At 36.3% G+C, this 57,545-nt stretch carries 57 protein-coding genes, 1 pseudogene and 2 riboswitches (1 of these 60 only partly in view); of the genes and pseudogenes, 32 read left to right on the forward strand and 26 right to left on the reverse strand.

All coding sequences use genetic code 11. The features are described from left to right. Window positions 1-200, reverse strand: the 5' portion of a protein-coding gene (locus tag GMJ66_RS11660; protein WP_231514907.1) for an aspartyl-phosphate phosphatase Spo0E family protein. It extends 40 nt beyond the left edge of the window; only the first 200 of its 240 coding nucleotides appear in the window; it begins with the start codon at window positions 198-200; the stop codon falls past the left edge of the window. A gap of 162 nt (window positions 201-362) precedes the next feature. Here GMJ66_RS11660 and lepB point away from each other — a divergent pair, with 162 nt between their 5' ends. From lepB to GMJ66_RS11680, 4 genes are all read left to right on the forward strand, one after another. After that, window positions 363-857 (forward strand): signal peptidase I, encoded by a 495-nt coding sequence (gene lepB, locus GMJ66_RS11665; protein WP_407939232.1) that lies wholly within the window; start codon window positions 363-365, stop codon window positions 855-857. Window positions 858-1,361: 504 nt separating this feature from the next. Then, entirely contained in the window at window positions 1,362-2,519 is a 1,158-nt protein-coding gene (locus GMJ66_RS11670; protein WP_156290497.1) for a zinc-ribbon domain-containing protein, read from the forward strand. 23 nt (window positions 2,520-2,542) lie between these two features. Continuing rightward, the gene (locus GMJ66_RS11675; protein ID WP_156290498.1) at window positions 2,543-3,679 is read left to right on the forward strand and encodes a S1C family serine protease; all 1,137 of its coding nucleotides are present in this window, start codon (window positions 2,543-2,545) and stop codon (window positions 3,677-3,679) included. Between the two features lie 361 nt (window positions 3,680-4,040). Continuing rightward, a complete protein-coding gene (locus GMJ66_RS11680) occupies window positions 4,041-4,160 on the forward strand; it encodes a YjcZ family sporulation protein (protein ID WP_156290499.1) in 120 nt (39 codons plus the stop codon). 84 nt (window positions 4,161-4,244) lie between these two features. Here the strand turns inward: GMJ66_RS11680 and GMJ66_RS11685 are convergent, their stop codons facing one another. From GMJ66_RS11685 to GMJ66_RS11695, 3 genes are all read right to left on the reverse strand, one after another. Next, the gene (locus GMJ66_RS11685) at window positions 4,245-5,873 is read right to left on the reverse strand and encodes a putative bifunctional diguanylate cyclase/phosphodiesterase (RefSeq protein ID WP_197046676.1); all 1,629 of its coding nucleotides are present in this window, start codon (window positions 5,871-5,873) and stop codon (window positions 4,245-4,247) included. A gap of 23 nt (window positions 5,874-5,896) precedes the next feature. Further along, complete coding sequence (locus GMJ66_RS11690) at window positions 5,897-7,261, reverse strand: TrkH family potassium uptake protein (protein ID WP_156290501.1); 1,365 nt, start codon at window positions 7,259-7,261, stop codon at window positions 5,897-5,899. A 102-nt stretch (window positions 7,262-7,363) separates the two neighbouring features. Continuing rightward, a complete protein-coding gene (locus GMJ66_RS11695; RefSeq protein ID WP_156290502.1) occupies window positions 7,364-7,687 on the reverse strand; it encodes a YwpF family protein in 324 nt (107 codons plus the stop codon). A gap of 176 nt (window positions 7,688-7,863) precedes the next feature. Here GMJ66_RS11695 and GMJ66_RS11700 point away from each other — a divergent pair, with 176 nt between their 5' ends. Further along, a complete protein-coding gene (locus GMJ66_RS11700) occupies window positions 7,864-8,601 on the forward strand; it encodes a hypothetical protein (protein WP_156290503.1) in 738 nt (245 codons plus the stop codon). 13 nt (window positions 8,602-8,614) lie between these two features. Then, entirely contained in the window at window positions 8,615-9,361 is a 747-nt protein-coding gene (gene nfsA / locus GMJ66_RS11705) for an oxygen-insensitive NADPH nitroreductase (protein ID WP_156290504.1), read from the forward strand. Window positions 9,362-9,671: 310 nt separating this feature from the next. Here nfsA and GMJ66_RS11710 read toward each other — a convergent pair whose 3' ends face one another. Next, window positions 9,672-10,112 carry a hypothetical protein gene (locus tag GMJ66_RS11710; protein ID WP_156290505.1) on the reverse strand — a complete coding sequence of 147 codons (441 nt, stop codon included), beginning with the start codon at window positions 10,110-10,112 and terminating at the stop codon, window positions 9,672-9,674. Window positions 10,113-10,309: 197 nt separating this feature from the next. Here GMJ66_RS11710 and GMJ66_RS11715 point away from each other — a divergent pair, with 197 nt between their 5' ends. From GMJ66_RS11715 to GMJ66_RS11765, 11 genes are all read left to right on the forward strand, one after another. Continuing rightward, window positions 10,310-10,513, forward strand: coding sequence for a DUF1657 domain-containing protein (locus GMJ66_RS11715; protein WP_156290506.1), 204 nt, complete (start codon window positions 10,310-10,312; stop codon window positions 10,511-10,513). A gap of 92 nt (window positions 10,514-10,605) precedes the next feature. After that, window positions 10,606-11,067 carry a hypothetical protein gene (locus GMJ66_RS11720; RefSeq protein WP_156290507.1) on the forward strand — a complete coding sequence of 154 codons (462 nt, stop codon included), beginning with the start codon at window positions 10,606-10,608 and terminating at the stop codon, window positions 11,065-11,067. A 27-nt stretch (window positions 11,068-11,094) separates the two neighbouring features. Then, the gene (spoVAC, locus tag GMJ66_RS11725) at window positions 11,095-11,574 is read left to right on the forward strand and encodes a stage V sporulation protein AC (protein ID WP_156290508.1); all 480 of its coding nucleotides are present in this window, start codon (window positions 11,095-11,097) and stop codon (window positions 11,572-11,574) included. Continuing rightward, a complete protein-coding gene (spoVAD, locus tag GMJ66_RS11730) occupies window positions 11,574-12,587 on the forward strand; it encodes a stage V sporulation protein AD (RefSeq protein ID WP_156290509.1) in 1,014 nt (337 codons plus the stop codon). Before spoVAC ends, spoVAD begins: the two co-directional genes overlap by 1 nt. Continuing rightward, on the forward strand, window positions 12,587-12,937 hold the full coding sequence (gene spoVAE, locus GMJ66_RS11735) for a stage V sporulation protein AE (protein WP_156290510.1): 351 nt from the start codon (window positions 12,587-12,589) through the stop codon (window positions 12,935-12,937). The genes spoVAD and spoVAE overlap by 1 nt, the downstream gene beginning before the upstream one ends. A gap of 52 nt (window positions 12,938-12,989) precedes the next feature. Beyond that, entirely contained in the window at window positions 12,990-13,190 is a 201-nt protein-coding gene (locus GMJ66_RS11740) for a DUF1657 domain-containing protein (RefSeq protein ID WP_156290511.1), read from the forward strand. Between the two features lie 26 nt (window positions 13,191-13,216). Further along, a complete protein-coding gene (locus GMJ66_RS11745; protein ID WP_156290512.1) occupies window positions 13,217-14,074 on the forward strand; it encodes a DUF421 domain-containing protein in 858 nt (285 codons plus the stop codon). 90 nt (window positions 14,075-14,164) lie between these two features. Further along, complete coding sequence (locus GMJ66_RS11750; RefSeq protein ID WP_197046677.1) at window positions 14,165-15,673, forward strand: spore germination protein; 1,509 nt, start codon at window positions 14,165-14,167, stop codon at window positions 15,671-15,673. A gap of 11 nt (window positions 15,674-15,684) precedes the next feature. Continuing rightward, the gene (locus tag GMJ66_RS11755) at window positions 15,685-16,773 is read left to right on the forward strand and encodes a GerAB/ArcD/ProY family transporter (RefSeq protein ID WP_156290513.1); all 1,089 of its coding nucleotides are present in this window, start codon (window positions 15,685-15,687) and stop codon (window positions 16,771-16,773) included. Further along, complete coding sequence (locus GMJ66_RS11760) at window positions 16,770-18,032, forward strand: Ger(x)C family spore germination protein (protein ID WP_156290514.1); 1,263 nt, start codon at window positions 16,770-16,772, stop codon at window positions 18,030-18,032. The genes GMJ66_RS11755 and GMJ66_RS11760 overlap by 4 nt, the downstream gene beginning before the upstream one ends. After that, entirely contained in the window at window positions 18,033-18,191 is a 159-nt protein-coding gene (locus tag GMJ66_RS11765) for a hypothetical protein (RefSeq protein WP_156290515.1), read from the forward strand. Window positions 18,192-18,248: 57 nt separating this feature from the next. Here the strand turns inward: GMJ66_RS11765 and GMJ66_RS11770 are convergent, their stop codons facing one another. From GMJ66_RS11770 to thiT, 7 genes are all read right to left on the reverse strand, one after another. Then, window positions 18,249-19,235 (reverse strand): quinone oxidoreductase family protein, encoded by a 987-nt coding sequence (locus tag GMJ66_RS11770; RefSeq protein WP_156290516.1) that lies wholly within the window; start codon window positions 19,233-19,235, stop codon window positions 18,249-18,251. Window positions 19,236-19,239: 4 nt separating this feature from the next. Further along, entirely contained in the window at window positions 19,240-20,172 is a 933-nt protein-coding gene (locus GMJ66_RS11775; protein WP_156290517.1) for an ArsA family ATPase, read from the reverse strand. 29 nt (window positions 20,173-20,201) lie between these two features. After that, window positions 20,202-20,459, reverse strand: a complete 258-nt coding sequence (locus GMJ66_RS11780; protein ID WP_156290518.1) for a cory-CC-star protein — start codon at window positions 20,457-20,459, stop codon at window positions 20,202-20,204. A 73-nt stretch (window positions 20,460-20,532) separates the two neighbouring features. Continuing rightward, window positions 20,533-22,275 (reverse strand): carbon starvation CstA family protein, encoded by a 1,743-nt coding sequence (locus GMJ66_RS11785; protein ID WP_156290519.1) that lies wholly within the window; start codon window positions 22,273-22,275, stop codon window positions 20,533-20,535. Between the two features lie 688 nt (window positions 22,276-22,963). After that, window positions 22,964-24,379, reverse strand: a complete 1,416-nt coding sequence (locus GMJ66_RS11790; RefSeq protein ID WP_156290520.1) for a hypothetical protein — start codon at window positions 24,377-24,379, stop codon at window positions 22,964-22,966. Window positions 24,380-24,745: 366 nt separating this feature from the next. After that, a complete protein-coding gene (locus tag GMJ66_RS20435) occupies window positions 24,746-24,886 on the reverse strand; it encodes a hypothetical protein (RefSeq protein WP_197046678.1) in 141 nt (46 codons plus the stop codon). Between the two features lie 113 nt (window positions 24,887-24,999). Continuing rightward, on the reverse strand, window positions 25,000-25,566 hold the full coding sequence (gene thiT / locus GMJ66_RS11795; RefSeq protein ID WP_156290521.1) for an energy-coupled thiamine transporter ThiT: 567 nt from the start codon (window positions 25,564-25,566) through the stop codon (window positions 25,000-25,002). Between the two features lie 119 nt (window positions 25,567-25,685). Beyond that, a riboswitch (TPP riboswitch) is annotated at window positions 25,686-25,815 on the reverse strand. A 340-nt stretch (window positions 25,816-26,155) separates the two neighbouring features. On the opposite strand from thiT, the gene GMJ66_RS11800 reads away from it, so the two are divergent. Then, on the forward strand, window positions 26,156-26,692 hold the full coding sequence (locus GMJ66_RS11800) for a YceI family protein (RefSeq protein WP_156290522.1): 537 nt from the start codon (window positions 26,156-26,158) through the stop codon (window positions 26,690-26,692). 367 nt (window positions 26,693-27,059) lie between these two features. Then, complete coding sequence (locus GMJ66_RS11805) at window positions 27,060-27,422, forward strand: thiol-disulfide oxidoreductase DCC family protein (RefSeq protein WP_156290523.1); 363 nt, start codon at window positions 27,060-27,062, stop codon at window positions 27,420-27,422. Here GMJ66_RS11805 and GMJ66_RS11810 read toward each other — a convergent pair. The 5 genes from GMJ66_RS11810 to GMJ66_RS11830 all read right to left on the reverse strand — a co-directional run bounded on the left by GMJ66_RS11810 (window position 27,409) and on the right by GMJ66_RS11830 (window position 36,058). After that, on the reverse strand, window positions 27,409-28,266 hold the full coding sequence (locus GMJ66_RS11810; protein ID WP_156290524.1) for a VanW family protein: 858 nt from the start codon (window positions 28,264-28,266) through the stop codon (window positions 27,409-27,411). The genes GMJ66_RS11805 and GMJ66_RS11810 overlap by 14 nt on opposite strands. A gap of 686 nt (window positions 28,267-28,952) precedes the next feature. After that, window positions 28,953-30,161, reverse strand: coding sequence for an NAD(P)/FAD-dependent oxidoreductase (locus tag GMJ66_RS11815; protein WP_156290525.1), 1,209 nt, complete (start codon window positions 30,159-30,161; stop codon window positions 28,953-28,955). 274 nt (window positions 30,162-30,435) lie between these two features. Further along, window positions 30,436-31,914 (reverse strand): vWA domain-containing protein, encoded by a 1,479-nt coding sequence (locus GMJ66_RS11820; RefSeq protein WP_156290526.1) that lies wholly within the window; start codon window positions 31,912-31,914, stop codon window positions 30,436-30,438. A 429-nt stretch (window positions 31,915-32,343) separates the two neighbouring features. Continuing rightward, window positions 32,344-34,503 carry a type IA DNA topoisomerase gene (locus tag GMJ66_RS11825; protein ID WP_156290527.1) on the reverse strand — a complete coding sequence of 720 codons (2,160 nt, stop codon included), beginning with the start codon at window positions 34,501-34,503 and terminating at the stop codon, window positions 32,344-32,346. A gap of 694 nt (window positions 34,504-35,197) precedes the next feature. Continuing rightward, window positions 35,198-36,058, reverse strand: a complete 861-nt coding sequence (locus GMJ66_RS11830) for a manganese catalase family protein (RefSeq protein ID WP_156290528.1) — start codon at window positions 36,056-36,058, stop codon at window positions 35,198-35,200. Window positions 36,059-36,260: 202 nt separating this feature from the next. Then, window positions 36,261-36,375: riboswitch (SAM riboswitch) on the forward strand. Window positions 36,376-36,449: 74 nt separating this feature from the next. Here GMJ66_RS11830 and GMJ66_RS11835 point away from each other — a divergent pair. Beyond that, window positions 36,450-37,552: pseudogene (locus GMJ66_RS11835) on the forward strand (methionine biosynthesis PLP-dependent protein). A 540-nt stretch (window positions 37,553-38,092) separates the two neighbouring features. Here the strand turns inward: GMJ66_RS11835 and GMJ66_RS11845 are convergent. After that, entirely contained in the window at window positions 38,093-38,263 is a 171-nt protein-coding gene (locus GMJ66_RS11845) for a hypothetical protein (protein WP_156290530.1), read from the reverse strand. A 387-nt stretch (window positions 38,264-38,650) separates the two neighbouring features. Between GMJ66_RS11845 and GMJ66_RS11850 the strand changes: the two genes are divergently transcribed. Continuing rightward, window positions 38,651-38,872: a hypothetical protein gene (locus tag GMJ66_RS11850; protein ID WP_156290531.1), complete on the forward strand. Its 222-nt coding sequence runs from the start codon at window positions 38,651-38,653 to the stop codon at window positions 38,870-38,872. 289 nt (window positions 38,873-39,161) lie between these two features. Here GMJ66_RS11850 and GMJ66_RS11855 read toward each other — a convergent pair whose 3' ends face one another. Further along, window positions 39,162-39,863, reverse strand: coding sequence for a glycosyltransferase (locus GMJ66_RS11855; RefSeq protein WP_156290532.1), 702 nt, complete (start codon window positions 39,861-39,863; stop codon window positions 39,162-39,164). Window positions 39,864-39,988: 125 nt separating this feature from the next. Between GMJ66_RS11855 and GMJ66_RS11860 the strand changes: the two genes are divergently transcribed. From GMJ66_RS11860 to GMJ66_RS11870, 3 genes are read left to right on the forward strand one after another with little or no spacing between them, the layout of a single operon-like run. Further along, window positions 39,989-41,287, forward strand: coding sequence for a nucleotide sugar dehydrogenase (locus GMJ66_RS11860; protein WP_156290533.1), 1,299 nt, complete (start codon window positions 39,989-39,991; stop codon window positions 41,285-41,287). Continuing rightward, window positions 41,284-42,261: an NAD-dependent epimerase/dehydratase family protein gene (locus GMJ66_RS11865; protein WP_156290534.1), complete on the forward strand. Its 978-nt coding sequence runs from the start codon at window positions 41,284-41,286 to the stop codon at window positions 42,259-42,261. The genes GMJ66_RS11860 and GMJ66_RS11865 overlap by 4 nt, the downstream gene beginning before the upstream one ends. Further along, window positions 42,261-43,190, forward strand: a complete 930-nt coding sequence (locus GMJ66_RS11870) for an NAD-dependent epimerase/dehydratase family protein (RefSeq protein ID WP_156290535.1) — start codon at window positions 42,261-42,263, stop codon at window positions 43,188-43,190. Before GMJ66_RS11865 ends, GMJ66_RS11870 begins: the two co-directional genes overlap by 1 nt. Before the next feature lie 38 nt (window positions 43,191-43,228). Here GMJ66_RS11870 and GMJ66_RS11875 read toward each other — a convergent pair whose 3' ends face one another. Together GMJ66_RS11875 and GMJ66_RS11880 are read right to left on the reverse strand one after the other, a co-directional pair. Beyond that, complete coding sequence (locus GMJ66_RS11875) at window positions 43,229-43,918, reverse strand: glycosyltransferase (RefSeq protein ID WP_156290536.1); 690 nt, start codon at window positions 43,916-43,918, stop codon at window positions 43,229-43,231. A 17-nt stretch (window positions 43,919-43,935) separates the two neighbouring features. Next, window positions 43,936-45,153, reverse strand: coding sequence for a glycosyltransferase family 2 protein (locus tag GMJ66_RS11880; RefSeq protein WP_156290537.1), 1,218 nt, complete (start codon window positions 45,151-45,153; stop codon window positions 43,936-43,938). A 672-nt stretch (window positions 45,154-45,825) separates the two neighbouring features. Between GMJ66_RS11880 and GMJ66_RS11885 the strand changes: the two genes are divergently transcribed. The 3 genes from GMJ66_RS11885 to GMJ66_RS11895 all read left to right on the forward strand — a co-directional run bounded on the left by GMJ66_RS11885 (window position 45,826) and on the right by GMJ66_RS11895 (window position 47,949). Then, entirely contained in the window at window positions 45,826-46,470 is a 645-nt protein-coding gene (locus GMJ66_RS11885; RefSeq protein WP_269321876.1) for a glycosyltransferase, read from the forward strand. 79 nt (window positions 46,471-46,549) lie between these two features. Then, on the forward strand, window positions 46,550-47,239 hold the full coding sequence (locus GMJ66_RS11890; protein ID WP_197046679.1) for a glycosyltransferase: 690 nt from the start codon (window positions 46,550-46,552) through the stop codon (window positions 47,237-47,239). Window positions 47,240-47,259: 20 nt separating this feature from the next. After that, window positions 47,260-47,949: a glycosyltransferase gene (locus tag GMJ66_RS11895; RefSeq protein WP_197046680.1), complete on the forward strand. Its 690-nt coding sequence runs from the start codon at window positions 47,260-47,262 to the stop codon at window positions 47,947-47,949. A 41-nt stretch (window positions 47,950-47,990) separates the two neighbouring features. On the opposite strand, the gene GMJ66_RS11900 is transcribed toward GMJ66_RS11895, so the two are convergent. The 4 genes from GMJ66_RS11900 to GMJ66_RS11915 all read right to left on the reverse strand — a co-directional run bounded on the left by GMJ66_RS11900 (window position 47,991) and on the right by GMJ66_RS11915 (window position 51,686). Next, entirely contained in the window at window positions 47,991-48,722 is a 732-nt protein-coding gene (locus GMJ66_RS11900) for a hypothetical protein (RefSeq protein WP_156290541.1), read from the reverse strand. 64 nt (window positions 48,723-48,786) lie between these two features. Further along, entirely contained in the window at window positions 48,787-49,704 is a 918-nt protein-coding gene (locus GMJ66_RS11905) for a methionyl-tRNA formyltransferase (RefSeq protein ID WP_156290542.1), read from the reverse strand. A 127-nt stretch (window positions 49,705-49,831) separates the two neighbouring features. Next, window positions 49,832-51,205, reverse strand: a complete 1,374-nt coding sequence (gene dacB, locus GMJ66_RS11910; RefSeq protein WP_156290543.1) for a D-alanyl-D-alanine carboxypeptidase/D-alanyl-D-alanine endopeptidase — start codon at window positions 51,203-51,205, stop codon at window positions 49,832-49,834. Window positions 51,206-51,329: 124 nt separating this feature from the next. Then, the gene (locus GMJ66_RS11915) at window positions 51,330-51,686 is read right to left on the reverse strand and encodes a hypothetical protein (protein WP_156290544.1); all 357 of its coding nucleotides are present in this window, start codon (window positions 51,684-51,686) and stop codon (window positions 51,330-51,332) included. Window positions 51,687-51,860: 174 nt separating this feature from the next. Between GMJ66_RS11915 and GMJ66_RS11920 the strand changes: the two genes are divergently transcribed. Together GMJ66_RS11920 and GMJ66_RS11925 are read left to right on the forward strand one after the other, a co-directional pair. Then, window positions 51,861-52,640: a 2-keto-4-pentenoate hydratase gene (locus GMJ66_RS11920; protein WP_156290545.1), complete on the forward strand. Its 780-nt coding sequence runs from the start codon at window positions 51,861-51,863 to the stop codon at window positions 52,638-52,640. 118 nt (window positions 52,641-52,758) lie between these two features. Then, the gene (locus tag GMJ66_RS11925) at window positions 52,759-52,857 is read left to right on the forward strand and encodes a YjcZ family sporulation protein (RefSeq protein WP_231514909.1); all 99 of its coding nucleotides are present in this window, start codon (window positions 52,759-52,761) and stop codon (window positions 52,855-52,857) included. Window positions 52,858-52,997: 140 nt separating this feature from the next. Here GMJ66_RS11925 and GMJ66_RS11930 read toward each other — a convergent pair whose 3' ends face one another. Then, window positions 52,998-53,435: a CBS domain-containing protein gene (locus GMJ66_RS11930; RefSeq protein ID WP_156290547.1), complete on the reverse strand. Its 438-nt coding sequence runs from the start codon at window positions 53,433-53,435 to the stop codon at window positions 52,998-53,000. 270 nt (window positions 53,436-53,705) lie between these two features. Between GMJ66_RS11930 and GMJ66_RS11935 the strand changes: the two genes are divergently transcribed. The 3 genes from GMJ66_RS11935 to GMJ66_RS11945 all read left to right on the forward strand — a co-directional run bounded on the left by GMJ66_RS11935 (window position 53,706) and on the right by GMJ66_RS11945 (window position 56,968). Further along, on the forward strand, window positions 53,706-54,956 hold the full coding sequence (locus GMJ66_RS11935) for a DNA polymerase IV (protein ID WP_156290548.1): 1,251 nt from the start codon (window positions 53,706-53,708) through the stop codon (window positions 54,954-54,956). A gap of 193 nt (window positions 54,957-55,149) precedes the next feature. Beyond that, window positions 55,150-55,392: a DUF1450 domain-containing protein gene (locus GMJ66_RS11940; protein ID WP_156290549.1), complete on the forward strand. Its 243-nt coding sequence runs from the start codon at window positions 55,150-55,152 to the stop codon at window positions 55,390-55,392. A 202-nt stretch (window positions 55,393-55,594) separates the two neighbouring features. After that, window positions 55,595-56,968, forward strand: a complete 1,374-nt coding sequence (locus GMJ66_RS11945; RefSeq protein WP_156290550.1) for an FAD-binding oxidoreductase — start codon at window positions 55,595-55,597, stop codon at window positions 56,966-56,968. The last annotated feature ends 577 nt before the right edge of the window (window positions 56,969-57,545 follow it).

Below are 57,545 nucleotides of genomic sequence, written 5' to 3' on the forward strand. Positions count from 1 at the left end.
TTTAATAGTCGATCTAATTCCTGGCTAATAGCAACAGATTCTAAATCGGTATATCCTTTACTTATAGCAATATTGGACATTTTTTTTCTTAGATATTCAATTCTTGTTAAAATATTATCTGCAGCACTCATTGTCTTAGATACAAAGCCTCCTTTTTTAATTTCTTTTATACTGTAGCATAGGCCATTGGTTATTGACAAGCTTTTCTTTCTATTTAATTTATTCAGTAAATTAAATCCGCCGTTATTTTGCGAATATAATTATCGATTCCTTCGAATGACTGTGCTACTATTAATAATATACTGATACGGGAAGGAATGTCAGTTTTGGCAGAAGCAAAAGAAAAACAGAAAAACGAATGGATGGAATGGTTGAAAGCCATTATCATTGCTATACTAATCGCACTATTTTTACGTACATTTATTTTCGCTACCTCCATTGTAGAGGGGGAAAGTATGGACCCAACTCTAGAAGATGGAGAGAGAGTTATTTTTAACAAATTAGTATATTTAATTGATGAACCAGAACGTGGTGATATTGTTATTATCCAAAGACCAGCTAAAAACTATGTAAAGAGAGTAATTGGGCTTCCTGGAGAAACAATTGAAATTAAAAATGGAGAATTATACATTGATGGTGACAGATATGTCCAAACGTTTTTAACAGAAGAAGCAATACATCAAACTAATAACTTTGGCCCAGTAACGATTCCAGAAGACAATTATTTTGTGATGGGAGACAATCGTGCAATTAGTAAAGACAGCAGAAATGGACTGGGCTTAATTTTAGAGAGTGAGATCATCGGGAAATCAGAAATTATTATATACCCTATCAATGAATGGGAAAGAACGAGGTAATAGGAAAGTGGCGTCATATGCGTGGTTAACTTTAAAGATAGAAAGGGTCTTGTCATTCTGGGCCCTTTCTATCTTTTCGTATTATTTTTCACTATCTAATACGGAATACCCGATGTTTAGTGCAAGGATTCCAAAACAAACAATCCCAAAAATGATTTCCAATTCTTCCAAAATACTGCACCCCTTTCAAAATATCTGTAAACCATCATATCATATTACTTATTCTTTCTTTATCATATACCATTACTACACACTAAATAAAGTAATAATATGTTAAAATATATACTAATTAATGTGCGTGTTCAAAAAGAAGGATGAAAAGGACCGAGAAGTTCGAGGCGACGAAGCTTTGAGTAGCGGGATTGCGCGCGTGTGTGGTGACTTCGACGTTCGACACAGGACGTGTCGGTACTTAGTCGAAGGTCCCCTTTCGATGTGTCCTTTTCACCGGACTTTTTGAACATCCTCTTAAAGAGTTTTATTACTATAAATGGAGGTGAAATCATGCATTATTGCCCCTACTGCGGTACAGCAGTACGTGAAGACGAATACTATTGTGTTCAATGTGGAAAAAAATTACCTTCTGATATAGATGCACGATTTAAAAAGAAAAAACAAATTAATAAGTATTGGCTTCTTCCTCTTGCTGCCACTGTAATCATCATTGCACTTATTGGGCTTTCCCAGCTAATTTTACAAAATAAAACCGCACAGGCCAAGGAACTGTACACTGAGGGGGAGCAAGAACTATTGGATGGTAACTATGATCAGGCTATTCAATCATTGGAAAAAGCGTTGGAGCATAAAAAAGGATTTAAACAGGCTTCCATTACACTGGATTATATTTATCAGGCTATGGATACGGAAAAAACAGTTCAACATGCAGAAGAATTAGCTGGTAATAAACAATTTCAAGACGCCCTTTCCCTTTTAAATCAAGTAGAAAACGAGTTGAACCACTATAATGGACAAGCTGTTAATCAACTGATTGACGATATTAAAAGTAAGCATGATTCGATAAAGATTGAACAGTTATATGATGAGTTAGATCAGGAACCGAATATTGACGAACTAAAAATTCTCTTATGGGATGCAGAGTCTATTGGGAAAGACGCCGAAGAAATTACAGATACTATACGGAACGAAATCATTGATTATTCTTTTTCAAAAGCGAGTGAACTTATAAGCGAAAAACAATTCACAGAGGCTTATCTGTTTGTTGAAGATGCACTAAAATATGCACCAGACTCCGAGAAATTAAACAGCTTAAAAACCACCATTGACAAAGAAAGAACAACCTTTGAAACTGCGCAGCAGCAAAGGATTGAGCAAGCCATGAATATAGCACAAGCGGACCAGGAATTAAATGAGACAAATGCGATAGAACTAACTTCTTCCGGGATTGAAATAGATAACAATGGAAATTTAGTTGTCAAGGGTGAAGTAGAAAGCGTTGCGACCATTCCTATTCACTCTATTTTAGTAGAGTACTCTCTTCTGGGAGATAACGAGAAGGAAATACTGTCAAACGAGGTATTTGTCTATCCAGATACACTCTATCCTGATGAAAGCGGAAAATTTGAATTCACCCACTACGATTTAAACGTAAAGAAGGAACAGATGAAGCTTAAAGTTGACAAAATAACATGGTATACCGATTAAGGCATCCAAAGAGGTGAGCCAAGATGCAAAAAAGATACCCTCCTATTATAGTTACCACCATCATCGTAATCATTGGTATTATTGCAATAATTATGGTTTATAACAAATGGAGTGTACAAGAAATTACAATGAATAACCCTGTCGTAAGTAAGGTCACAGCAGATGATGACAGATTAAATTTAAAATCGATTATTCATGAAGCAGAAAAAAGCGTTATTCAAATTGAAGGTCAAAATGAATTCAGTTCCATAACGGGATCGGGATTTCTTTATAACAATAAAGGAGATATTATAACGAATGCTCATGTTATCCAAAATGCTGATGTCATTAATGTTCGGACCGCAAATGCTAGACTTTATCCTGCTGCTGTAGTAGGTGTTAGTGATGAGATTGATATTGCTGTTATTCGAGTACCACAATTAGCAAGTGAAAATTCTTTACCGATTCAAAAAGAAGACTTTGCTGATATAGGTGACGAAGTGATTGCACTGGGAAGTCCGCACGGCTTTCAAAATACGGTTACGCTCGGAATTATTTCAGGTACGGACAGAAATTTCTCAGTGGATGGTTTTGATTATTCCAATGTATACCAGATTTCCGCTCAAATCACCCACGGAAATAGCGGTGGTCCGCTAATAAAACGGGAAACTGGAGAAATCATTGGAATCAATTCGGTTGGCACACAGGATGGTACAATTGGTTTTAGCATCCCTATTGTTGAGGTAATTGATCAAATTGAACAATGGTCAAATGAAGCGCAAAATGATCAATTGCACTTTTATAGTACTTCAGACATCATTGATACACAAAAGCCAGACCTTTTTATTGAAGATGCAGAATACCTGGTAAATTACTTCCTGGACAGTATTGCAATCCGAGATTATATTAATGCCTACACCCTATTAGGCAGTTCCCTGCAACAGGAAACATCCTATGCAGATTTTCGCGATATATATGTAAACATAATTGGTATTGATTACTCTAATACAGATAGTACTGCAATCGATGATGATTACATTCAAACCGACATAGAAATTACAGTAGAAAAAAGACAGGAAAAAGATCAGGAAACAGTAACAGAGACGTTCCCACTAAGTTTTGACATTGGATATGAAAATGACCAATTAAAAATCCTTAAAATTAGAGAACTGGATCATTAATAGATTAAATGGTTTTACCTTCATCCACCGACTGTTAGAACTACAAAGGCCATAACATAAGGCCCTAAACAAAATCAGATGTTTGCTGGTTGTTTATCCCATGATAAAATGCCATTCAGTTTTTGGATGGCATTTTTCATGTTAGAAAAAAATCGCATTTGCCTCGTCTTTTAGGGAATGTCGAAGTTTCCTTTATACTTGTACTTAGCACCCTAAAATTTTACTGCGTGGATAACTATATCACCAATTTTTTCACTTCCTAACATGCAAATGAATCATTATCACGATACTGGGCCAAACGTCCAAACACTTTAAGTTACGCTACATATTGTATTATTGAAACATTTTGGGAGGTGAAAGCATGGGCTATTGTGGAGGCTACGGATACGGCTATGGCGGCTATGGCTATGGCGCAAACTTTGCGTTAATTGTTGTGCTTTTCATTCTTTTAATTATTGTAGGCGCAGCATTTTATTATTAAATGAATGCAAATAGCTTGTGCTATGAGCTCATAGCACAAGCTATTTTTATGAAGGAATCTTCCATAGTGCGGATTTACGGACAGTTAAGCACGTGATAAAGATGTCAGTAAAAAAGAACATTCAGCAGATGGCAATGGTTTACTAAAATAAAAACCTTGTATTTCATCACATTTTTCACTTTCCAAAAACTGTACTTGTTCCTCTGTTTCGACACCTTCCGCGATAACTTTCATATTTAATGAGTGTGACATCCTTATAATGGATTTTACAATTGCCTTATTATGATAAGGATTTTCATTCATGAACATCTTGTCAATCTTTAATTTATTTACTGGAAAAAGGCTTAAATATTTAAGCGAAGAATAACCTGTACCAAAATCATCAATGGAGACTTGTACCCCTAACTCACGAAGCCCTTTCAACGTTTCTAAGATTGATTCTTCATTGGACATGGCCATACTTTCTGTTATTTCCAAATCCAGGTATTTTGGAGCCAAATTTGCTTCCATTAATATATCCTTTACTTTTTCCACTAAATGTTTCTGATGAAATTGCCTTGCAGACAAATTGACACTTACCGTAATTGGGGAAAAACCTTGATCCTGCCATTGCTTATTTTGCCTGCAAGCCTCTTTTATTACCCAATCTCCAATATCGATAATCAATCCTGTTTTTTCAGCTAACGGAATAAACTCCAACGGCGAAATGTATCCTAATTTAGGATGTTTCCAGCGTAGCAATGCTTCCATTCCAATTAATTTATTCGTATGGATGCTTTTCTGTGGTTGATAATGCAGTTCAAACTGCCCTTCTTTTAGAGCCTTTCGCAAATTATTTTCCATAAATAGCATCTTTTTAAAATTTTCCGAGATGGATCGATCAAATAAACGATAATTGTTCCGATTCTCTCCTTTAATCGCATACATTGCTGAATCGGCATGTTTCATTAAATCGATTGGAGTTAGACCGTTCTCTGGAAATATACTAATTCCAATACTAACCGAAACATAAATTTCGTTCCCATCGATATTAATAGGTTTTTCAAATTCTTTAATCAGTTTTTTTGCTAAGTTTTCTGCTTCATCCTTATCCGACAAGGTGTTTTTTAAGATAATAAACTCATCTCCACCATTTCTTGCTATAAACGTATCAATCTGCAGAAATGATTTAAAACGAGCACCACATGCTTTTAGTAGCTTATTCCCGAATGTATATCCAAAGGTATCATTGATTTCCTTAAAATGATTTAAATCAATGAAAAATACAGCAAGTAATCCATCATTTTTTTTAGCGGTTGTGATCGCCTCTGACAACATTTTCATAAAAAAATTCTGATTCGGCAAATCTGTTGTTTCATCATAATAGGCCATATATTCCACTCTTTTTTCATTCTCTCTCTTCTTGGTAATGTCCTCTATTCCATTCATAATTAAACAAAATACTGTTTCTGTAATCTTTACCGTTTTTACTTCTATCAGCCTAGGGGGGGTACTCTTCAGTTCTACAAGCGTTCGACCTGCTTTGGGATTGGTTACAAATGGAAAATCAATATATGCTCCAATCGACTGATGTAAATCCCCTGTATTCAATAATCGAAATGCTTTTTCATTCCCTTTTATAATTACTTTCTCCGTATTTACAAAAAGAATAGCATCACTTAAATTGGATAGTACCTGCTCTGTAAAAGGCAGTTCAATTACTTTATCTGACATATAAATTCCCCCCTCGTCCCCCATTAACCAATAATAATTTTTTCTTTTGGATAATGAAAATTACCATTTTTAGTATTTGACTTAAATATTAATAAAAATGTTAAAATACCTATCCTGCCAATGAACATTAAAATCATAAGAATGACTTTACTTGTCGTACTTAAGTCTGCAGTGATTCCCAGAGATAAACCAACCGTTCCAAATGCTGAGGTTACTTCAAATAAAACTTCCATAAACGAAAATGGCTCTAACCTGGATATGGACAGGATAGAAATAAACAATATAAAACCCGCCATTAAAGTCACTGTAACGGCTTTTGCCAAATCTTCTTCATAAATTTCCCTGTTGAAAATTCGAATGTTATTCTTCCCGCGGGCATATGTAATAATATAAATGACGACTAACGCAAATGTTGTTGTCCTTATTCCACCTCCAGCACTGCTTGGCGAAGCTCCAATAAACATCAATAAGGACATAAAAAGATGATTTTCTTCTGTAAGTTGATTGACATCCATCGTGGAAAGTCCACCACTTCTTGTTGTTACAGATTGGAATAGCGAATAAAAGAAGGACTCATGCCAACTCTTGCCTGAAAAAAAGTAATTCCTGTCTAATAGAAAAATACCTATTGCTCCTACCACAACTAAAATAAAGAATGTAAGTGATGTTACCTTCGTAAATAAACTAAACCTCTGTGTTCTTCTAAAATCTTTTTTAACAAAGATATATTCCTTTACTTCAATTAGTACCGGAAAACCTATCGCTCCGAAAATAATAAGTAAAATATTGATAAATTGAACAAAGTAATCATGACTAAACGGCTTTAATGATTCACCAGTGATATCAAATCCACCATTTGTAATGGCACTGATTGTTCCAAAGAATCCATGGAGATAGGCTTCTCTTGCTGTTTGAAAATATTGCAGAAAGTAAGTTCCAAGCACAAGAAATCCAATCATTTCGATTATCAGCAGGACATATATAATTTGTTTAATAAGACGAACCATTCCCTGGAAACTGGTTTGATTCTGATCCGTCATAATTAACCGTCTTTCTTTTAAACCTATTTTCTTTCCAATTAACAGCCATATTAATGTTCCAATTGCCATGACACCTACTGCGCCAAATTGCAAAATAATGGCCAAAATAATAATGCCAGTTGTATTCAATGTATCTGCAACGGTTATCGTACTAAGCCCTGTCACACTCACCGCACTAACTGCAGTAAATAAAATGTCAATAAACGGAATGTCTACTCCGTCTTTATGTGCTGCCGGTAAAGAAAGCAGTACAGTCGCAATGGTTACAGCAAGGATATAAAAAATAAATAAAATTTGAACTGGTGATAACTTATTCACCCATTTAACTTTTGAATAATATAATTTCATGATGAACTCCTAATATGTTGTTAGCCTACTTGGTTGTTACAGGTTAGATTTTAACACAAATGACTGTATTACTGTGTGTTAAGCTTTTCAAAACGATGATTCTTATGTTCCGCTCTTATTATCAATCTCCCCTTTAAATAATACATTTATGTCCGTTCCAATATCATTAATCCCAATAATACTTGATTTAAACACTACAGGGTCATTTTCTGTTTTAGTTATCTTAACTTGTATCATCAATTCATTTTCTTCCTTCAGTTTTTCAAAAAACGCTTTACATTGCTTGCTCACATAAGCTTCGATTAACCACTGATTTGGATATAAATCATCTTCTCTGTTAATAATCAACCCATCCAATAAAGGAATATCCTGCTGTCTTTCATCCACACTTAAAATTTTTAGCATGATTAACTTAAATGTCTTCACACCGATTCATCTCCAAACTTTTTATAACTTACTTAATTAGAGTCTACCAAAAAAATAAGCTGAAAAACATACGAATTGTTTATAGAAACTGTTATTATATTAATATAAGCATCGTATCTGATATTATTGTATAATTTATCTGTTTCTAACAACAAATTATATAGGAGCGTTTTTTTATGAAAAAGCGATTGGCTTTAATCATATTTGTAATACTTCTGTCCGGATGTTCGGAAACAACAGATCAGCCGGTCATTGAAAAAGCAGAAGATACACAATATATGGAACAGACGGAACCAGTGATTGTGGAAGAGGTTATTGATGAAGAAGAAATGAATGAATTTATTGAATTTCAAGTTGACGAGGAAATATTAAGATTAAATTTGAAAGCAGTACCAATATTAAATGAATATTTATCTGGAGTTAATAATCTTTCTCAAGCAGTAAAACAAATGGGAATTGAAAAATTGCCTATTGAAGGACAGGAGATTTACTTGATCGAGTTTTCATGTACGAACGATTTATGCTCTTACTTACTAATTAACCAGGAAAAAGACAAGCAATCTTATCTTGTTGCAGACTTAGCCAAATTTGAAAATGTATTTCCATCACCTAGTGAAACAAACATTATTTTGCAGTTTAGTCGAACAGTATCCACACACTTTCCGCTCGTACACCACATTATTGTAGTTAATGTAGAGTCCTGGTCCACTCTGCCATTAGAAAATGAAATGAGCGACACTGATATTTTACATTATACATGGCCGTTTCAAACGATTGAGTGGATGGATGAGGAAAATATATCCATTACCATACCTGATACAGTCAATTTAAATGATGAGAACACTGCTGCATTAGATGAAACCGAGCTAAATAAAACAACAACAATAAAATTACATGTTCAACAAAACAAATAAAGGAGCTTATAAAATGAACAAGACTATTGATACCATTTTAAGTCATCGTTCCATTCGGAAATTTAAAGAAGAAAAATTAACAACAGAACAAATACATCTGCTGGTTAAAGCCGCACAACAAGCATCCACCTCCAGTTATGTCATGGCATATACTATAATCGGTATAAATGGCATGGAAACGAAAGAAGAATTAAGAAATATCTCCGGTCATCCACATGTTACAAATAATGGGCATTTATTTATCTTTTGCGCTGACCTGCATCGTGTCCAGCTAATTTGTTCAGAGAAGGAAAAACAGCAAATGCAGGAGAGCATTGAAAGCACAGAACAATTCATTGTTAGTACAATTGACGCTGCCTTAGCTGCACAAAACTTATCGATAGCAGCTGAATCTATGGGGCTTGGCATCTGCTATCTTGGGAGTATGCGAAATGATATCCATCGAGTAAATGATTTGCTGCACCTTCCAGAACATGTCGTTCCTCTATTCGGTTTAGCTGTTGGTTATCCTGATCAGGAACCAGAAATCAAACCTCGCTTTCCATTAGATGTAGTTTATCATGAAAATAAATATACAGAAGACGTAGAACAGCGGAAATTCCTTGCCGATTTTGATGAGGAACTAAAAGAATATTATCAAAACCGTTCTGAAAACCGACGTATAGATACTTGGAAAGAACAAATGATTCGAAAGTATAAAAAAGCACAACGTATGGATGTTTCAACGTTTGTCCAAAATAAAAAGCTTAATCGACGGTAATGATATTTTAGCGTAAATGGCTGGGACAAAATGGATTAGCTAAAGAAAAATCCGAACTAAAAATTCAACATTCTTCAGTTAGAATTATAGTTCGGTTTTTTTCTTTTTACACGTTAGGAAAGTATAAAATTTTAACATGAAGAGGATTCGATGTAGTTAAAATTTTAATGTACCAAGTATAAGAAAAACTAACACATTCGCTTAAGGACGAGCGAATGCGAGTTTTTCTAATAAGGCCCTTGTGACATAATCTTCTTTATCGTGAAATCATTCGCTTTTCGAACAGAGTGTTTTTAGTAATGTCCCCCCCCTAATTGAACATTAATTCTTCTACATGTTCAATATTAACCAGTTCTCCATTTGCAAGGAATCTTGCTTTGACATATAAATTACTTTCCCCTGTTTCTGATATTGGTACAGTAACAGATTCCTGATAATAAATATTCCCAGTTCGCATCATCTTAGAGACTAAACTTCCTGTAAAATCATGGTTTTTTTCATGTAACGAAAAAGAGACTAACGGCGTTTGGTGCTGTACCTCTATGGTTTGCTCTCCTATGTACTGCAGGGAGTGGTGCACCTCTACCCCACTAGTAGCCCTTTCCACTTTCATATGCAAAATAAAATCATCCACTTTTTTTTCAGCTACCTTTTCCTCATCTAATCTAGGTGTACTGTCCTGATTAGATATAAACAGAAAGCCTGTTAATACTAAACCTGCCCCAAATAACGTAAAAATCATTTTTTTCAATCTCGATTCCTCCCAAAAAATCCCTATATATAAGACGAAGGAACCCCTTCAAATGTTTCAAAATTTTTATATTTTTATTTTGATTTTTTTACATCCGTGGAAACGAGTCACAAGGAAAATAATAGTAGTATATTTTGCCCTCATACATCGAAAACTACACTTGAGTTGATTATGATGTAATTAAAGGAGGGGTCAATTTGACAGTTGCAACACAAGTAAAACAAACAATAGCAGGCTTAAAAAGTGCACAAGCCAGTTTTGAACAATTTGCTTTAGAAACACAGAATAAACAAGCAAAACAATTGTACCAATCTGCTGCACAACAAACACAGGCGATTGTACAAAGTGTAGAACCAAGAATGCAGCAAATCGAACAAGAAGAGCCTCAATATAAACAATAACAATCGAAGCACATTAAAAATTGCTTCTAGCTAGAAAGAGGTTGGGATTAACCAGCCTCTTACATAATCTCAACAAAGGAATGAGGATTATGATGGGTAATCAGAAGATCATTTTATCACTAATTATTTGCTTGATTTTATTCGGATGCGGGAATGAATCTGCAGATGAAAATGCAAATAATAATCAGTCCATCGAGGTAGAAAACATCTCTGCAAATAAATTAATTGACCAGGAACCTTCTAATAAAGCAAAAGACATCTTAAAAAAACATGATGAAGTAACTGGCATTAAAGCGGCCAATACCTCTAAGGATATGATTATTGCCGTTCAAATTGAGCATAATAAACGATTCCAATTACAAAAAATAAAAAAAGATTTGACGAAGGAATTAAAAGAACACTTTAAAAATTTCCATGTAGAATTAACCATCGATAAAAAGATTTATCTGGAATTAGAAAAACTGGAAGAAAAATTGGATTCAAAATCAATAACCCCTTCCAAACTTGGCAAGGAAATTGATCGGATCACAAAGCTGTCAAAAGAAAAAACCTAGGATTTTTAAAAGAAAGAGTGAATGATTATGGCTAATAATAAAAAAAAGAATTTACCGCCACAGGCTCAAGAATATCAGGCATTTCAAAAACAGCGTGAAGTAAAACGGCCCATTCTTATAAATTGTATCAAAGCCTTCCTTGTCGGGGGCACGGTTTGTTTAATTGGACAAGTGATTACTACGTTTTATATCTATTTCTTTAACTTCACAGAACAAACAGCAGGAAATCCTACTGTTGCGACCTTAATTTTCATTACCATGCTTTTAACCGGATTTGGTATATATGATCGGATAGGACAGTTTGCTGGCGCAGGTACAGCTGTTCCTGTTACAGGATTCGGGAACGCCGTCATCTCTGCAGCGATTGAACATCGTACGGAAGGCTATATTTTAGGTGTTGGTGGAAGTATGTTCAAGGTAGCAGGACCGGTCATTGTGTATGGGGTATTTGCAGCATTTGTTGTTGCCATTATAAAAACCGTTCTAATTCAATGGGGTGGATTATAATGCTTAACGGACATCAAACGTGGATATTTGAAAATAAACCAGTTATCATTCAAACCGGTACTGTAGGTGGCCCTTTTGAAGCAAAAGGAAATATACCAAAGGCTTTTGATATATTACATGAAGATATGTGGTTAAATCAGGAATCCTTTGAAAAAGCACAACAGGTAATGATGGAACAGGCATGCCAAGTTGCAATTAAAAAGAGTTCCATTCAAAAAGAGCAAGTAGAATTTTTTATCAGTGGAGATTTAATTAACCAAATTACTCCCACAACCTTTGCTGCCAAAACAATGGGGCTCCCCTATCTGGGATTATTTAATGCTTGTGCAACATCAATGGAAAGTTTAGCTTTATCTGCAGCAATTATTAACGCAAATGGTGCCAATTATATATTAAGCGGTACTTCCAGTCATAATGCTGCAGCCGAGAAACAATTTCGCTACCCGACTGAATACGGTGGTCAAAAGCCACCAACCGCACAATGGACAGTAACCGGTGCCAGCTGTGCCTTAGTAGCAAAAGAAGGAGTAGGTCCAGTTGTCACATCGGCTACGATTGGGAAAATTGTGGACATGGGCATAACGGATGCATTTAATATGGGGGGAGCTATGGCACCAGCAGCGGTTGATACGATAGAGACTCATTTAAAAGAAAGAAATATCGATCATTCGTACTATGACCTAATCATTACAGGTGACTTAGCCCATATTGGCAGAGAAGTATCGTTAGACCTTCTTCATAAACGTGGCATCGACATTCCAGAGGAAAAATATGTGGATTGCGGCTTAACGATTTATCGAGAAGGACAGCCTGTTTTAGCTGGTGCCAGTGGTCCAGCCTGTTCGGCAATTGTAACGTATGGCCATTTTTTAAACAAAATGAAACAAGGTGAAATCAAGCGAATACTGGTAGTCGCTACCGGTTCCTTACAATCACCACTTAGTGTCAACCAAGGGGATTCTATTCCTTGTATTGCACATGCAGTTTCAATAGAATCAGGAAGTGATGTATGATGATTTTTTTCTGGGCATTTGTTATTGGTGGTTTGATTTGTGTGATTGGACAATTAATGTTGGATGTTTTTAAACTGACCCCTGCCCATACTTTAACTATATTAGTTGTCGTAGGAGCTGTTCTGGATGGTTTTGGACTTTATGAGCCATTAATTGATTTTGCTGGGGCAGGTGCCACTGTTCCTATTACCAGCTTTGGTAATAACCTTGTCCATGGTGCAATGGAAGAAGCACAACAGCACGGATTAATTGGGGTAGTTACGGGAATGTTTGAAGTAACCAGTTCAGGTATTTCAGCAGCGATTATTTTTGGGGTAATTGGATCATTAATTTTTAAACCAAAAGGTTAGATCCCCTTGTCCCCCTTTCCTTATAAAATTTTCACAAGAAGGTGAGATTTCAATGACGGTAGGATCACAAGTGAAAGGATGTTATGCATCCATTAAAAATATCGAAGCAAGTCTACAAACACTAGCAAACAAAGCACAGGAAACAGAATCCCAACAAGCGTTTAAAGAAGTGCAGCAAATCGTTAATGAAGTTAAAGCCGACTTAGGCAAACAGATCATCTATCTCTCCCGTGAAGAACCACAGTATAAATAAGCTATCGAAGAAAGGATAAGAACACTATGCCAGGATGGGTTGAAGTCATACTAAAATCGCTCACACTTATTGTTGTTTTATTTACTCTGACTAAATTGCTTGGAACGAAGCAATTATCCCAAATGAATGTGTTTGAATATATTTCTGGTGTTGTTTTAGGTGGAGTTGTAGCCATTCACACTTTTGATCCGGAGGCAAATATATTCTACGCTATTCTCGCCATGTTTATCTGGTTTGTTGTTCCATTTGGGGTTGAAAAAATTTCGCTAAAAAGCAAAGCCTTTCGTAACTTTGCAGAAGGGAAAAGTACGGTTTTCATACAGGACGGGAAGATTATGGAAGACAATTTAAAAAAAGAAGGATATTCAACAGATGATCTACTTGAAAAACTGCGTGATAAAGATGTTTTTCTAGCATCCGATGTAGAATTTGCCGTTTTGGAGCCTAACGGTACCTTAAATGTGCTGCCCAAAAGGGAAAACCGTCCGCTTACTGCCAAAGATTTGGGCATCAAGTTAGCACCACAAAAAGAACCACAAACCGTAATCATGGATGGAGAAGTCATGTATGAGTCCTTAGCCAATTTAAATCTGGACTTAACATGGCTGGAGACAGAATTGGAAAAACTGAATGTAAGCATTGAGAACGTATTTCTAGGACAGGCGGATACTGACGGACAACTTTATGTAGATTTATTTGATGATAGTATTGCTGTCCCGTCTCCAACTGAAAAGCCTCTATTACTGGCAACAATGAAGAAAGCCCAAGCTGATTTAGAATTATTCGCCTTGTCTACAGAGAATCAACAGTCCAAGGAGTTATATCAAAGGAACAGTAAAAAGATGCAAGATGCAATAAATAAAATCGAGGCCTATTTATCATAGGGACTGTTCTATACGTCCAGAGCAGGCCCTTCATATCGGTTATGAAGTAGAACCAACCTTACCCGTTAATGAAACTGTGCATTCCGGAGTGTGAGTATCTTGATTAAAAACCTTATTAAGACATTGCAAAAGTCAACCAAACAGTCCATAGATAATAAAGAAATCATCCTTGACAAAGATTTACCCAAAAATATAACAGCATTAAAGGAAATCTATTCCTATCCGGATAATACCGATGTCCAATTTCGGAGTCTACATATTAATGGATTGGATAAAACAGCGATGGTTGTCTTTATCAGTACAATTACAAATACAAAGATAATCGATGAACATATCGTCGAACCTTTACTTAAAAATCAATTAAAGGATAGCCGGATAGAAAATATAATCACCATACAGTCATATAAAAAGAAAAACAACATGAAAGATGTTCTGATTGATATTAATACTGGAAATGCTGCCCTATTCATTGACGGTGAGGACCAAGCTTACCTTTTGAATGTTACAAACTTTGAAGGAAGAGGCATCGAAAAACCTGACAATGAAACAGTTGTTAAAGGGCCTAAAGAAGCTTTTAATGAAAAAGCTGCTACCAACATTTCATTGGTACGAAAAAGAATTAAAAACGAAAAACTGGTTATTGAAAATATTACCGTTTCCAAGCGTTCCAAAAATGAAGTTTATGTAGCCTATATTAAGGACGTCGCCAATGAGCATCTGCTGAACAATGTAAAAGAACGACTAAAAGCTTTAGATGTCGATGCCATACAAAATCTGTCATTGCTGGAACAATATATCGAAGAACGGAAACATTCCATTTTTCCTACCGTTTTATATACAGAAAGACCGGACCGAGCTGTCTCTTTTCTGGAAGATGGGTATATTGTTCTCTTAATGGACAACTCCCCGGATTCCTTAGTTCTTCCTGCAACATTCTGGTCCTTCTTTCACTCATCTGAGGATCATTATTTAAGGCTTATTTACGGTAATTTCACAAGAATACTGCGGATGGCCGCATTATTTATCACGATTTTTACCTCGGCAATATATGTAGGTGTTGTAACATATCATATTGAAATGGTTCCACCGGATCTTTTGCTGGCAATTACCGCAACAAGAGAAAAGGTACCCTTTCCCGCAGCAATAGAAGTACTGCTTATGGAATTCGCTTTTGAATTAATTCGTGAAGCAGGGCTCCGCGTACCGAGTCCAATCGGTCCAACCATTGGGATAGTAGGTGCATTAATATTAGGACAGGCCGCAGTCGAGGCGAATATTGTCAGCCCGATTGTCGTTATTGTAGTAGCCTTAAGCGGACTGAGTTCATTTGCTATTGGGGATATCAGCATGAATTTTACCATTCGAATAATTCGTTTTATTTTTATTATCGCTGCCAGTCTATTTGGTATATATGGCATGACAGCGGTATTTACGATGGGGTTATTCTATATGGTATCACTTAAGTCCTTTGGTATACCCTATCTATCCCCTTTATCACCAAAATATAAGTCATCAAAAGATACCCTCTTTAGAAGGGCTTTACAGAATGAAATCTTTAGACCAGGCTACGTGAAGCCAAAAGATATGACAAAAAGATAAGGAGAAACCTTATGGGTGAACCAAAAGATAAAATCGGCATCAAGGAATATACGGTTATCGCCTTGTTAATGATTGGAACCAAAACAACTGATGATATACCAGCTATGTTATTCGATTCCCTGATGAACGCCGGATGGACGGCCCCTTTTATTGCTGGAGTAATTGCACTAGTCCCATTAACTCTCTTGTTACATCTTGCTACAAAATACAAGGAAAAAAATCTGATAGATATTTGCTATCATCTATTTGGTAAATTCCTTGGATTTATTGTTTTATTTATCTTATGGCTGATTGGTTTTGTCTATATTGCACTGGACACCGCAACCTATACAGATATTATTTCGACGATGTATTTTGTTAAAACACCGAGCATCATTATATATGCGGTATTAATGGGGGTATGCGCATACGGGGCAAAAAGAGGACTGGAACAAATTGGTTCTGTTTCATGGGCCGTCTATCCGTATTTACAGGTTTCCTTGCTGCTCACTTTAATCTTAACTTTAGGTCAGGGAAAAGCAAGTTTTCTATTTCCTATTTTTGGTCCCGGAGAATGGGAAGTAATGAAAGAAAGTATGATGAATTTATCGATCTATATGGATTTTCTGTATCTATTCATTCTCTTTCCATTTGTAAAAAGCACCACAGATTTTAGAAAAGGCACATGGATTGCTTTTATTGTGATTTTATTTAATTTAACGATTACGATGGTTAGTTATGTGATGCTGTTTGATTTTCAAACTGCTATGACTTTGAATTACCCGTACCATGAGGTCATTCGCTCTATTCGAATGGGGTTTCTTATTAATTTGGAAACGTTTTTCTTCCCATTTTGGCTTATCGCAACATTCATTAAATTTGCAGCTTACCTCTATATAAATATTTTGTTATTTGGAAAACTGTTTAACATCAATCATTTTGAATATATTATCCCAGCCTTTTCAACCTTAATCGTTTTTATTGGAATGATACCAGAAACACCGACATTTTCGGTTCATTATTTTAAAGAAATGGTTGGAAACATAGCTTCACCGATGTTTTTCTTTTTACCAATCCTATTATGGATTCTAGCTAAAATAAAAGGAGATCTTCGTACATGAAAATACTCCCTTCTATAGGTAAGATTCTATGTCTAATTATGTTGATAATTATACTTAGTGGCTGCTGGGATAAAACAGAAGTGGAACAGTTAGCTTATGTCGTAGCAATCGGCCTGGATAAACCGGAAGATGAAGAAAACCTTGTCGAAGTATCCTACATCATTGCCAATCCGGAGGCAGGAAATCAGGCTGGAGGCGCTAGCAGTGACGAACCTCCACAGGAAACCATCTCATTTACAGCAACCGATTTTGTTTCATCCAAAAGTTTGGCAAATACCGTTATATCCAAACAAATTACCTATGATTTGCTTCGTTTTATTATTGTATCAGAGGATTTTGCGAAAGATGACGATTTTATTCGCTGGATTTATGATGCTACAAAAGCAATGGAAATAAGAAGAGATATCAGATTAATGGTTACAGAGGAAGCGCCAAGTACTTTTATTGCTAATAACAATCCCAAGCTTGATACCAGACCACATAAGTATTTTGAACTGATATTTCGGCGGGGAAATGATACAGGAAACATCCCCCCATCGAGACTGGACAGTTTTTTTCGAATAACGGAAGGCGATGCCAATGTATTTTTAGCTATTTACGGTACGACAAAGAAAAGGCAAAACAATAATAATCAAGAAGACCCCGATGACCTTTTAGCAGGAGAGCTGGAATATACCGGTGTAACGAATACAACCCAATTTGCTGGGTCTGCCGTATTTAAGGAAGGTAAAATGATCGACAAGCTGACGATTGAAGAAACTCGGATTGCCTTTTTACTTAGCAATGAGTTGGAACAACCAACAGAAATTTTAACAGCATTACCTGACCCTTTTAAAGATGATCATCAGTTAACTACGAGAATTAGCAAAGAAGGCAATATTGATATTAGGATGAAATTAAATGATCAGAAACCAACAATAAATGTAACGGTACCTATTAACATGGAGATATTAACTAACCATGGGATGACAGAGTTTACGGAAGATAACAAGAAAAGGGAGACTTTGGAAAAATCATTTGAAAAAACGCTAAATCAAAAATTTGAAGAATTTATTAAAAAAACACAGGAAGAATATGCTGCTGAACCATTCGGATGGTCCTTAGAAGCCCGGAAAAAGTTTCGAACCATTCCGGAGTATATAGAGTTTGACTGGATGAACACTTATCCGGAAATGGAAATTAATGTGAACACAAAAATCGAACTGGAAAATTTCGGCAGACAGTCCGATCTGCCAGACTTGAATGAAATGAGGGATTAGATGAATACAACTATCACGTTTGTCGTTATATTTGTATTTTTCTATACCGCAGGATTTGCAGTGACACTTTGGCGAGAGAAAAATAAACTTGGATCTGCTGCTGTCTTTTTACTTGCAGTTAGTATTGTCATCACCCCATTTTTTTCTGTATTCCGATAGCAAAAAGAAAATAAGGTGCAGGTAATCCGATTACGGTACCTCCACCTTATGTAATAACTATAAATCGTTCATATGCAAAGCTATTTTCCCAAACTGTTTCCCCTCTTTTAAATAGTCCAACGCTTCCTGTGCTTCGGAAAGTGAATAGGTTCGATCTACGACTGGATGCATGTTGTATTCTTCCATATGCCCAATAAGCTCTCGTAATTCCTGTCTGCTTCCCATCGTTGTACCGAACAGCTGATATTGACCATAGAAGAAACTTCTTAGGTTAAATTGGATATTATCTTCTGTCGTCGACCCAAATGTAACGATTCTTCCACCTTTCTTCAACACATCCAGAGCACGATTAAACGTGCTTCCACCAACACTATCAATGATTAAGTCAATTGTTTCATAAGCTAATCCAATCTTCCAGTCACTATTTGTATCAAGAACGATATCTGCTCCTAAATCCATTGCCCTTTTCTGTTTTTCAGAGCTTCTTGATGTAACAATAACCTTTGCACCGATATTTTTTGCAAATTGGATAAGATATGTTGCAACCCCACTCCCCGCTCCAGGGATAAATACAGTATTCCCTTTTTGAACTTGTCCTTTTGTAACTAATGCACGATATCCTGTGAGAGCAGATAATGCAAGCACACCCGCTTCTTCCCATGTGAGATGGGCTGGTTTTTTCTCTAATTGTTCCTCTGAAATGGAAATTTTTTCTGCAAACGTTCCATTGTCTGGCATTCCTAATATATCAAACCCTTTTGGTGGGGCATCCATTGTTTCGTACCATCGCAGGGCAGGATTAATGATTACTTCATCCCCTGCTTTAAACCTGGTTACACCTTCCCCTGTCTGTTCAACAATTCCAGCACCGTCTGATCCTAATATTAATGCTTCTTGATCATTCCCTCTTCGATTTGGTATATACAGATCACGCCGGTTTAACCCTGCAGTCCGTATGGAGACAACAACTTCCCCTTTTCCTGCCACAGGTTCATCCATTTCCTTGATTTTCAGTTCTCCATACTCCAGTACAAATGCTTTCATAGTTTCATCCTTTCCCGTAATAATAACTAATCTTTTCCAACTGCTGTTTACTTGTAATATCCTTGGCAAGCAATGGCACATAAACTAACTGCTGTTGTTTAAATGTTTCTTCTATCATACTAACATATTGATTCTCATACTCTTTTCGCTGCTGCCAAAACTCTCCATCTGCATTTTCCGGCAGGATTTTATTGACGATTAATGTTCTAACATGGAGATGATATTTATCCAGTAACTCCATTGCTTTTTTCGTTTCCAGGATTGGTAATCGTTCTGCATTTAATACAAATATAAAGCCGGTATAGTTAGGATTCAACAATACTTCCCTCGCCTTTTGAAAACGATCTTTCCGTTCCTTTAAAACATCATATATTGGATCTTCAATTGGTTCCCCATCATTTAGCAGTTGGGTATAGTTATCATTCGTTTTTTTCCTTCTCTTTAATAACCCTTCAATCCAAACTCCCATTAATTCAGGTAATGATAGAAGTCTAATCGTATGTCCAGTTGGTGCCGTATCAAAAATTAATTTATCAAAGTGTTCACTTTCCTCTAAAATAATAGAAATGAGCTTATCAAATAATGCAGCCTCATCTGCACCAGGAGAAGCTTTTGCCGTGTCCAGCTGTCGATGAACCTCCTGCATCATCGTTGCATTTACGGTTCCTTTAATATTTTCTTTGACACTATTAATATATTTTGTTGTTTCTATTTCAGGGTCTATTTCAAGAGCATATAGATTTTCTGCGATAAGATTCGTTTTTCCCCCTATCTTTTGGTCAAAAATATCCCCCAGATTATGGGCGGGGTCAGTTGAAATAAGTAATGTTTTATTTCCTTCTTTTGCTGATTTCCAAGCAATCGCAGCAGCAGAAGTCGATTTCCCTACCCCACCTTTCCCGCCAACAAATATAATCTTTTTCTCCAATTCCCTCATGTTCTTCCCCTCATTTCTGTCGAAAGCATTTAGCAGCAGCGAATTCCTGATAATGGCGAGTGATCCATTCCCATTCTCAAATGCCAATCATGGAACTTCTCAATCATGTATGGATAAAGTTCCAAAGTGTAGTAATAGACCGGATTGGGAATTCCAATCATCTCAGAATAGAGTAATAATAAAAACAAATCATCTTCATTTCGCAGTTCTCTTGCAATTTCCGTACGATGTGGCATATTAAGGACTTCTTCGTAATACTCTATAAGTTTCTTCATTTTATCAAGCATGTGTTCACACCCTTTTACATATGCAGAAAAGGGATCACCTCAAATGACCCCTTTCGTATATACTATTATACTATTATCCTACTTTATTTTTATCAATTGGATTATCGTATTTACCTGTTATGACAGAATAGGACGTTAACGCAATCCATAATGCAAATACGAAAATAATCGCACCTAAAATAAATAACAGCATATTCGATCCTGTTCCCCACCATGCCCATTCAAGAAATACTTGCTGGAACAGGGCAACCATAGTCATCACCATTAAAAAGACCATTGGGATGAGCGCTATGGCATAATTTCTCCCATTACGTTTTAACCAAATGGAGATAAGCATTAAACTGATACCTGCAAGCAGTTGATTTGATGTTCCAAACAGCGGCCAAATTAAGTAACCACCAGAACCAAATCCATTTGGACCTTCAGGAATTAATACAAGTGCTGCACTGGACAATACAGCAACAGTTGTTGCCACATGTGTTTTGGTTAATGCTGGCACATTATACTCCGAACCAAGTTCTGCTATAATGTATCTCATTAAACGAACAGCTGTATCTAACGTAGTTGCAGCAAAGCTTACTACAATAACCGAAACAATGGTAGCGGCCACTGATGGCGGAATGCCTAAGCCCCCTGCAAGAACAGCAGCACCTTCAATAAACACACCTAACCCCGCACCATTTGCAGCATTGAAGCTACTGTATGTTGCAAAGAAATCATCTGTGTTTGCAAAGAAAGTCGCAACAGTAAGAATGGAAATAAGAGCTAAGATTCCCTCACCTACTGCTCCAAAATATCCAACAAATCTAGCATCTGTTTCTTTATTTAACTGTTTAGATGATGTCCCCGAGGATACCAGTCCATGAAACCCTGAGATTGCCCCACAAGCTACTGTAATAAACAGTAATGGCAGCCAATTTTTATCCGGATTGTCGTTATAAACAGGTGCTGTCATTTCCGGATTGGTAAACAGCAGTCCAAGGTACAGGATGGCTAGACCTACAACCAATTGATGGGAATTAATAAAGTCTCTAGGCTGTAGTAATTTCCACACAGGCAATGTGGATGCGATGTAGCAATAAACCATGAGAAATACAATCCAAATCATAAACGCAGTGGATACAGCACCTAGACCAAATAATCCTGCCCCATCTTCTCCACCCATGTAGCGAACTAAGTCAATTTGTAATACTTCATTTTGCGCCGCCAGAATAGCAACAAAATACATAATTGCAAGAACAATAAGCGACGGAACAAGCATTCTCACATTTTTCTTATAAACCAAATATCCTATTGTTATGGCTAGAGGAATTTGGAATAATACCGGCAGTACACTGGAAGGATAACTGATAAATAAGTTTGCAATCACCCAGGCAAATACTGCATTTACCATTAATACAAGAATTAAAATAATAAATAAAAACAGTATTTTTCCTCTTTTTCCGATTAATTTATCAGCTATGGTGCCGATAGACTGTCCTTTGTTCCGGACAGATATTGCTAAAGTACCAAAATCATGCACACCTGCAGCAAACACTGTTCCTAATAGAACCCATAATAAAGCCGGAAGCCATCCCCAGTATAATGCAATGGCAGGTCCTAGTATTGGAGCTGCTCCAGCAACGGAAGTAAAATGATGCCCCCATAGTACGAACTTATTAGTAGGAACAAAATCCACCCCATCTTTATACTTATGGGCTGGTGTAACATAGTTTGGATCTAACTTAAAAATTTTCTCTGCTACAAACTTAGAATAATAACGATAACCTAATGCAAAAACAATTAGACCAATAATTGCAACTAGAATTGCATTCAAACTTCTCTACCTCCCTTTTTATTTTTCCTGAAAAAGTTATTGAAAGCGCTTGTTTTCCGTACTGAATTCTATCATATAACAGTTTAATATAATTGTAAATATCTGAATTATCCGCAATGATGTTCTCTTCTAAAGTATCAGAATGAAAAGGATATAGCCCTGGGAACTATGGACATACAAATATATATGCAGAAAAGAAAAAGACTATTAAGAAAAGCGCAAGCGCTCGTTTAGCGACGTACGGACTGCGCCTAGCCATGCCAGGTGGTTCGGTGTTGTCGCGCAAAGCGGCGGTTTTAACCGAACAGTCCCCGTAGGAGATTAGATGATCTTGATTTTTACGAATGTAAAAATCTTAGTGAATCTTATGCTTGAAGAGCGAAAAGGAAACATGCCCCTTCATAGGGGTATGCCGACGCCTGAGCGCTAGCCCGCTTTTAGTCGGCCTTCCTTAAAAAAAGTGAGTCGATGTTGACTTTCACCGCAAGGGTATAAGTGCGACTAAGCCTCTGGTTTCACCAATCGGCAAGTCTTATTTATCGTACGGAGGTGAGGGAAGTCCGCTAGTCGCTGGGCGATGGAGCTAGACATCAAAGCGCAAATTTATACTTTCTTATCTATTAAAAAACCTGGCTATCGCCAAACGATGACGATAGCCTAAGTAACACCTAACCTAAAGAATTATCAGTTATAAAAAAAGTACGGCTGCAAGAGTTGCGACAATTAATCCAATCATTACCGGGAGGAAATTTTTACGAACCAAATCCATCACGGAAACACCGCATAGTCCTGCGATGGCTATAAGTGAAGACCATGCAATCAGTGTTCCTCCTCCAGTCCAAATAGAACCCAATTGTCCAATAGCCGCTAATGTTGCAGCATCGATGGAAGCTGTTTCCAGTGTAGCTGCAAGGGTCCCTGTTAGAGGTAGACCTGAAAATCCAGATCCATCCAAGCCGGTAATGATTCCAATTATTAAAACACTAAATGCAGCAAAAATGGCACTTTGCGGCAAGTAATCCTGTACAGATTCAATCAGACCAAACAAGAAGGAAGGTGCCTCTTCTAAACCCAAGATATCTCCCGCAAAGTCTGCACTTCCTAAAAAGAAAAAGGCTGCAATCGGAATTACTGGCCCCATTGCTTTAAATGCAAACACAAATCCATCTGTAATATGGTTAGTAATATAATTTAATGCCTCAGCTCTACCAAAAGCCAGCGTTGACATAAGCAATAGAATGGCAGCAACACCACCAACAAATGCTGCTCCGTCACCACCAACTAAGCCTCCTTCTCCTGAAGTTAGCTTGTTGTGCAGCATGACAACTACTACAAGTAGAAGGGAAACCGGTACTAAAACTGCAAAAATCTTACTCCAAGTGTTTAAATGAACGGTTTGTGGCGTATTTGTCGGTTCATCTGATGTTTGCAGATTCTGCAAATCTTCCGTATTTCTCTTATTATCTTTGGAGCGAATGGATTTTCTATAAAACAGGTACGCTAATCCAAGAGCGACAATCCCGGAAATTAGTGATAGGACAAGTGCCTTATCCGCAACTACTGCTGTATCTAAACCAGCTGCTGTACCAGTTAAATTTGGAGCTACTTGAACAATATAATCAGATGAAAGGGCCATCCCCTGTCCTGCAATTGCAATCGCTACAGCTGCTGTCATTGCAGGTAAACCAGCTCTTACTGCCGCCGGAACAAGCAATGCACATATTAGCGGTACTGCTGGTGTTGGCCAGAAAAACAAGGATATTACATATGTGACAATCGCCAATACAAAGAAAGACACATGGCCATTTATCATCAGTTTTTGCACTGGCTCAATCATTCGTTTATCTGCCCCTAAATCCCGTAATGAATTTAAAAGAGCAAGCATGAACATAATGATAAGAAAAATACTAAAGAGTTCTTGTGCGGCCACTAGATTGGCATTAAAAATAGCTGTAAACCCTGTGATTAAATCATCCGTATATACCCATGCAATCACAAAGGTTCCCAGTATAGTCGGGAGAACAACCCCTTTACGAAATATCATCGTAACGATTATAATTACCGTAAATAATCCATATAGCCAATGGGATAATGTTAAGTCCATTTAATCCTTCCTTTCTCGAAATGTGCTATAGCCTATGCAAGAAAAAGGAAAAACGCTACTGCGTATTGAGGATAGGAAGAATAATAGTGGGATTCTTGTGTGGTAAATGCATGGTTATATTACACTCTAACAAGGATTTCTCAGTGAGCTTCCATTTTAAAGAACTGACTCCAATTTCACATAAAGGAGGTGACGTATTAATGTACATTTTTTAAAAGACACTTTTCACAAAGTTTGTTGTTATTGAATTTACATAAACTACGAACTAGCGAAAGAATCACAATAGGCTAAAGGTCATACTTACCCAACGTGCAATAAAAGAACATTCCGTGATGTATCGGAATGCCAAGAGATATTGCTATATAATTATTCTTTTTCCCGTTTGATTCTTTCTTCATAACATTGGTTGCATAACAATTCCCCATTTACCTGTGCACCTTCAAAAAAGCCATTTTCACAATAAACATTTTTCCCGCACTTCAAACACGGTCCAATTAACTCCCGCATCCAATCCCCCCTTACACAACGTCTTTATTCTCATCTAAAACATAAAAGGTAACCCCTTTTTTGATGAGGTTACCTTCATGTGAGTGAGCAGAGTTTCAATGCAAATTCTCTTATTAAGTTGCATTCAGTAATGTTCTAGGTTGTTTATGGAATAAGAAGAATACCACCACAGCACTTAAAATAAAGGATGGTAACATGTATGAACCATTATAAATCAAGGAATATAACCAAGCCGGCTGCCCTTCCACTGCTGAGCCAAAGAATACAATACCTGCAGCATAATGAGCGAAAAAGCGTAAAACTGACCCGAGAAACACACCTAGTGTTATATATGTTAAATAAGCTTTCGTATTACCTTCTTTAACATTTTTTTGGATTTGCTTTGCGAAAACACCGGCAAAACCAAGTACGGTAAAGGCTAATGCATAATCAATAAATCCTTGAACTGGATGTATAACATACGCACCAGTGGCAAACTGTAGAATTCCCCATAGAAAACCGGAAAGTAAACCACCCTTTAATCCCCAGCGAAACGCGACAATAAATATCGGAATCATTGCAAACGATACAGATCCACCCTGTGCCCAAATTTTAAAGGAAATCGGTAAAATATCAAGTAATAGGGCTAAGGCTGTAAAGATAGCAACTTCTACTAAAAACAAGATCTTTTTTGACTTCATGCAAGTCTCCCCCTGTTCATAACTATTTTTTTACCAACAAAAAAAGCAATGCCAAGGGGAAGCTCCTGATGGGATCCGTTTTAAAAACAGACATGCTCCGCTCACATTGCAAAATTTATCCATCAAAAAACCACCAATCCCTACGCTAGTACTAACTAACAGGTTCTAAGGGTCTGAACATAGGCGTGTTTCCATTTCCAGCTTCTGTCTATGTTCACTCTCAGCCAATTGGCTCCCCCTGTTGGCTTTTATTTAATTGCTTTTTTCGTCATTCATATTGTACGCTTCTTTTCCAGCAATTACAACAAAAAAACATGTTAAATAACAGCTCTATTCCATTTTGTGAAGCTTAAATAATTAGAATAATTCTATAATTTCCTCATTCCTGCTCGATAAAGAATTTGAAACCCCCGAGAAATCCCAGGATGCATCAAATTTTTGCAGCCGAATAACATTCACTGGAAAAACCTTAAAAATATATACTTAATTAATATTTTTTTAATTAAAACTTATTGACTTTAGCTTATTCTGATTTTATACTTAATAACATAAAGTAACTAACGCAAATTAATTTATGGAGGGATGAACAATGGCTAAATCTAAATGGACAGTAGACGCAGTACACAGTGAAATAGGATTTTCAGTAAAGCATATGATGATTTCAAAAGCAAAAGGAACTTTCGAAAAATATGATGCAGTAATTGAGGCAGACCCAGCAGATTTAACTGATTCTACAGTAGAGATTACAATTGATGCATCAAGTGTTAATACGCGTAATGAAGGGCGGGACGACCACTTACGCTCCGCAGACTTCTTTGATGTAGAAAATCATCCAAGCATTACGTTTAAAGCAACAGACATAAAGAAATCTTCTGATTCCAACTATGATCTTACTGGAGATTTAACCATTCGCGGAACAACAAAACCGGTAACTGTTGATGTAACGTTTGAAGGAATTAGCAAAGACCCAATGAGTGGAGACACCGTTGCCGGATTCAGTGGAGAAGCAAAAATTAATCGTAAAGATTACGGACTTACTTGGAATGCTGCTGTAGAGACTGGTGGAGTACTTGTTGCTGATGAAGTAAAAATTAACTTTGAACTAGAATTGCATAAACAGGATTAATCATATACCAACAAATTTTTCTGTAATCCTATAACTGGAATAACGCGGGAAGAAAATATATCCTAATTATAAAAGAAGTTAAATCTCCATGTTGGAATTTAACTTCTTTTTTTCTTATAGTGCGTGTTCAAAAAGGAGAATGAAAAGGACCGAGAAGTTCGAGACGGTGAAGCTTTGAGTAGCGGAACGTATGCAGTTAATACGTGAGCAACGGAAAAGCGAGCCAACGAGCTTCCACAGGATGTGGTGACTTCGACGTTCGACACAGGACGTGTCGGTACTTAGTCGAAGGTCCCCTTTCGATGTGTCCTTTTCACCGGACTTTTTGAACATCCTCTTATAATATAAATATGGAGGTGAATCTAGGATGATTGTATACTACGACAGCTATTGCAAACTATGTACAACATCATCGACAGTATGGGGAAAATTGGATTGGAAAAATAAACTCTCCTTTGAGTCATTTCGACATTTAAAAGATTATCCCATCGAAATGGAAAAAAGTCTTCATGTTTTTCATAATGGAAAATGGTATAAGGGTTACGATGCAATTATACAGATTGCTAAGATACTACCATTATTGTGGCTATTAATTCCAGCCATGTATTTATTTAAAATACTTGGTTTAGGTGATGTCATCTACAATCAAATTGCTAAAAAGCGAAAACTCGTTCCAGTTAATCAATGTCATCCAGGAGAATCTTGTCATATTTCTTCTACTCACCAGTAAAGTTTTCTGCTTCCTCCGATGAGTATATCGAAACAATCATTTTTCCATGTTCTGCTTTTGCACGAATTAAGATTGGTTCATTATATAAATTCTTAAACACAAAATCAGGCCCCCACCAGCTTACTGTAGCATCACGTCCTGGTGGAACATAGGGAACGCTTCTACTATGTGCATAACGCTCGATAACTTGAATCCCCTTCAGATCGACAGCATTAAAAAGTGTTGAGGAAACCTGGCAAATCCCTCCGCCAATATCTTCTGATAACTCCCCCCTTACAATAACAGGTGCACGTTTATACCCTTTTTCAGTCGTACGTTCTCCAACCACATCATTAAAAGAAAAGGTTTCACCAGGAAAGAGGACTGTATTATTAATTGCTTCTGCTGCTAATGCTATATTATGCGCTCTTTCCTTATTATTTTTTTTGTAAAAGGTAGCATAACTCCCCAATTGACGTACACTGATTTCTTTTAACAGTCCACTATCTACCTCTGCATACACCTTACCTGCAGGGACCCGAAACTTCTCCTTTTTATCACTATAAAAGTGCTCTCGAAAAAGGTATTCAAATCGCTCTCTATCTAATGTTACACCTGGCTGCTCTGGAATTATTTCATTATTTTCTGCAAATTGCGCATCAACTGGTTTCTTGTATAAAGCCCTCTCCAGGTTCTTCATTAATAGTTCTAATTTCACCTCATCAATAAAGATGGAATCAATATAAGCTAAATAATATTGGTCAATTTCAACCTTCTCCAGCCATATTTCATTGTCTTCTTCCACTTCGAACACTTCGTTATCCATCGGGGCTATAAATAATAAGGATAAAAATAAAGCAAACATTTTCTTCACCTCCAACTTTAGTATGAAACAAAGCATTCGATTCATGTAATAAAATTGTAAAGAACACTAAATCTCGATTTTTTCTTTCCTTATGTTGTTTTGAGCCTCGCAGTTGATATAAAATCCGACATAACTTCAGATAATGTTGGATCTTTATCTAACGCTACAGAAATATACTATGCTAGTTTTGTGCTTTTATCTTTCTGATATTTGATTTAGCTAACATAGTAAGCTGGTTAATCGGAGCGGAGGGCAGGCATTACTAAGGGAAAAGTACGTGTCTAAAGCCCCGCATGACAAGGAAAGAGCCTCGGCAGTGTTACATCGTACGCAGAAAAAGTGGGTTTCCTTTCGAAGAGCTGAAGCCGTTCCCTAAGGTGTGCGACTGCCCGTAGCAAAATCGGGCAGTGCGCTAACTTGCGGTGTACTCAATATATTAATGGCAGGCGACCATCCTGGAAGACGCCTTTTGTTAAAAAAACCATCCAGCACGGTGGCTGGATGGTTTTTAATTACCCGTATGAAATTAATGGAAGTCTCTTGTATCTTCTAAGTAGTCACTAGCTACTCTATACCCTACTATTGCAGCTAGCACAAGCAGCAAACCGTATAAGAAATTTTTCATTAAAATTACCTCCTCAATTTGCAACAAATTTATAGAGCGACATTTCTATTACGACTTGTAATTAGAATGGACGAAACTTACCTTTTTTAATAACTGTTTTTGGTCCACCAACTAAGAATAGTGTACGGTCATCTACTACCTTCTTCATAGCTGCTGCAGATTTACCTTTTACCTTCGTTCCTTGGAGGATATTTCCAATTCCATCAGTCATCCCCAGTGAGGCAACTGTACCTTTATCATGGAAAACAAAGTCTTTTAATGGTTCGTTGCGAATTAATGCTTTAATGTTTTCTGCTGCTACCACACCTTCTTGAGTAGCTAATTGGCCAGTAGGAGGATATGGTCTGCCTGATTCTTTGTCCATTACCCATGAACAATCACCTAAAGCAAAAATATTTTCTTCTCCTTGTATACGAAGGTCTGCGTCAACATTTACCTTTCCTTTGACTAATTCAAACCCGGATTTACCTAATACAGGATTTCCAGTTACACCGCCAGTCCATACCACGGTACCACCTTTAATCAACTCTTTATCATCACCAACAATAAAACCTTCTGAAGTACATTCAGAAATGGCTGCACCCATACGGAATTCAACACCGCGTGATTCAAGGGACTGAATCGCATAAGATACTAAGTCTTTATCAAACATTGGCAGGATGGATGGAGCTGCTTCCACATTAATAATACGAACTTTATTACGTGGAATATCATATTTCTTGCACAGTCTTGGTACTTCTTCTGCAAGTTCACCAACAAATTCAATACCCGTGAAACCACCGCCGCCAACAACAATATTTAAGGCGTCATCATCTGTAATTTCACCCGCACTATACTTCGCAAATTGATATTCAATATGCTCTGCAATTAATCGGCTTGATTCGATATCCTGGATGAAGAAGGAATGTTCTTCCATTCCTTTAATACCAAACGTGTTTGTTACAAAGCCAAGAGCAATTACAAGATAATCATATGTTACTTCACTATTTTCTAAAACAACACGTTGCTCATCTTTTTTGACTTCCACTACCGTATCATAAACTAAACGTACACGATTAGGGTTTACGACATCACTAACCATGAATCGTGCTTGATTAGGAGTAATTGTTCCAGCTGCTACTTCATGTAACCAAGTACTTTCGTAGTGGTAATTGTGTTTATTAATGAGGACTATTTCCGCTTCTTCTGGTGATAATTTTTTTGTTAAATGTCTAGTTGTCACTAATCCCGCATAACCAGCGCCGAGTACAACTATTTTTGGCTTACTCATGAAAACTCCACCTTTCTATTTTGGTCATATGTACTTTCATAGTTAAATGTATAAGGGTTCACATTTATCTCTACATAAAATTAAACCGCTTATACGGTTAAAAGTAAAGTATAATTAATTTAACAATAATATCATACCAAACTTTTCACAATTAGGCTAATAATCATTTGCTTTTTGGGTAAAAAAGTAATATTTCAAAAACTTTATTTATCCATTAAAAGAGCTGTCTTAAAAGGTGGCTAACCTTCTAAAACAGCTCTATATTCAGCAACAATTAGAACACATCTCCGCGCTCTTGTGTTTGTTGACTCATTTCCTCTTTCCATTCTTCCACTCTATGTCTAATATCTTCGGCAACCTGATCTATTTCTGCTAGCTTCTCTGAGCGAAATTCACTGATTATATCCAGTTTATTTCGGTATTCCTCTATGACGAGGTCTGACACTTGCTCAATAATTTGCTGATCAGCCAATCCCTCTACACGCATAATTTGTACTGCCTGATCATACCTTGATTTTTCGGTTTTTATAATTTCTCTTATTTGATTTAGATCAACATCAAACCGATTGTATTCATCAAGTACTTCCCATGGTCCTGGCGCTTGTGTCTGAGCCCATGCTATATCTATATATGTTGGTAACCATTTTTCCTCTATAGTTGATTTCAATTCCTCTGCATTATCTGCGGGATAGTACGTACCATTTCCTCCAACAGATACTTGTTTCAGTTGTTCTTCAGCATCTTTATCGACATCAAAACCAATAATATTAACCGTTCTATCCTTATCTTCGTTTATAAATGCTTCCGCTTCCTGAGCAGGATCTCCATCACATGTATCTACTCCACCACTTACAATATAAACCGCTACAGCTTCCGAACTATCCATACTTATTTCTGATGCCCTTTGGATAGCTCCTGCTAATGGCGTATAACCTTTACTTTCAAATGTAGTTAAGGATTGTTCAAACTCTTCCTTGTTATAATCACCCATTGGATATATTTCTTCAATTCCATTACATGATAATTCTTTATCTGACTCAGATTCAGACCCTTTATGGCCATAAACAACTACCGAGATTTCATTTTCCCTGCCAATAACTTCTCCAAGTTGCTTCACAGCATCCTTGGCGATATCCAGCTTTATACGCCCATCTACTGATAAAAGCATGCTGGAACTTGCATCAAGCAATATAATCGCCTTACCTGTATTTGAAGTAGATATCTCATCTTTATCGTCTATACCAGGGTTTGGTAAATACGGTTCTTCAAAATCAGGAACAAAATTCTCCGCTTTTTCAATTGCCTCCTGATAATTTGGCGAACCTAGCAAATAGACAATCCCGCTATAAATTTCATACGGATCCTGTGTATGTCCTATTAAACTATCTAATTCATGCATCATTTCTATAATTTGTTCTGAACTCAACGGATCACTGGTCGTATTTTCTACTTCATTATCAATGGAAATATCTTTAACTAATAGGCCTCCCTGTTGTGCCTTTAATACATCCAAAGTATCGATTAGAGAGACAGTCTGCAAATCACTTACAAACCTTTCATCCAATTCAACTTCTACCATTTCTTCATCACTGGAGGGCTCGTCTTCAGCTGTTCCATCCTCATTCTTCATTTCACTTTGGTCGTTATTTTCATTATCCGGATCCACCGTTATGGATGTAGTTTCCTCACTACTGCAAGCCGCCAAAAATAAGATAAATATAAAAAAAATAATTGCTAACCTTTGATTAAACATTTTCTCCCTCCAATCAAATCCTCCCACAAGTAGAAGATGGAAATAAAATACTTTCTTGTCAATATTACATAACTACTAAAAATGTTGCAACCTAAATCTAAGGACTAAATCCATTACAACAACTAAGGATTAAGCTATTCTCATATAATGTAATATGTTTTTTAATATCTCGAGCCTAAAACATTTAAAACTGCTGATATAAATGAGTGCTATAAATTTTATAGGTTCCAACGAGCAAGTAATCTAACTTCCTATGCTGGAGAATTTATATAATTGAGAGTAAATAAAAGCCTGTATCTATACTTTTATTATAAGATATGGAAACATGCAATATGACTAAGAACGGGTGAAAAGTGAAATAATTGGCAATGTATAATTAAAGCATTTTCCTAACCGTTGAATTGTTCGTGAACATAGTAAAAAATGATTTTATTTTTTAAATTCCATTTGCCAGCTGTAATAACCACTATCCGTATTTTTGACATAGCTTAAAAATGCATTGAACTTTTTACCGTTCTTACTTGTCAATCCCCTCACATAAGCCTTATTACCTTTTAAAATTTGTTTCACCATTGTTTTATTTGGTTTCTTTTTCATCGTTTGCAAATATTTATCATTCTTCCAAATAACAAATTTGCATCCGCTTTTCCAATTGCTGCAGCCAAATCCTTTCTTTCCTTCTATAATTTTACCACCGCATTGCGGGCATTTCCCTAGAACTTCATTGGATGATTGTTTTATAGTAACCTCATTAATAATGACTTCCTTTGAATTTTTTATCGTTTCTACAGACTCTTTTGTAAAATGAAAAATGGTTGTCAAAAATTGTTTTTTGCTAGCTTCTCCTTTCTGAATATCAGAAAGGACTTTTTCCAATCGACCAGTAAACTCCAAATCGAACAACTGCTGGACTGGAAAAGTCTCCACTAATTTACATCCAAGTGTCGTACAGGAAAGATTTTTACCAGTACTTGAAATATAGCCAACATCTTTTAATTTCTTAATCGTTTCTGCTCTCGTTGCTGGGGTACCAATACTAAACCCTGTTAAGATACTGCCAAGCATTTCCTCAATCTCTTCTTCTTCCTTATAACTTTTACCACAAGTTTCCATTACACGAAGAAGCGTTTTCTCTGTATGGGGCTTAGGTGGTTTCGTCACATGTTTGGTCACCTTAGAATCTGTTACTAGAACAGTTTCATTCAATTGGACAGCTGGCAATATTGCATCTTTAGACTGGATATTTTCGACTTTTTTCCAGCCTTCAATCAGCTGTACTCTTCCTTTTGAATGAAATGCGCCCTTTACTTCGCCATCATCCATTTTCATCATTAATTTTGTTTCCTCATACTCCGCGATGGGCATAAACTGCATAATAAACCGATTCCTAATGGCGTTGTAGACAATAGATTCATCCTTTGTTAAACGCTTAGGTTTCAAATATGTAGGAATGATGGCACTATGGCTCTCTACTTTTGCGTTATTAAACACCCGTTTTGATTTCATAAACTTAATTTCATCGTTAAAAGGAAAATCAAGTGCATGTGTTTTTAATACGTTTGCCGTCTTTCCCACTAAACTCTCCTCCAAGGCATTACTCGATGTTCTTGGATAGGTAATTAACTTTTTCTCATAAAGGGATTGAGCAACCTTTAATACTTTATCGGAAGTCCAGCCTTTATATTTATTAGTGATGTATCCCTGCAAATTGGAGAGGTTAAATAAAAATGGTGGAAACTCTTTCTTTTTCTGTACTTGCTTATCGGTAACAATCGCTTGTTTTCCTTGAATGATACGATGTAATTCTTCTAAACGATCCTTTTGCTTAAATTTATCTTCTTTATCTTCCGTATACGTTCCTTCATATGTCTCTTCTCCACTGGTCTGAAAGGTTGCCTGCAATTTAAAATAATCTTCCGGAACAAATTTCTCGATTTCCTTGTCACGGTCATAAATAATTTTTAATGTAGGTAACAGCACACGACCTATATTTAATGCTTTACCCTGCCCTTTCTGATATTTCAGCGTTGCTACAGAAGTTAGATTGATCCCAATCACCCAATCAGCCCACTGTCTGCTGATACCAGCATCCCTTAATGGCTTCATGGTTTGATTCGGCTTGATTTGTTCCAGCCCCTGAATGACTTCAGCTGGTGTCCATTCATTTAATAATAATCGGTACACTGGCTTTGTTTGGCTTCCACCACGATAAATAATGCTGTCACCAATCAACTGGCCTTCACGATCATAATCACATGCAGATATAATAGCATCCACATCTCGTCTTTTTATTAATTGATGAATGATTTTCAGCTGTTTAGCGACACCGCCATCCGTTTGTTTCCGGTTTCTTGGGTTACTCTTCACTTTATATTGGAACTCTTTAGGAATAAATGGGAAGTTTTCCATTTCCCAACGGGCCATTTTACTGTCATAATCTTTGGCATCATACAGTTCAACTAAATGCCCAAATGCCCATGTTATTACATATTCCGTACCCTCAAAATAGCCATCTTTCTTTACTGTATTTTTTAATGCATCGGCAATATTTTTAGCGACAGAGGGTTTTTCAGCAAGAATTAGTTTCATGTTCATCACCTATTCTATTAATTTATATGGAATATATAGGAAGAAGGAAAAGACGCAGGAGGCCTCGGAGTATTTAAGATTTTATTACATTCTACCACAGTATAACAAAAAATTAACAATATAGGATGCAGATAAATATAATAAAACTAGGTTAAGAGACTGGGACATTATTAAAACAAGCAGTTTTAACTAATGCAACAATATGTTAGAAATTCACTATACCTAACTAGTGAAGGAGCATATGGAAACTTCTTCGGGATAAGTGGCCAAAGTGAGACACCAAAGAGCGACTTTTAAGGAACAAAAGCTTTTACTAAACAGCCTTATAAATTGAATCTTCAATCGTGGTATTTTCTTGTCCGCCATTGATTTTCAGATGAACGAATAAAGAGTTTAGTGCTGCCCATTCCCTACTTATAATTTCTTGCAGTAGAGTTCTTGCAACCAGTTAAACACCTGATTAGAAAAACTAACACATTCGCTCGTCCATTTAGTGAGTGTGTTAGTTTTTCTTATACTTATACTTAGGACATTAAAATTTTAGCTACCTCCAATGCCCTTCTTTACCTTAAATGTTATACTTTCCTAACTTGTAAAAAGAAAAAATCCGAACTAATTAGAATCTTAAATGAAGAGTTTTGAATCATAGTTCGAATTTTTCTTTAACTATAACTATTTTATCTCAGTCCACTTACTATTTTGTATCTGGATCTGGTAAATCATCTGACTTTCTTATTGCCCATGGTGGTGTATCAAATATATAAGGGGGTGCGGGCTGAAGCACAGGTTTGGGAGCCAGAGGAACAGGATCTTGTACGTAATTGAACGTTCCACATCCGTCCATACTTGGACCATGCGCCCAGCGTCCTTCTGCACTTTCATTACCCATGGATAAGTTAAACAATGTGTATGAAACTTCCTGCTTTTCCAGCTCTCTAGGGAAAGTGCTTGGTACAACGATGTTTTCTTTCTCTTCCAATTCTCTTAATGCTGCATACCATTGATTCTGATGCATCGTATCCCTCGCTAATAACCAGGAAAGCATATCCTTAACACCACGGTCATTCGTCATTTCGTATAGACGAGCAACTTGCAAACGACCTTGTGATTCTGCATTTAAGTTCGCACGGAAATCCGCTATTAAATTCCCGCTTGCAATAATGTAATTAGCTGTCCAGCGATTACCGTTACTATCTGCAGGCATTGCTCCTAAACCAGAAACAATTTTATGCTGCACATTTTCCCCACCCAATATTGCTGCCACAATGGGATCCTTTGCGGCATCCTCCAGCTCAATATCAGGCGCTCCATCTAATAATCTCGCAATCATAGTTGCTAGCATTTCGATATGTGCCAGTTCCTCTGCACCTGTATCCATTAATAAATCTTTATATTTACCATTTCCACGGACACTCCACCCTTGGAATAAATATTGCATGGCAACAGAGATTTCCCCAAACTGTCCACCAAGGACTTCCTGGAGCCTTCTTGCATAAGTAGGATCGGGACGTTCTGGTTTTGAATGATATTGCAATTCTTTCACATGGTAAAACAAGCTTGCCACTTCCTTTGCAATTTTTTATAACTACCCGCTCACTATATTAGATATTCACCCATCCCCGAAAAGATGAAGGATTTTAGGCAATTAGGTATTTTCATCATTATTTCAAGAAAATTCCGTTTTCCTCTTGCGTCATTACACAGTTTCATGTAAAGTATTAAATTATAATAAAATTAAAAAATAATAATAAATGATTTTCTTATCAAGAGAGACGGAGGGACTGGCCCAATGATGTCTCAGCAACCGGCCATATTGCATGGCACTGGTGCTAATTCCAGTAGGTATCCCAAAAGATAGCTAGCAGATAAGAAGAGTGTTTAGTCATTTTAGGCCCTCTTCTTTGTGAAAAGGGCCTTTTTAACATGAATATTGGAGGAATAAACGGATGTCAAACAAAGGGTTAGAAACTAAATTGGTACAGCTTGGCAATAAAAGTGATGTAAAAACAGGTGCGGTAAATCCACCTATTTATCTGTCTACTGCCTATCAGCATCAAGGGTTAGGATAATCCACAGGATACGATTATACGCGTACGATAAATCCAACCCGTACTATTCTAGAGGAGGGAATTGCGACTTTGGAAGAAGGAGATGCCGGATTTGCCTGTAGTTCAGGAATGGCAGCCATTCAATTAGTCCTTTCCCTGTTTAAATCAGGCGACCACTTTATCGTAGCCGAAGATATTTATGGTGGAACGTATCGATTGCTTGACCAATATGCAAGGAATTACGATATATTAACTTCTTATTCAACCTTTGAAGATACAGAAGAAACGGAAAACCTAATTACATCAAAAACCAAAGCATTATTTATTGAGACACCTACCAATCCGTTAATGCAGGAATTAGATATCAAGCAATATGCAGATTTAGCACAGAGACATAATCTGCTATTAATTGTTGATAATACCTTCTTAACACCCTATCTTCAGCAGCCCATCACTTTAGGAGCAGATATTGTTATACATAGTGCGACTAAATATATTGGAGGACATAATGATGTCTTAGCTGGTTTAGTTGTAGCAAAGGGGGAAGAATTATGTGAGAAGCTCACAACCAATCATAATGCATCTGGTGCTATTCTATCGCCTTTCGATTGTTGGTTGTTATTAGAGGCTTAAAAACTCTGGCTTTAAGAATGAATAAACATGAAGAAAATGCAAAATATATAGCAAACTATTTAGAACAGCATCGTAAAGTTACCAAGGTGCTATTTCCAAACAAAGGTGGTATGCTTTCCTTCTGTTTAAAAGAAAGTAAATGGGTTGATGCATTTCTCAGAAACCTGCAATTAATCGTTTTTGCCGAAAGTTTAGGTGGCGTAGAAAGTTTCATTACCTATCCATCCACCCAAACCCATGCAGATATACCAAAAGAAGAAAGAGAAAAACGAGGGATTAATAATCAATTACTTCGTTTTTCTGTGGGAATAGAACAAGCGGAGGACTTAAAGGCTGATTTGGAACAGACATTAGAAAAATTAAAATAAATTCCATAGTACATTCTGCTTCCATCAACTTAAATTTAGATTAATTCGATGGACGCCTATTTCAGAATAGATAAATTATAATCAGTTGAACGTTGCAAACGTCCTGCTATTTCAATAAATTCTTCATGGGAAATACTTGGGGCATAATCTTTCGGTACCTCTTCATAATCTGGAACTGGTAACCTTTTGGTGAGCTAGAAAACTTCAACCTGGTCACCTGTTTTTGGATGCGTACCTTTCCAATTCTTTAAAATATCTCAATAATCTTCTTTACTAAGGTATATAGCCTAGTATGAACTCTTTCTTATATTTCCGAGCCATATCAAAAACACGGTTATCTAGTTGGGAACTGGAAGCATTTTGGTTATATCTACCCTAGTTGCCACTTCCAACGCCCAAGATAAGCATGTCCACGAACAAGCAAATACCCTATCATTTCCTTTGAGTGCTCTGTCCTTTTATATACACGTATCTTATGGGTACGGGCCCCAATCTCAAGAAAATAATTTATCCAAAAGATCATAAACTAAGTTTCCACTATTACATACCATTGTTCCCTGTACACAGTCTACCATGGGAATCACCTGGTTTAGCACTTTGGACTGTATCAATAAAAAGATAATAAATTGGTTTATCCTTAGAATTGCGAAGTGGTGTGAAATTTGGATTCGCTGCAGGGAATGTACTTCCTTCCATCATAATGATAATCACAACCGCCTCTTCTGTTTAATAAATTTCATACGTTTTTAAATATGGAAAAGGATAGCTGTCTAATTACCTATTTTTTACTAGAACAAAAGACTTATAGGTTAATGCTTATACAAGTTTAGTTTTATTGGCATAGAATACATTAAAACCTATCCTCAAAATAACAGCAATCTACACTTTATTTTCCCAATAGTCTCTTTAGAACACCAAAATTTAGGCATTATTATGTGCGCTAGTCCCTTACTTTTATTTGGTATAAATAATAAACTAATTAAGGAAGGTAGACTTACCCATTTTTGGGTAGATATTTTATTAAGTAAGGAGGAATATCTCAGTTGAGTTCAGTCATCTATATTTCAAAACGGAGAAGGAAGGATAAACACTGCCACTATGACTCCAAAGAAAAACATCACTGTGATTGCAAAAAGACTCACCATTGTGACTCGAAAGAAAAACATCACTGCGATTGTAAAAAGACTCACCATTGTGACTCGAAAGAAAAACATCACTGCGATTGCAAAAAGACTCACCATTGCGACTGCAAAGAAAAAGATCACTGCGATTGCAAAAAAGATCATAAATCAAAGTGCAAGGGCTGTATTTGTCAAATAATTAAGGATTTTATTGGTAAAGAGGTCTTCATTCGAACAGAATCCGGTGATGTAATTGACGGTACCATTCTTGATTTCGATAAAAAAACATGCTGTGTAAAAATTCTCAGTCCAGAAATGCTGTCACCAATGGAACCAGCGGAGAAAACCATCATTAGTTGTAAAGATATCGAGAGTATTACTTTTGTAGTCCGAGAAAAAGTTCACCCCTAAAAGTATTTACTGAATACCACTACCTATGGCTGATTCAACTTTGTTTCAGCCTTTCTTTTTTGTTATCCGTATAAATCTCAGTCGACTATACTATCCACATACACCGAAAATTCATTGGTGTGAATTAATTCTATGCATTTTCTTAGTAACCTATTGTTGGAAGAATCAGAGGTATGGTGATTAGGGGAATCATACCTTATATAAACATAATTCATCCTCGATGTGGAGTATAACGGAATTCCCTTACTCTTACAAAGTTGCTGAAATTGCACGTCCTCCCCTAAGTTAACATGAGGAAACTTGATCTTTTCGAGGATTCCTTTTTTAAACACAAATGTAGATCCCATTAAAAATTCCCTCTCATTCAAGTATCTGTTTTCCAATCTACTATTGTATTTACCTAGGATTTTTTGGTTATGAAAGTAAATATAAATGGAGGATTTTCCGATGACGGGTGAATTGGTTATTGTTAGCTCCTTAAACGCTTCAACTAAATAGTATGGGCCATAATAATCATCATCATCAAATTTTGCAATGTAGTCATATTTGGCTTTTTCTACTGCATAGTTTAAACATTCTCCTAATGTTAGTTTTTCACTTAATTTATAAACTGTAACATTTTCAAGTTCTGAGATTTTTTTTTCATAAATTTTACTATCTATTCCATCCTTATTTATAATAATAATTAATTCTTTTTCCAGATACCTTTGTGATAGATAATTGCCCAGAATATTATCTAAAAATCCTTTCCTATTCGTACATGTGATCACCGTAATCATGACTATCCCCCCTAATAATTATGAAAGAATTCATTTAAAATAACTTGTTTAATCAAAAAACCTATACAAATAAAGCACCTTATCCATAATATAAACCATATGATTTATGAATGGAGGTAGTATATATGGAGTCCAAAAAGACAAAGCATACTAGAGTTGGTGTAGTTGGACTCGGTTTTGTCGGGTTACCACTAGCACTTTTGTTAAACAAAAAAGGTTTCCATGTCACAGGCATTGATATAAATGATAAAAAAATCAATTCTCTAGTGAAAGGAACTAGTTATATAGATGATATACCTAATGAGAGCATTAAGAATGCACTAGACTCCGGAAAATTTACTGTTACCAAAAACTATGAAAGTGTTCAGTCATTGGATGCCATCATTATCTGTGTCCCAACACCATTAACCAAATACAAAACACCTGATTTAAGTTATATACAAGATGTAGCCTATAACCTGTACCCTCGTCTCACGAAGGGACAATTAGTGATACTAGAAAGTTCTACATTTCCAGGAACAACAAAGGAAATCCTAAAACCTATTCTTGAAAAGAGTAACCTCCGTGTTGGGGTTGATATTTTCCTTTGTTACTCTCCCGAACGTATTGACCCAGGCAATAAAGATACGGAGGTTGAAGCTGTACCAAAAGTTATAAGTGGTGTAACAAAAGCCTGCAGCTCTAAAATTGAAGAGCTGTATTCACAAATTTTTAATCATACTGTATCGGTATCCTCTACTGAGGTTGCTGAGTTTAGTAAACTACTAGAAAACAGTTTTCGATATGTTAATATCTCTTTTATAAATGAAATGGCTTTATTGAGTGATGGATTAAACATCGATTTATGGGAAGTAATTGATGCGGCTAGTACTAAACCATATGGGTTCACGCCATTTTATCCAGGCCCGGGTATCGGTGGGCATTGTATTCCTGTTGACCCTATTTATTTATCATGGAAAGCAAAGCAAGCAGGAATCCAAACAAATTTTATAGATTTATCGGATCGTATAAACACACAACTAACAGAGTACCTCACCTCTCAATTGATAAAGAACTTATCCGTCCAAAATCTGCAAAATAAAAACATCCTACTATATGGTCTTGCCTATAAAAAAGATATATCGGATTATCGAGAATCTCCTTCGATTTCTATAATGAAAGAACTACTTGAGATGGGAGCAAATGTAAGTTTCCACGATCCCTTTGTTTCGAAAATAGATATAAATGGTCAGGAATTTCAAAGTGTTGAACTAACCAAAGATACATTACAGCAAAATGATTGTATCGTGATACTAACTGATCATTCAGAAATACCTCTTGATTTAATTATAGAAAATTCATCGCTCATTTATGACACTCGTAATATTACAAAAAACTATAAAGAAAAAAGAAATATTATCCGATTTGGAAGTGGTTCTTTATGAAAATTCTAATAACGGGGGCAGCGGGGTTCATTGGTTCACACCTTGTCGCACAACTTCTTGCGAAGGGACATACAATCATATCATTAGATAATTTATCAACCGGTGAAAAAGCATATCTAGAGCCTTCTCTCTCACATGTAAACCATACGTTTGTATATGGATCCGTTTTAGATCGCAGTTTACTAATTGACTTAATGGATTCATGTGATGCTGTTATTCATCTTGCAGCTGTTTTAGGTGTTAAAAACCTCGTGAATAATCCATTAAAGGTAATTGAAGGAAACATTGACGGTACAAAAAATATCCTTGAAATTGCTTATGCTAAAAGGATTAAAGTAGTATTTGCATCCACTTCTGAAGTCTATGGGAAGAATGAGAAAATTCCATATACGGAAGACTCGGATCGGATATTAGGACCAGCTTCCAAAAACCGCTGGTGCTATGCCACGGCAAAGGCTTTAGATGAGCATCTGTGTTTTGCCTATGCGGAAAAAGGACTTCCTGTTACGATTATCCGCTATTTTAACGCATACGGTCCTCGAGCACAAACATCCGATTATGGAATGGTCATTCCGAAGTTTATCAAGCAAGCACTCAAAAGTCAGCCAATTACTGTATATGGAGACGGTACACAGACAAGATCATTTACCTATATTGATGACACGGTTCAAGGAACGATCCTATGTTTAGACAATAGATGGAATGGAGAAGTATTTAATATAGGACGACCGGAAGAAATCTCTATCAATGAACTTGCAGCAAAAATCAAGCAGATATGTCAATCTCATTCAGATATAGTCCATATACCTTATGAAGAGGTTTATGGAGATAAATATGAGGATACGAAACAAAGGGTTCCAGACATAACAAAATCTGAACAACTCCTCCAATTTAATCCATCGACTTCTATTGATAATGGTTTAAAGTGGACCATTGAATGGTACAAAAAAACAATCGATGGTAGGGAACAGTAATGAAAATACTGATAACTGGTGGAGCAGGTTTTATTGGATCCCATATAGTCGATGAATTATTACAAGAGAAAACGTATGAACTTGTTGTGGTAGATAATTTATTAACTGGAAATAAAAAGAATATCCCACCTAATGTAACGTTTTATCCAATAGATATTACAAACCAACAGGAAGTGGAAAGGGTTTTCGAAATAGAGATGCCAGATTACGTTATTCACCAGGCGGGACAGGTTGATGTAGCAACCTCTATTCAGAATCCTTTACATGATGCCAGCATTAATATCCTTGGAACCATTTCATTACTGAGTAACAGCCAAAAATATTCTGTAAAAAAATTTATTTACGCATCATCCTGTGCGGTATATGGAGAAACGAAAAATTCTAATATTTTAGAGAATACGAAGACATTTCCACTTTCTTTCTACGGTATATCCAAGTACACACCCGAACAATATATTGCATTATACAACAAAATCTATGGGCTCCCCTACACGATTTTGCGTTATGCAAATGTATACGGCCCTAGACAAAGGATTAAAGCAGAAGGTGGCGTCGTAGCTATATTTATTCATCATTTATTAAATGAAAAAAGTCCGCAAATTTTTGGTGATGGAATGCAGACAAGAGATTTTGTATATGTAAAAGATGTGGCTAAGGCTAATCATCTCGCCTTATTTAAAGGGGATAATCATGTTATCAATATTGGGTCGAACAACCAAACAACCATTAACGACCTTTACTCCCTGATTAAGGATTATACTTCCTCTTCTGTATCTCCAATATATAAAGCAAAAAGAGACGGGGATATAAGAAACAGCCAATTAGACAATACAAGGGCCAAACAGATATTAGGATGGAAACCAGCATACACGCTTGAAGAAGGTTTAAGGGAAACGATAAAGTATTATAAAAGTCAAAAAGCAGGGTGACCTGCTTTTTTTATTTTTATATTCACTTTTTAAACCTGCTAACTGTCTGTTCCAACAATGGGCTCAAAATCATCTGTAAAAGCTATTAATTTGCTCCCCTTAAAAAACTCCTCTTCCTCCTTTTTCCATGTATGGTATTTTGGATCTCTGCGAACAATAACAAAGTTTTCTTTATTGGTTGAATATATTTTAATGCCTTGTTTCTTGCATTCTTGTAAAAAATACCAGTCAATCGCTCTGTTTAAATTCATAAATTTTATTTTTTTAAATAGTTCTTTTCTATATACCAATGACGCACCTGCTACCCAGCCGGTATATCGATTCTCTGCATATTGCTTAAATAAGAGCAATGCTTTTTTATTTTGAAGATATAAATAATAACAGGCTTTTCCAACAACTGATACATCTGGGTGTTTGCGAAATTCTTCTACTACATGGCCAAGGTAGTAAGGTCCATAATAATCATCATCATCAAACTTTGCAATATACTCTCCCCGTGCTTTTTCTGTTGCAAAATTTAAACAGTCCCCCAGCGATACTTGCTCAGGCAACTGAAAGATCTTTATATTTTTACAATCTTTTGCTTTTGTTCTCCAATGTTGAATATCTATTTCATCCTTATTCAGGATGATGATGAGTTCCTTCTGCCCTATCTTTTGCCTGTCATAGTTTTGAAAAACGCTTTTCATAAATTCATCTCTCATCGTTACTGTAATGACGGAAATCATTTTACGGTGTCCTCCTTTTACGGTGTAACAAGTTTCTCAAATACAGTAACGAGATTGTTGTAATTTCCTAATTGTTCCATTTCGTTGATTTCTCTTTGGGTTTTTTTACTAATTTCAATACCGGTTGCATTTAATATGCCCTTGTGTTTTAAATCTAATTTCAATAGTAGAGCAACCGTTTGTAATAATGAATGAAAATCGTCTTTAAATGAGGAAAACTGATTTGGATATGCTTGTTCAAGTAATTTATACTCCTTCAGAGTTTCATGCATAGTTAATAAATCTATAATTTTTGCCATTTCTAAACCTAGTATTAATACATCAATTTCAGGGTGTAGTTGGGTAAATAAAAAATAGTTATTGGTTGCCTCATGCCATTTATTAAAAGAAATCGGATGCTCCTGATGGTAGCTAGTTATGTTATCACTAGCACGGAATATTCCACCACTCTTATATAATCGGTACCCTAATTCCCAATCTTCATAACCGTAACCCACGAATTGCTCATCAAACAGCCCAGCTTTATCTAACAGGTCTTTCCTTAATGAAACATTGCCGGTTAAGAAAGCCATCCATGGAAATTGAAAGCCTTCTAAACCATTACCAAAATGTTTAACTATTTCATCCGCGAAAAAACTCTTTTTAATTACAAGATTTTTGTATGCCTGCTGTTGAATATCTTTTCTCGTGATTAGTTTGAATGGTGCATCATCTTCCTTATGGGATTTATATATATTAAGCCTCTTGGAAAAGCGCTTCATTCTTTTCGTAAGGTTTTGAATATCTCTCATCTGTTTTCGGTTAAATTCTGGAAATATAAAGGAGTAGACCGCTTTATAATACATAGCGCCAGTAATTATAAGGTTTTCTTCTTCTTGATGGTGTAGCCAATGATTTTCTACCAGTTTAGAGTCTGCAAGCATTTCAGCGTCCAAAAATATAATAAGCTCTCCTTGTGCTGCTAGGATACCTGCATTTCTTGCCTTGGCTCTTCCTTGATTTTCTTCTTTTCTTATATACTTAAAATGGAAGGAGAAATTATTATTTTCAGGAATGGTAGGAGTATCATCTGTTGATGCATCATCGATTAGGATAACTTCCATTTTGGATGAATCAAAGGTTTGGTTTTCAAGGGAATAAAGTGTCATCAAATTAACAGGGTATTTATTATAGGAAGGGATGATTAAACTAACCTTGATTTTATTTTCGTCTTCCTTCATCACATGGTTAGACAATTTTTTTACCTCCAAACAATTATTTTAACGTTCTTTTTTTTCCGTTAATTCATTAACAAAAATGTATCTTCTACTTACTTATTAATGTATGTAGTCATACTGTAGCTTGTAAGGGCGTGTATCCTATATAGCTTATTTTCTACATACTACTTTCACTTTTTTAACCCTGAATTATTTCATAGAAAATCTTTAATAACCAAAAAATCGTATATGACAAAAAATTCAGTGAATTTGGTTGTATATTAAATAATTAAAAAAAGAATCCGTTCTTTTAACCATATCGAAATCGACAGCTTTTATATGTTTGGAAAACAAAATAATCTTGGACTTGATATCAAAGTAGCTCTTGATTTGGAAAGTATGAATAAATCAGGTTTAACTATAGTTTTTTTCATCAATCTCCCCTATTTACATGTCTAGCCTATAACTATTCCTATTTCATTCCATACAATAAAGTGAACCTTCAATCAATAAAGTGGTTCTTGATCCTTCACTGATTGTTAGTTGAACAACGGGCTTTTATTGGCTGCGCGTTCCCTACTTACCATTCTTAGATTCTTCTCTAGTACCTAAGATGAGGGTTTACAGCGAGTTAACCTGTGAATGTAAGATATTTTTAGGCATAGGAAAGGAGTTAGTGGATGATTTCAGTGTACCATTATAGACCACTTCATCGAAGACGTATTTCATAATTTTGAAAGCCAGATGATTGAGGATGAGAAGGAATTAATCATTATATTAAATAAAGACGATATGGATTTGGCCATGTGGAAAAAACGAGCATCCTACTATCCTAATGTTTCTGTTTTTCAGCTTCCAGAAGAAACTTCTCCTGGATTATGTCAAAATTTTGCCGTTCACAAAGCGAAATATCATATCATTGCCAAATTTGATGATGATGATTTTTATTCCCCATATTATCTCAAAGAACAACTCCATGCTTTTTATAACACAGGCGCCGATATTGTAGGTAAAAGGGACTGTTTTTACTATTTAGAAGGCGAAAATAAATTAGTTGAAACTACCTTTAGCCAAGAAAATCTGTTTGTTGAGAGAGTAACTGATTCCAGCCTTATGTTTCGCAAAGAAATTTTTCAAACACTGCAATTTCCGGATTTAAATAGAAGTTATGATAACAAATTTCAACAGATCTGCTTAAAAAATGGTTTTATAATTTACTCCACCAGTAAATATATTACACCGTTGTTAGGAGACCCAACAAGAAGACACATACTTGGGGTATCCCCGAAAAGACATAAAGCGTATATTTTCTGTCGTAGGAAAATAGATAATTATAAGATTATGTTACAAGATTAGTATAATGATGAGCTAATAAGCTTCTTGGGACCTTTTCCCATTTACCCGAATAACTTGAAATATGAATAAGGAGGATACTATGGTTTCCATTGTGACTTGTACGATTAGAGATCATCTAATAGACAACGTTTTCAGAAACTTTAAACAGCAACTTATTAAGGAAAAAGAACTCATTATTGTTCTGAATAAAGACGAAATGGACCTTAAAAAGTGGAAAGAGCGTGGGAAAAAGTTTAAGAATGTCCATGTTTTTAAACTGCCAGAAACCGTAACATCAGGAGAGGCTCATAATTTTGGAGCCCATAAAGCCAAATATGATATTGTTGCAAAGTTTGATGACGATGACTATTATTCACCCTATTATTTAAAAGGGCAAATTGACATTTTGCAAAAAAAGGATACTGACATTATTGGAAAAAGAGATTGCTATTATTATTTAGAAAGGGAAAAAAAATTAATTAAAACTCCATTCAAGATGGAAAATCAGTATGTAGATCGTGTCATGGGTTCAAGTCTAATCTTTAAAAAACAAATATTAAATACTATTGAATTTCCTAAATTAAATAAAGACATTGATTCTATTTTCCAGAAAGAGTGCAGAAAACATGGGTATAAAATTTACTCTACTGATCGGGAAAATTATGTTTGTGTGAGAAGAGCAAATAAAAATAGTCACACGTGGAAAATTAAAGATTCCCAGTTAAAAAATTTCTGTATCTTGGTTGGTAAAATGGATGATTATACCTCTTATGTAACAAAACCAGTTTAATACTTTATAGGAGGATGGTTATGATTTCTGTTATTACAAGCACGATGAGGGAGCATTTAATAGATGCTGTTTTTGATAATTTCACAAGTCAAAAATGGGAGGAAAAAGAGCTCATCATCATATTAAATAAGGACAATATGGATATTAAACTTTGGAAGAGGCGTGCTAAAGAATTTGAGAAAATATCCGTCTATCAATTACCCGAGGATGTAACAGTCGGTGAATGCCAAAACTTTGGAGTCAATAAAGCAAAGTACCCTATCATTGCAAAATTTGATGATGATGATTATTATTCACCATACTACTTGAAAGGACAAGTGAAAGCTTTAAAAAACAAGGGAGCCCATATCGTAGGTAAGCGAGATTGTTTTTATTATTTAGAAGCGAAAAACGCTTTGGTAAAAACAACTTTTAATAAACAAAATCAATTTGTAAATAAAGTTACCGATTCAAGCCTCATGTTTCGGAAAGAAATATTTGATCATGTGCAGTTTCCTAAACATAATAAGTCCTTTGATAGATTTTTTCAAGAGCAATGTTATAAAAAAGGGTTTAAGATTTATTCAACGGATCGATATAATTATACGGTGGTTAGAAGAGCAGATAAACACACACACACGTGGCAGATTCCCGATGAAAAACTAAAACGATTCAGCACAAATGTAAAAATATTGAATGACTATAAGTCCTATGTAACAAAACCTCTATAACGTAAAAAGGTGTTTGCCTTTCATAAGCAAACACCTTTTTACTATTTATAATGTCCCGTTTCACTTTCTAACGTGTTTCTAAAAACGGTTTCTTTTTCCTTTACTAATTCTTCAAAATTCTCCTGACTTTCATATCCTTCTTCCGTCCATGAGTATGGATGAATTAGAAGCTGTATCTTTGCATATTGTTTAAAAAGTTCTTTTGACGGATAGCCATAACTCCATCGATGTTTGGAATCGGCAATATATTTTATGCTTACATGCTCTATTTCCTGATCGTTTTCCTTAAAATCAAAGTATTTTTTATCATACGTATTAATATATTTATCCAGTGACAATCCCTTACGTAACACTTCCTTAGGTGGTCGGTGATAAGAGAATCGATCGATAGGAATATGAAGAAACTTCTCCATTGACTTTATATCAGATTTTATATACTTTTTTAATTCACTTAAATCTTTTAACATTCCTAAATGTACATGCAATCCTATCTTGTGCCCTAACTGATAAATTTCTTTAATCATTTTTATATTTTCTCTGGAAAATGTATTATAGGCATTGTTTCTAATTTGAAACATATAGCTAGTATAGATATCTTTTCTTGCTTCCAGTTCTGCCATTCTATATGCTCTTTCTACCGAAAATTCAACATCATGTCGAATGACAGCAAAACGATCTGTATGATCACCTACTTCACTATAGTCCATTATTGGATAATAATCTTGCAAAAGATCAAGAATATGACTGTACTCTTTATATGAAAATGAATTCATATTGACTCCCTCTCTATGCTGTTTTTCCTTAGGTGTGCTTTAACAATAAGAGACTTTCCTTCCTTCAGTGGAATAACTCTCCCTTTCTTATTTCCCTATCAAAAGTGTATCTTTTTATTAAAATGGATCCATCAATGGTTTTAACCACAGCTTCTTTACCAAATGTATCGATTACTTCCCCTACTGAAAAGTCGAAAGTATCAATGAATTGATCAAAAGGATATGCCTCCCATATCAATAATTTTTTTTGATCGGCACTTAATAGAAATGCTCCAGGAAATGGATGGGTAACCCCTCTAATTAGGTTATATATTTCGCTGGTTGAAGCAGTTAAATCAATTTTTCCATCATCAGGTGTTCTTTTCGGGTAAAATGTATGATGATTCTTGCTTTGTGGAAATAATGGAATCGTATCGTTTTGGTAGCATTCAATTAATTTCGTGAGTTGCTTTTTACCAACAAGAAGCACTTTATATTGCAGTGTTTGAATCGTGTCAAATTCATTTATTTCAAACATCTCAGTTGAAAAGATTTTTCCATCATCCGGCTTCGGATTATATTGAAAGCAATGATTGATAAATCGTGTATGCCCTTTAATTAACGACCAGTTAAGCGGGGAACGTCCCTTTCCAAATGGTAAATGTCCGGCACTCCCATGAAATCCAAATACACCTGATTTAAATTGAGATAGAACCTCGGCAGGAATAATTCTCTGCCATCCAACAGATATCCCTAAATCAAAGGAATTGTTTGTAAAAAAATCCACATCCTTTTTGTCCTTTAATGAATAAGAAGAAACAATATAGACGGGAATACCAAATTTTTCAGCACATGTTTGCAGGTCTGTATACCCGGAAATAGCTGAATTTTTGTCATCTGCGACGGTTACAATTAAATCAATGGGACGTACCTGTTTATGGATATATTCAAGCATATATTTTGTCGTTTCTTTGTTCCCAAACATCACAATTGGATAATGCATTTATCATTACTCCTAATCTTTTATTCTTCTAGCTTTTCTTCACATCCTATGATGAAAATTGTCTTATAGTTCTATGTCAATAAACCATCTTTTTCACATTTCTATCCCATTAAAAAAAGACTCTGAACTATAGAGTCTTTTCATATTCACCAACAATAATTTCGATAATCTCATCCTCTACCTGTTTTCCCTCTTCCTCATCCAATAAATGATTAACCATAATGGAAAAAATCAGTCGTTTCCCCTGTTTTGTTGTTAAATACCCGGACAGTGTACTAACCCCTTCAATCGTACCGGTTTTTGCCTTTACATCATACCCTTTTAAGCGGTCGTTCAAGGTTCCTCCTACCATTTGTTCCCCTTCTCCAGCAATTGGCAAGGAGTTTAAAAAAACTGGAAACCATGCTTCGTTTTGAACTTCATATAAAAGCTTCGTTATTTCATTTGGAGGGATGGCGTCGCTATGGGAAATACCAGAGCCATCCTTTAATACAAGTGTGTCCACACACAGTCCAAACCTTTGAATTTGTTTCTTCACTACATCAAGTCCCTTTTCCCAGCTTCCCTCTTCATACATCACTTTTCCCATCTCTTTAACAAGAATTTCTGCATGCCCATTATTGCTTTGTTTCATAAAAGGTACCAGCAGGTCTGATAATGGCATCGAATTTCTACTCAAAAGTGAATGTAAATTTTCTGGAGCACACCCTAACCTAATGTCCCCTCGCCAAGTAATTCCAGCCTTTTCCAGCCCATTTTGGAAAAGCTTCATTGCATAGTTCGAAGCATCCCAAACTGCCATAACTTCTTTTTGTTTTTCAGAGTCGGCGGTAATTTTACCAGAAATAGATATTTGATTGGTGGCGTGTTCTCGTTCCACCATCAATTCTTCCTCCACTTGCTTATTAACAGTTATTGCTTGATTTTCAATCGTAACATAATTGATATCAGGAAAAACCTTTATCTCTGGTTTATCTCCAGCATGTTCTCCAGGGGTTATCTCAAGTATAATCGCTCCTGTATCATAGTCCTCATTTGGCGAAGCGGTTAATGCAGATACTTGGGAGCCATAATAATATTGTTCATCTGTCCAAACTAAATCAGGAGATAGGCGCATATCGTCATACCAAGTATCATCACCAATGATATCTCCTTTTATTGTCTCAATCCCTTGATTTTTTAATTCCAAAGCAAATCCATCAAAAACCTCTGGCAGAAGAGTTGGATCTCCCTTGCCAACGAGATAAAGGTTTCCATCAAGTACATTTCCACGTATCTCACCATCTGTTTTTAACTCGGTTAGAAAAGTGTAATCCTCTCCTAATACTGATAATGCTGCAGCACCTGTTAGCAATTTCATATTAGATGCTGGATGCATACGAATATCCGCTTGATGTTCAAATAGCAAATCACCTGTCTGTGGTGAACGTATACTTATTCCGATTAATGCTCCCTTCAATTTTGGGTCTTTATGTATGTACTCCAGTATCTTTTCTTTCATTTCTTTTCTCCCCTCTGAATATGTTTTGCTTACTAATTCGACAAGGGCTGAAACCATTCCTTTTTTCACATGATAAAAAGCAGTTACTTCGTTAGAACTTGAACAACAAGTAACTGCTTTTAGGTTATCTCCACTTTATGGAAACCTGTAGTCGGCAGCATTCCACTTCATTGAGATGTGACTTAAATTCTAATCTAATATTATCTGGATTAAAACTAACATCTACCTCAGAAGAAATGCCCGTTGATTGAATTAAACGTTTAACTTCTTCTTGATTTGACTCTTGTGCAGCACTCATGATTGCCTCATCAAACTCTTTTGAATCTGCTAGCCGATCCAATACGACGCTTGCATCATTCATTAACTTTCGCATTTCATTTGCCGACTGATGAAACAATTCAGGGTCAACGGGTGGATACTGACGAACTGGCACAAAAGGAATACAACTAGCTGGGCAGTAAATTGGATAGTAATAGTACATATCAATTCCCCTTCCATTTAGGTGCACACTTTATCCTATGCAAAGATGCCTAGGATGGATAGAGAATTTCCCGTCTTTCCCAATCATTTAATTAATGCCATTTTACAGAATCATGTAAGTATATTATGATATTTCTATCTATACACTAGCATGCATCAAAGGAGTGATTCACAAATGACATACATAATAAAAGAAATTGCAGAAAAACTTTATCATGCTAATGAAACAAAAACTCCCATTGAATTCATTCGAAATCATTATTCTTTAGATGAAAAAACGGCTTATGAGGTGCAGGATGAACTTATCCAAAAAAAGATTACGAAGCATAACGAAGAAATTGCTGGGTATAAAATTAGTATGACAAGTGCCGAAACACAGGCAATTGCTAATACCCACGAACCAGCCTATGGTACATTACTCACCTCCAATCTAATAAAAAGCAAAGGAAGCATTTCTCTTTCGAATTTATTTAGACCATTAGTGGAACCAGAGTTACTGTTTTTCCTAACAGATGATGTATCACCCGATGCAACAGAAGAAGAAATCCTGAATAAAAGTAAAATTGCAGCTGGACTTGAAATTCCTGATTCGAGGTACATCGATTGGTTTCCAAATTTTTCTTTAGCGGATCTCCTTTGCGATAATACTGCAACAGGACTTGTAATTGTCTCTGAGCCGACTGATTCTCCTTCATTTGAAGAGTTAGCAAATATTAACATGGAACTTTTCCATAATGGAGAAAAAATTAGTGAGGGGAATTCATCAGCGGTATTAGGTAATCCCGTTTCTTCTGTTTCGTGGTTAGTGAAAAAACTTGCCAGCCACCATAAAGTACTGAAAAAGGGGATGGTGATTTCATCAGGCACCTTTATCTCACCTTTACCTCTACTAGCAGGTAAATATGAAGCAACCTATTCCTCGGTTGGAAAAGTAGAAGTCTCTTTCTTACCATAAATCTAACTATGAGACGCTCTAAAAGAAGCACCCTTTTTTTCACACCTTTAGATTCAAGCCCTTCCTTAGATCTTCCTTTTCCATATATTATAAGTAAATGGAAAAGGGAGGTGAAACAATGGATTACAGCGGATACGGAAGTAACTTTGCGTTGATTGTTGTTCTCTTTATCCTATTGATTATCGTAGGAAGCGCTTATGTTGGCGGAGGTTACTAAGCGCTTTATTTACCTGTCATCAACTACTTCTCCTTTGTTGGTGTCAGTGTAAAAAATACGACATTCGCTATGGCTTAGTGAATGTCGTATTTTTATGCTTACCTGATAAATGGTTGAGATTATAGATTATCTCTTACTGTTTATTGTTGAGGTGCGGATGGTGTAGAAATACTTGACAGGGCTTGTTCCGCCTCATTAGCATATTGATTTTGAACCGCTAAATCTCCTAATGCTACCATTCCGACTAACTGCCCATTTTCTACTACAGGTAAACGACGGATTTGCTGCTGTGCCATTAACTGTGCAGCCTGATGTACATCCATTTCAGGTGTTCCTTCTACCATTTGCTGTGCTGTCATCACCTGGGAAATTGGTGTTTGCGCATTTTGCCCTTGTGCAGTTGTACGCAGTGTTATATCACGGTCTGTTACAATACCAACCATTTGTCCACTGTTGTTAACCACTGGAACAGCACCAATATTATATTGACTCATAATTGCAGCCGCTTCCTGTACTGATTGGGTTTCATTCACTGTCATTACATTCTGTGTCATGATATCTCTTAAATACTGTGCCATAAATCTTACCTCCTATCTATATTCATTTATTATTTTGTTTTATTTCTTCATTGTTATACCATCATAATTAGAAAACTCTCATTCGCTTTAATCGAATGATTCGTTTTTCTTATACTTAAGACGATATTTTTATCTATGTCCAACCCACTTCTTAGCTAAAATTTATACTTCTAACAAGCACTAGTTAATACGGCAAAAATTTCCATTGATATTTTTTTCTGACCCGCTTATAATAGGAACAAACGTTCTATTTATTGGTGGTGAACTAGCATGGATTATTCCTCTTATCCCCGAAATGACGTCCTATGTATTGATATGCGCTCTTTCTACGCAAGCGTGGAAGCTGTTAAATTAGGACTGGATCCGATGACAGCATTACTAGCGGTTGTCGGAGATCCAAATCGCTCGGGCAGCATTGTATTAGCAGCTTCTCCAACTTTGAAGAAAGAGCATGGTATTAGCAATGTCAGCCGTTTTTTTGAACTGCCAAAAGACCCGGACATTCATATCGTCCCTGCTCATATGGCAGATTATATTCAAGTGTCCGTAGAAATTACAAAACTGATTAATCAATATGTCCCAAAGGAGGCCATTCATCAGTATTCAGTAGATGAAGTTTGGGTCACGGTGAATGGATTAAAAAAACTGTTTGGTGACCGTTGGGCTGTAGCGAAAAAAATCAAACAGGATATATTCGACCACTTCGGCATTACCGCCTCGGTTGGAATCGGTGACAACAAATTTCTGGCAAAAGTCGTTATGGATCTTCATGGAAAAAAAGTTGGAATTGCCGAATGCAAATATGAAGACGTAGAAGAAAAACTTTGGCCATTTCCAGTGGAAGACATATGGGGTATTGGCAGTAGAATGAAGCGAAATCTCAACCGAATGGGCATTATCACCCTTGGACAGCTTGCCAATTATAACTTAGATCATCTAAAAAAACGCTTTGGAATCATGGGTGAACAATTATATTGGCATGCTTGGGGAATTGATCTAAGTCCTGTATACGGAAACTTTACTAAAACAGAACAAAAAGGTTTTGGCCACGGGATTGCCTTATTGCGTGATTATTCAAAGGAAGAGGTTTCTACATGTATTCTTGACCTATGTGAGGAAGTATGTCGAAGAGCCCGAACAGCAGACAAAGTCGGAAAAACCATCCATCTTGGAATAGCCTATTCGAAGAAAACTGGTGGTGGCTTTTCCCGATCAAGGTCCATCGAACTTCCCACCAATGTAACAATGGATGTCTATCATCTCTGTATGCAGTTGTTTCATCAATTTTATGATGGAGTTAGTAATGTTCGACATGTCTATGTAACATTGGATAACCTCTTTGATAAAGGGGAAACACAACTGGACCTTTTCGAGGACCGTACGAAAAAAACAGATATTGGGTATGTCATGGATGCGATTCGTGACAAATACGGTTCCACTGCTATCCTTCGCGCTTCCAGTTATACGGACGCCGGAGTAACGATTGATCGGAGTAAAAAAATCGGCGGCCATTTTGCATAAAAACCGTTGATTTCCTAAAAAACATGCGAATTCTCATTATTTATCATTTTTTATTCTAAATTACCCCATACTATGTTCAACTAATTGTGTTAGCAAAAACAATTGTGTAAGATAGATGTTGAGCTTTTTTATAAATTGGCAGCAAGAACGATTAGGGTAAAATGATGAAAGTACGAAGGAAAGCGTGTTTATTATGGGGTTTATCATTATAGAAGTATGTGATTACAATTTACTTTCTGCAGAAGAACTGGAAGAAGTTTTTAACCGTCCTGAAGTTGCTGTGATGAGCTATGAATGTATGAATTACTGCGGAATGTGCGCGATGCGGCCATATGCAATGGTAAATGGAAATCGTATTTTTGGTAAGACAAGGGAAGAATGTATTGAAAAAATAAAAAAAGCCGTTGAAAAGGAACTCGAGGACATTGAATTCTAATAACCAGTTCCTTTTTTCTCTATACCGTTTGTCAGCAACGCAGTATAAAAATGGACTACAAAAATGCAATCGCAATTTGTAGTCCATTTTATTGATTTGAACAATCTCCTTATGATGTAGACGATTCCCCATATATTAGATATACTTCATATTATAAATACAAAATTTTATAAATAATAAGAAATATGATTGGGGAGATTTCATGGATACCATTGTAAAAAATGTAATTGCAGAATTAAGAGAATTCCTGGAAAACGACCAAATCAGCACGAACCCTACGATTTTAGAACAACACAGCAAAGACGAATCCTACCATACACCAAGCCTTCCAGATGTTGTCGTTTTTCCAAAAAATAGCCAGGAAGTAAGTCAAATTGTAAAAACCGCAAACAAGCACAATATGCACATTACCCCTTTTGGCTTAGGGTCTTGTTTGGAAGGACATGTTATTCCTTACAGACATGGTATTACAATTGACTTTTCATTAATGAATAGCGTATTGGAAATTAAGGAAAAGGATTTCATTGTTAAAGTACAGCCTGGTGTTACCCGTAAACAATTAAATAATGAACTAAAGAAGTATGGTTTATTTTTCCCTGTTGATCCCGGGGCAGATGCTACAATTGGTGGTATGACGGCGACTAATGCAAGTGGTACCATGTCAGTAAAATATGGAATAATGCGTGATAATGTACGTGATCTGGAAGTTGTTCTTTTTGATGGTACCATTATCCATACAGGTAATCTGGCTGCCAAGTCCTCTTCCGGATTACATTTAAACGGTATTTTTGTTGGATCAGAAGGAACCCTAGGCTGCTTTACAGAAATCACATTAAAAGTTTATGGGATACCAGAACATATTACGGCAGCACGTGCATCATTTCAAACGATTGACGATGCGGTGGAATCTGTTGTTGCCATACGTCAGGCTGGCATACCGGTTGCACGAATGGAACTTGTCGATGAACCGTCCATGGTACAAGTCAACCAGCATGCGGATACGAATTATCAGGAAGTACCTACATTGTTTCTTGAGTTCCACGGAAATGAAGCTGGATTAAAACAAGACGTAGCATTCACAAAAGAAATTGTAAAGGATTATAATTGTCTGGATATACAATTTGAAACCGACAATGCAGCACGAAATAAATTATGGGATGCCAGGCACCACTTAGCCTATGCCTATATCCATGCATATCCAGGCAGAAAATTAATGGTAACCGATGTATGCCTTCCTATATCAGAATTGGCAGGAGCCATTCACCATGCAAGAGAAGCATTAGAAGACTTACAACTGCCAGGCGGAATCGTTGGACATGTTGGAGATGGAAATTATCATGCCTTAATCATGATTAATACTGATAACACGAATGAAATTCAAAAAGCAGAAGAATTTAATAGTCACATTGTCAATTATGCATTATCACGTGGAGGAACATGCACAGGAGAACATGGTGTCGGAATTGGCAAGGCAAAGTATCAAAAACGGGAACACGGAAATGCCCTTATCGTGATGGAGAAAATCAAACAAATCCTAGATCCAAATGGGTTGTTTAATCCGGGGAAGATATTATAAATTAAGATTGAAAAGAGGGTGCTGTTATTTTATCGGCATCCTCTTTCGTTTCTTATTACTAGGGATGTTTTCTAAAAAGTTTGGTTCCTACCAAGAAAATTGTTGCTGAAAAAGATTGGCAAAGATTAAAATAGGAATCCAGAACTCGGCATTCGCCTCGTCCCTTTAGCGAATGTCGAAGTTTTTTCTAATACTTGGTACGTTACAATTTTTACTAAGTTGATCTACCTCTTGCTAAAAATTTATGCTATCCTAACGTAGACCAAAAGCACAAGCACCCGTTTAGAGACGTACGGACTACGCCTGGCCATGCCAGGTGGTTCGGTGTTGCCGCGCAAAGCGGCGGTTTTAACCGAACAGTCCCCGTAGGAGATTAGATGATCTTGATTTTTACGAATGTAAAAATCTTAGTGAATCTTATGCTTGAAGAGCGAAAAGGAAACATGCCCCTTCATAGGGGTATGCCGACGCCTGAGCGCTAGCCCGCTTTTAGTCGGCCTTCCTAAAAACCTGAGTCGATGTTGACTTTCACCGCAAGGGTATAAGTGCGACTAAGCCTCTGGTTTCACCAATCGGC

This window comes from Oceanobacillus salinisoli (assembly GCF_009733865.1).
GTDB lineage: Bacteria > Bacillota > Bacilli > Bacillales > Amphibacillaceae > Oceanobacillus > Oceanobacillus salinisoli.

What these genes read in the sequence shown, in the direction of transcription:
- lepB (WP_407939232.1), top strand. Translation starts at nt 363, where the DNA reads ATGGAATGGTTGAAAGCCATTATCATTGCTATACTAATCGCACTATTT.
- GMJ66_RS11670 (WP_156290497.1), top strand. Translation starts at nt 1,362, where the DNA reads ATGCATTATTGCCCCTACTGCGGTACAGCAGTACGTGAAGACGAATAC.
- GMJ66_RS11675 (WP_156290498.1), top strand. Translation starts at nt 2,543, where the DNA reads ATGCAAAAAAGATACCCTCCTATTATAGTTACCACCATCATCGTAATC.
- GMJ66_RS11680 (WP_156290499.1), top strand. Translation starts at nt 4,041, where the DNA reads ATGGGCTATTGTGGAGGCTACGGATACGGCTATGGCGGCTATGGCTAT.
- GMJ66_RS11685 (WP_197046676.1), bottom strand. Translation starts at nt 5,873, where the DNA reads ATGTCAGATAAAGTAATTGAACTGCCTTTTACAGAGCAGGTACTATCC.
- GMJ66_RS11690 (WP_156290501.1), bottom strand. Translation starts at nt 7,261, where the DNA reads ATGAAATTATATTATTCAAAAGTTAAATGGGTGAATAAGTTATCACCA.
- GMJ66_RS11700 (WP_156290503.1), top strand. Translation starts at nt 7,864, where the DNA reads ATGAAAAAGCGATTGGCTTTAATCATATTTGTAATACTTCTGTCCGGA.
- nfsA (WP_156290504.1), top strand. Translation starts at nt 8,615, where the DNA reads ATGAACAAGACTATTGATACCATTTTAAGTCATCGTTCCATTCGGAAA.
- GMJ66_RS11720 (WP_156290507.1), top strand. Translation starts at nt 10,606, where the DNA reads ATGGGTAATCAGAAGATCATTTTATCACTAATTATTTGCTTGATTTTA.
- spoVAC (WP_156290508.1), top strand. Translation starts at nt 11,095, where the DNA reads ATGGCTAATAATAAAAAAAAGAATTTACCGCCACAGGCTCAAGAATAT.
- spoVAD (WP_156290509.1), top strand. Translation starts at nt 11,574, where the DNA reads ATGCTTAACGGACATCAAACGTGGATATTTGAAAATAAACCAGTTATC.
- spoVAE (WP_156290510.1), top strand. Translation starts at nt 12,587, where the DNA reads ATGATTTTTTTCTGGGCATTTGTTATTGGTGGTTTGATTTGTGTGATT.
- GMJ66_RS11740 (WP_156290511.1), top strand. Translation starts at nt 12,990, where the DNA reads ATGACGGTAGGATCACAAGTGAAAGGATGTTATGCATCCATTAAAAAT.
- GMJ66_RS11745 (WP_156290512.1), top strand. Translation starts at nt 13,217, where the DNA reads ATGCCAGGATGGGTTGAAGTCATACTAAAATCGCTCACACTTATTGTT.
- GMJ66_RS11755 (WP_156290513.1), top strand. Translation starts at nt 15,685, where the DNA reads ATGGGTGAACCAAAAGATAAAATCGGCATCAAGGAATATACGGTTATC.
- GMJ66_RS11760 (WP_156290514.1), top strand. Translation starts at nt 16,770, where the DNA reads ATGAAAATACTCCCTTCTATAGGTAAGATTCTATGTCTAATTATGTTG.
- GMJ66_RS11765 (WP_156290515.1), top strand. Translation starts at nt 18,033, where the DNA reads ATGAATACAACTATCACGTTTGTCGTTATATTTGTATTTTTCTATACC.
- GMJ66_RS11770 (WP_156290516.1), bottom strand. Translation starts at nt 19,235, where the DNA reads ATGAAAGCATTTGTACTGGAGTATGGAGAACTGAAAATCAAGGAAATG.
- GMJ66_RS11775 (WP_156290517.1), bottom strand. Translation starts at nt 20,172, where the DNA reads ATGAGGGAATTGGAGAAAAAGATTATATTTGTTGGCGGGAAAGGTGGG.
- GMJ66_RS11780 (WP_156290518.1), bottom strand. Translation starts at nt 20,459, where the DNA reads ATGCTTGATAAAATGAAGAAACTTATAGAGTATTACGAAGAAGTCCTT.
- GMJ66_RS11790 (WP_156290520.1), bottom strand. Translation starts at nt 24,379, where the DNA reads ATGGACTTAACATTATCCCATTGGCTATATGGATTATTTACGGTAATT.
- GMJ66_RS20435 (WP_197046678.1), bottom strand. Translation starts at nt 24,886, where the DNA reads ATGCGGGAGTTAATTGGACCGTGTTTGAAGTGCGGGAAAAATGTTTAT.
- thiT (WP_156290521.1), bottom strand. Translation starts at nt 25,566, where the DNA reads ATGAAGTCAAAAAAGATCTTGTTTTTAGTAGAAGTTGCTATCTTTACA.
- GMJ66_RS11800 (WP_156290522.1), top strand. Translation starts at nt 26,156, where the DNA reads ATGGCTAAATCTAAATGGACAGTAGACGCAGTACACAGTGAAATAGGA.
- GMJ66_RS11805 (WP_156290523.1), top strand. Translation starts at nt 27,060, where the DNA reads ATGATTGTATACTACGACAGCTATTGCAAACTATGTACAACATCATCG.
- GMJ66_RS11810 (WP_156290524.1), bottom strand. Translation starts at nt 28,266, where the DNA reads ATGTTTGCTTTATTTTTATCCTTATTATTTATAGCCCCGATGGATAAC.
- GMJ66_RS11815 (WP_156290525.1), bottom strand. Translation starts at nt 30,161, where the DNA reads ATGAGTAAGCCAAAAATAGTTGTACTCGGCGCTGGTTATGCGGGATTA.
- GMJ66_RS11820 (WP_156290526.1), bottom strand. Translation starts at nt 31,914, where the DNA reads ATGTTTAATCAAAGGTTAGCAATTATTTTTTTTATATTTATCTTATTT.
- GMJ66_RS11825 (WP_156290527.1), bottom strand. Translation starts at nt 34,503, where the DNA reads ATGAAACTAATTCTTGCTGAAAAACCCTCTGTCGCTAAAAATATTGCC.
- GMJ66_RS11850 (WP_156290531.1), top strand. Translation starts at nt 38,651, where the DNA reads ATGACTCCAAAGAAAAACATCACTGTGATTGCAAAAAGACTCACCATT.
- GMJ66_RS11855 (WP_156290532.1), bottom strand. Translation starts at nt 39,863, where the DNA reads ATGATTACGGTGATCACATGTACGAATAGGAAAGGATTTTTAGATAAT.
- GMJ66_RS11860 (WP_156290533.1), top strand. Translation starts at nt 39,989, where the DNA reads ATGGAGTCCAAAAAGACAAAGCATACTAGAGTTGGTGTAGTTGGACTC.
- GMJ66_RS11865 (WP_156290534.1), top strand. Translation starts at nt 41,284, where the DNA reads ATGAAAATTCTAATAACGGGGGCAGCGGGGTTCATTGGTTCACACCTT.
- GMJ66_RS11870 (WP_156290535.1), top strand. Translation starts at nt 42,261, where the DNA reads ATGAAAATACTGATAACTGGTGGAGCAGGTTTTATTGGATCCCATATA.
- GMJ66_RS11875 (WP_156290536.1), bottom strand. Translation starts at nt 43,918, where the DNA reads ATGATTTCCGTCATTACAGTAACGATGAGAGATGAATTTATGAAAAGC.
- GMJ66_RS11890 (WP_197046679.1), top strand. Translation starts at nt 46,550, where the DNA reads ATGGTTTCCATTGTGACTTGTACGATTAGAGATCATCTAATAGACAAC.
- GMJ66_RS11895 (WP_197046680.1), top strand. Translation starts at nt 47,260, where the DNA reads ATGATTTCTGTTATTACAAGCACGATGAGGGAGCATTTAATAGATGCT.
- GMJ66_RS11900 (WP_156290541.1), bottom strand. Translation starts at nt 48,722, where the DNA reads ATGAATTCATTTTCATATAAAGAGTACAGTCATATTCTTGATCTTTTG.
- GMJ66_RS11905 (WP_156290542.1), bottom strand. Translation starts at nt 49,704, where the DNA reads ATGCATTATCCAATTGTGATGTTTGGGAACAAAGAAACGACAAAATAT.
- dacB (WP_156290543.1), bottom strand. Translation starts at nt 51,205, where the DNA reads ATGAAAGAAAAGATACTGGAGTACATACATAAAGACCCAAAATTGAAG.
- GMJ66_RS11915 (WP_156290544.1), bottom strand. Translation starts at nt 51,686, where the DNA reads ATGTACTATTACTATCCAATTTACTGCCCAGCTAGTTGTATTCCTTTT.
- GMJ66_RS11920 (WP_156290545.1), top strand. Translation starts at nt 51,861, where the DNA reads ATGACATACATAATAAAAGAAATTGCAGAAAAACTTTATCATGCTAAT.
- GMJ66_RS11925 (WP_231514909.1), top strand. Translation starts at nt 52,759, where the DNA reads ATGGATTACAGCGGATACGGAAGTAACTTTGCGTTGATTGTTGTTCTC.
- GMJ66_RS11930 (WP_156290547.1), bottom strand. Translation starts at nt 53,435, where the DNA reads ATGGCACAGTATTTAAGAGATATCATGACACAGAATGTAATGACAGTG.
- GMJ66_RS11935 (WP_156290548.1), top strand. Translation starts at nt 53,706, where the DNA reads ATGGATTATTCCTCTTATCCCCGAAATGACGTCCTATGTATTGATATG.
- GMJ66_RS11940 (WP_156290549.1), top strand. Translation starts at nt 55,150, where the DNA reads ATGGGGTTTATCATTATAGAAGTATGTGATTACAATTTACTTTCTGCA.
- GMJ66_RS11945 (WP_156290550.1), top strand. Translation starts at nt 55,595, where the DNA reads ATGGATACCATTGTAAAAAATGTAATTGCAGAATTAAGAGAATTCCTG.